Source organism: Telmatospirillum sp. J64-1, assembly GCF_006980715.1.
Lineage (GTDB): Bacteria > Pseudomonadota > Alphaproteobacteria > Rhodospirillales > Magnetospirillaceae > Oleiliquidispirillum > Oleiliquidispirillum nitrogeniifigens.
The window spans coordinates 56,671-110,468 of record NZ_SBHN01000016.1; the positions used below are offsets into that span (position 1 = coordinate 56,671).

The window sequence follows — 53,798 nt, forward strand, 5'->3', positions numbered from 1 at the left end:
GCGAGAGATGCTGGACCACGATGAAGGAGAGGCCGGATTTGGCGGGCATGTTCTGGAAGAAGATGCGCAAGGCTTCCAGGCCACCGGCCGAGGCTCCGACGCCGACTACGCCCCTTGGTTTCTTGCGGTTATTGCTTCTGCTGCCCGCTTTATTGGGGCCTGACTCGGGCGTTGCCACAGAACATTCCCTCGGTCACAGCTATTGTCATTGAGCAAGCAATCTAAGTACATTCCGGGGTGAATTCGAGTGAAATGCGTCACAATCGGCACGACCGGTCTCGGTGGGAGAGACCCGTTGGAGGAGAGGCCGCAGACATGTCCAGCCTGAAGCCAATCTTACTGGTTGAAGACGATCCCCGTGATGTGGAACTGACCCTCAACACCCTGGTGCAAAGCCGTCTGGCGAATGAAGTGGTGGTGGCCCGCGACGGCGCCGAGGCCGCCGCGATGCTTTTTCCCGAAACCGGGAAGGGGCTGCAGCCCGGGATGATCCTGCTGGACATCAAGCTGCCCAAGCTGGGCGGCCTGGACCTGCTGGCCCGCATCCGCGAGACCCCGGCGACGCAGGCCCTGCCGGTGGTCATGCTGACCGCCTCCGGCGAGGAGGCCGACCTGGCGCGCAGCCATGCCCTGGGCATCAACGCCTATGTGGTGAAGCCGGTCAGCCTGCAAGCCTTCCAGGACGCCCTGTACGAATTGGGGACCTTCTGGGGCATCATGCCGCGCCGGACATGATCCGGTTTCCCCGGATCATGTCAGCCTGAGCGGATCTTCCCCTAGCGCCTGCCGAACAGGGTATTCACCAGCGAATCCCAGACGCTTTCCAGGGTTTCCACCGCCGCCGGCAGCGGATTGTGGATGACGGGCGCCGCCGGTGCGGGCGGCGGCGGCGGGCTGTAGGCCATGACGCCGGGCAACTGGCGGACCGGCTGGCCCTCATGGGCATGGTTCATGACCTTGGCCCAAAGCTGGGCAGGCAGGCCGCCGCCGGTGACGCGCTTCATGGGGGTGCCGTCGTCATTGCCGACCCATACCCCGGCGACCAGATCGGCGGTATAGCCGACGAACCAGGCATCGCGGTAATCCTGGCTGGTGCCGGTCTTGCCCGCTGCCGGACGGTCGATCCGGGCATTCCGGCCGGTGCCGTAATCGACGACGTCTGCCAGCATGGAATTCAGCGCGGCCAGCGGCCCCGCCGAGATCATCTGGCCCGGCCCGCCGCCGCTGCGCCGCCACAGGACTTGGCCCGAGCGGTCGCGGATCTCGCTGATGCCGTGCGGCCAGACGGCATAGCCGCCATTGGAGAAGGGCACATAGGCCCCGGTCAGTTCCAGCAGCGAGACCTCGCTGGTTCCCAGCGCGATGGAGGCGTCGTTGGCGATCGGCGAGGTGATGCCCAGGCGCTGCGCCGTCTGGATCACCCGCTTGGTGCCCACCCGGTCGATCAGGCGCACGGCCACGGCATTGCTCGATTGCGACATGGCGCGGCGCAGGCTGATCGGCCCCTCGTAGCGGCCGTTGAGGTTTTCCGGCCGCCAGTTGCCGATGCGGACCGGGGCATCCTCGATGAGGTCTTCGGGGCTGAGCCCGGCTTCCAGTGCGGCCAGATAGACGAAGGGCTTGAAGGCCGAGCCGGGCTGGCGGCGGCTTTGGGTGGCGCGGTTGAACTGGCTTTCGCCGTAATGGCGCCCGCCCGACAAAGCGCGGATGGCGCCGTCCTGCGACATCACCACCACGGCCCCCTGGCTGGCCCCGGCCTTGCTGCCGGCATCGGCCAGCAGCGTGGACAATTCACGGTCCACCCGGCGCTGGAGGGCGATATCCAGCGTGGTCTGCACCACCAGGTCGCGATTCGGCGGCAGGCCGAAGCTTTCGATCTGCTCCATCAGCCAATCGGCGAAATAGCGTCCGGCGGGGGAGAACTGGCGGACGCCGGTCGGGCCGACCTGCGCGGCATGGGCGGCCTCGGCCTGGGTGATGTAACCGGCGGCGACCATATTGGCGAGGACCTGCACCGTGCGCTGATGCGACGCATTACGGTCCGCGCGCGGATTGTAGCGCGACGGCGCCTTCAGCAGCCCGGCGATCATCGCCGCCTGATAGAGATCCACCTCGCGCGCGGAATGGCCGAAATAGCGTTGCGCGGCCGCTTCCACCCCATAGGTGCCCGCCCCGAGATAGACCCGGTTCAGGTACAGGGTCAGGATCTGGTCCTTGGTGAAGCGGTATTCCAGCTTCAGGGCCATCAGCAATTCCTGGATCTTGCGCTTCATCGTGCGCTCGGGCGTCAGGAAAAGGTTCTTGGCCAATTGCTGGGTGATGGTGCTGCCGCCCTGGACGATGCGCCCGGCCTGATAATTGACATGGGCGGCACGGGCCAGGCCGATGAAGTCGAGGCCGAAATGCCTGTAGAAGCGCCGGTCCTCGGTCGCCAGCACCGCCTGGGGCAGGTGGCGCGGCAGGGTCGCCAGCGAGACCGCCTCGCCATACAGGTCGCCGAAGGCGGCGAAGGTTTCCCCCTGGACCGAGACGAAGGAGATGCTGGGCCGCCGGGTGAAGGTGGTGGCGCTTTCGATCTCGGGCAGGTCATAGGCGTAATACAGCAGCACCCCGGCCAGGCCGACGGCCCCCCAGATGCCGAGCGTCACGGACCATTTGAGCAGAAAGAGAAACAGACGCCTTCCCTTGGACTTCTTGCCCGAAGGAGGTTTCCTGCCGCCGCCGCTGCGTTTCCTGCGAGACTCGCCGTTCTTGGCAGAAGAGGGCTTTTCGCCTTTGTCTGCGCGGAGGGGGGAAGTGCCGGATGGAGAGGTCATGGCCGGAGGAATAGCATAAAAGGTGTCACTTCTCAAAACTGGCACATTGCGCCCGCTGCCCATATACTCGACTATTGATAAAGGTTCTTGTGGCGATTTTCGGGCGGGAAGTCGTCTTCACAGGGGGAAGGTTTACCTATGGAAGATCTCACCGTGACGGTGCCCGCGGAACTGCGAGAACGCCTGGAACGGCTGGCAACGGAAACCGGCCGTGATGTGCAGGATTGCCTGACCGAAGCGGTCGGTGATTGGGTTTCGGCATGGGAACGCCATCTGGCCGACCTGACCGCGGCGGAGGAAGTCCGCCCGCTGCTGCGGGTGGCGAGCAAAGGCTAAGGCGTGATGCCCTTGGAGCGTGACGCGGTAAATCCGCATCACGCTCCAAATTTATATATTTGCCCTCTGCCTTAGCGCGCCCCCGCGTGCTGAGCCGCGGCCATGCTTCGAGACGGCCCCGGCTCAGCCTTCCAGCATGCGCCGGAGCAGTTCGACATCTTCCGCGAAGGAAATGTCGGTCTGGCAGAGTTCCTCGACCTTCTTCACCGCATGCATGACGGTGGTATGGTCGCGGCCGCCGAATTTGCGGCCGATCTCGGGCAGCGAGCGCGAGGTCAATTGCTTCGACAGATACATCGCCACCTGACGGGGCCGGGCCACCTGACGCGAGCGCCGGGCGGAATGCATGTCCGAGATGCGGATGTTGAAATGCTCGGCCACCCGTTTCTGGATTTCCTCGACCGTGATGCGGCGGTCGTTGGCGCGCAGCAGGTCGTGCAGCACCTCCTGGGTGCTTTCCAGGGTGATGTCGCGTCCGACGAGCTGGGCATGGGCGATGACGCGGTTCAGCGCGCCTTCCAGTTCGCGGACGTTCGAGGTGATCTTGTGCGCCAGGAATTCCTGCACCTTGGTCGGCACGCTCACGCCCATCTGCTCGCATTTGGCATCAAGGATGCCGAGGCGCAGTTCGTAGGAGGTGGCGTGGATATCGGCGACCAGGCCGCAGCCCAGGCGCGATTTCAGCCGGTCTTCCATGCCTTCCAGGTCCGACGGCGACTTGTCGGCGGAGATGACGATCTGGCGCCCCTGGTCGACCAGCGAATTGAAGGTGTGGAAGAATTCCTCCTGGGTGGAATCCTTGCCGCCGATGAACTGCACGTCGTCGATCATCAGCACATCGACCGAGCGGAACTGCTCCTTGAAGGCCATGGTGTCCTGATAGCGCAGGGCCCGCACGAAGCGGTACATGAACTTCTCGGCCGAGAGATAGATCACCGTGCGCGCCGGATTGCGGGCGCGGATGTGGTGGGCGATGGCATGCATCAGATGAGTCTTGCCGAGACCGACGCCGCCATAGAGGAACAGCGGATTGAAGGACACCACTTCGGCCTCGGCCACGCGGCGGGCGGCGGCATAGGCGAATTCGTTGGGCTTGCCGACGACGAAATTGTCGAAGGTGTAGCGCGGGTCCAGCGGCGCCGAGATCTCGTCATTGCCCGAGACGGCGCTGCCGACGGCGGCAGCCGTGGCCGTTTCGGCGCGCGGCGGCTGGATGGCCGGGGCGGCGGAGGCCGCGGCGACTTCGGCCACCGGCTGGGCGACGGCGGCGGCAGCAACCGGGCGGACCGGCTGGACCACGAAGTCGATGCTGCGGATATCGGGATTCTCGGCACCCCACAGGATGCGGATGCGCTCGCCGTAATGGGCCGCGACCCAGTCGCGCATGAAATTGGTCGGCACCGCCAGGCGCAGGATGCCGTCGCGCAGGTCCGCCAGGCTCAGCGGTTGCAGCCAGGACTTGAAGGCGGAATCGCCGTATTCCTCGCGCAATCGGCCGCGCACTCGGTCCCATTGGGCATTGAGCATCTGGTCAGTCCCGTACGACATCACTTTTCCCGGCACGCCGGCTTCCGCCGTGCATGGCCCCTGACAAGCCACCAAGGCCGAACCCCAAGCCTTTTCCCTTTTCCGGATACCCGGTCATGACAAAGGGCACCGCGATACCTGCTGTAGAGGAGAAGGGCAGGCAATGCGGTCTTTGGTTCGATTGTTCTTGGTGCTTTTGACGAACCTGCCGCGGGCAGGACCAAAAAGATAGCTGGGCAGGACGCCCAAGGCAATAAGACCTTGTTCCAAAAGCCCGAGAATCCGCCATTCCTGGCTTTCGGGCATGCGAAAACCGCACCCGCTTTCGACGGATGCGGTTTCGGCAGTCGGACGCGCGAAGGAAAGCCTTAGAGGGCCTTCACGCGGGCGGTCAGACGCGACACCTTGCGAGCAGCGGTGTTGCGGTGCAGGACACCGGCGTTCACGCCACGGGCCAATTCCGGCTCGGCGGCGCGCAGGGCAGCCGTGGCCTGCTCCTTGTCGCCGGCGGCAAGAGCGAGTTCCACCTTCTTGACGAAGGTGCGGATACGGCTCACGCGGGCACGGTTGACTTCGGTGCGGCGCTCGGTCTGGCGGATGCGCTTCTGAGCCGACTTGTGATGGGCCATGGTTGTCGAACCTATTTTCAGAACAATGCGAAATCGGAAGGCGCGTTTATAGGTCGCGCCGGGGGCTTACGTCAACACAGGAATCGCAATGGGCGAAGACTCGCCGATGACTCGATCCAGAGTCCCCGGAGACTCCAACAGCAGGTTGGGGATAGCGTTGAACCATCCCCAATACTTGGTAGCGATTCACCGATTCTTGAAATTGGGCTGGCGCTTCTCGATGAAGGCGGCCATGCCTTCCTTCTGGTCCTCGGTGGCGAAGGTGGAATGGAAGACGCGCCGTTCGTACATCACGCCCTCGCGCAGGGTGGTCTCGTAGGCGCGGTTGATGCAGTCCTTGGCCATCATCACGCTGGGACGCGACAGGCCGGCGATGCGGTCGGCCACCTTCAGGGCCTCGTCCAGCAGATCGGCGGCGGGGACGACGCGACTGACCAAGCCGGAGCGTTCGGCCTCGGCGGCGTCCATCATGCGGCCCGTGAGGACCATTTCCATCGCCTTGGACTTGCCGACATAGCGGGTCAGGCGCTGGGTGCCGCCGGCGCCGGGGATGATGCCCAGCGTGATTTCCGGCTGGCCGAACTTGGCGGTGTCGGCGGCCAGGATGAAGTCGCACATCATCGCCAGTTCGCAGCCGCCGCCCAGGGCATAGCCGGACACGGCGGCGATGACGGGCTTGCGGCAGGTCGTCACATGCTCCCAGCCCTTGGTGATGAAGTCCTCGAGATAGGCGTCCATGTAGGACTTGGGCTGCATTTCCTTGATGTCGGCGCCGGCGGCGAAGGCCTTCTCGCTGCCCGTCAGGACGATGGCGCCGACCTCGTCATCCGCCTCGAAGGCATCGAGCGCCCGGCCCAACTCCTCGATCAGATCCGCGCAGAGCGCGTTCAGGGCCTTGGGACGATTGAGAGTGATCAGGCCGACCCGGCCGCGCGTTTCGACAAGGATGTTCTCGTAAGCCATCGACTCGAAGCTCCTGTTCTTGTGGAACGGTCATTTGCCGTCGAACATGATGGCGCCGCTCATTGCGGCGACAGGGTAAAGCGAACCGTGACCGGCCCCTGGCCGGTGACGTCCAGGCGCAGCATCTCGCCTTCGCGGCGGAAGGACAGGCCCGTGATTTGCTGCCAGCCCAGTTCGGGCAAGGCCGCCGTATAGAAGGAAGCGACATCGGTGGCGGACACGTCGCCATGGGCATAGGCCTCGACGATTCGTCCCGTGGCGGTGTCGAAAGACAAACCCGCCTCCGTCTGCTCGGCCAAGCCGGGCATCAGTGGAATATCCTCGACCGCCTCCAGGAAAGCCGCAGCCTGCCCGCTGCCCGGCAGCAGGGCGAAAAGGACAGCGGCCACCGCAAGGGAGGCTCGGAGAGCACGAAACAGCGCCATGACGATGCCTAATATCATTAGCGTTGGCGTTTCGTACAATAGAAAGTGCTTCTACCGGCCTGTACCATTCGCTTTATACCCCCAGTGCGGGCAAGGTCGCAGTCGCATCCGGGGCAAGGCTCGCCCTCGCGGCCGTAGACGGCGAAATTATGCTGGAAATAGCCCAATTCGCCGGAAGGCTGGCGATGGTCGCGCAGGGACGACCCGCCTGCGGCGATGGCTTCCTCCAGCACCGCCTTGATCGCCGGGACCAGCTTCTCGGCCCGCTTTCCCGCCACCGTGGCGGCGCTGCGCTTGGGCGAGATTCCGGCCCGGAACAGGGCTTCCGAGACATAGATATTGCCCAGACCGGCAACAAGTTTCTGGTCGAGCAGGGCCATCTTGATCGGCGTTTCCTTGCCCGAAAGAGCCTTCGACAGAGTATCGGGCGTGAAATCCTCGCCCAGGGGTTCCGGCCCCAGCCCGGCCAGCAGGGGGTGGGCGGCCAGGGCCTCTTCCTCGCATAGCGTCATCAGGCCGAAGCGGCGGGGATCGCAATAGGTGATCACCACCCCTTCCTCGGTGCGGAATTCCACATGGTCGTGGCAGCCCGGCGGTTCGTTGCGCAGGCTGGGCGAGATGATCATGCGCCCGCTCATGCCCAGATGGCCCAGCAGCACCAATCCGCCCGAAAGGCGGATGACCAGGTATTTCGCCCGCCGTCCCACGGTCTCGACCCGTCGTCCGGTCAGGCGTTCGGCGAAGGCTTCGGGCAGGGGAATGCGCAGGTCGGGCCGTCTTGCCTCGACATGGGCCAGCACGCGGCCGTCCATGACGGCGGCCAAGCCGCGCTTTACGGTTTCGACTTCGGGAAGTTCGGGCATGGGCTCGTCTTTTGAAATATCCGCTTTGCTAGACAGACATGGAAAATACGGCAAGATCAAGAGGCGCCGCTTCCCCATGGCGCGACGTGCGGCCTTGGGATATGGTCTTGCACCATGACGACAGAAGATCAGAACCGCCCCGAGGGCACCACCCATTTCGGCTTCCGTACCGTGCGCGAAGAGGAGAAGGCCTCGCTCGTGCGCGGCGTCTTCGACGAGGTGGCGCCCAAATACGATCTGATGAACGACCTGATGAGCCTGGGCGTCCATCGGCTGTGGAAAGATTCGATGATCGGCTGGCTGCGTCCGCGTCCGGGCATGGCTCTGGTCGACGTGGGTGGCGGCACGGGCGATATCGCCTTCCGTTTCCGCAAGCGCGGCGGCGGACCGGTGGTAGTCTGCGACATCAACCGCGAAATGCTGTCGGTGGGCCGCGACCGCGCGCTGAACAAGGGCATCATCGAAGGCATCAGCTGGGTTTGCGGCGACGCCGAGCGCCTGCCCATCCCCGATGCCAGCATGGATGCCTATACCATCGCCTTCTGCCTGCGCAACGTCACCCATATCGACGCAGCGCTGAAGGAGGCCCGGCGCGTCCTGAAGCCCGGCGGGCGCTTCCTCTGCCTGGAATTCAGCCATGTGACCGTGCCCGGCCTGCGCGAGGTCTACGACCGCTATTCCTTCGACCTGCTGCCGGTTCTCGGCCAGGTGGTCGCGCGCAACCGCGAGGCCTATCAGTATCTGGTGGAATCGATCCGCCGCTTCCCCCCGCAGCCCGAACTGGCCGAGCGCATGCGTGCCGCCGGGCTTGAACGGGTGTCGTGGCGCGATCTTTCCGGCGGCATCGCCGCGATCCATTCGGGCTGGCGCCTGTAGACGATGATCAACACCGTCCGCAACCTCTGGCGCCTGTTCGTCATCGCGCGCACGCTGGCGCGCTACGACGCTCTGTTCCTGCTCGAACGCCTCAGCGTCACCTGGCCGCTGACCCTGACCGCCAAGATGCTGGCGCGGCGCAAGGAAGAAGGCCGTCCGGGCCAGCGCCTGGCCGGGGCGCTGCGGGAATTGGGGCCGACCTTCATCAAGCTGGGCCAGGCCCTGTCCACGCGCGCCGACCTGATCGGCGATCAGGTGGCCGCCGATCTGGCCGAGCTTCAGGACAAGCTGGAGCCTTTCGACAGCGCCGAGGCCAAGCGCATCATCGAGGAGGAGTTCGGCGAGAGCATTGAGGTGCTTTATGCCAGCTTCGATGAAAAGCCCGTCGCGGCGGCTTCCATCGCCCAGGTGCATTTCGCCGTCACCAACGAGGGGCGGGAGGTGGCGGTCAAGATCCTGCGCCCGGGTATCGAACAAAAATTCGAGCGCGACATCTCGCTGTTCTACTGGCTGGCCGAACTGATCGACTTCACCCAGCCTTCCCTGCGCCGCCTGAAGCTGGTCGAGGCCGTCCGTACCTTCGAGGAATCCGTCACCATGGAGATGGATCTGCGCTTCGAAGCGGCGGCGGCGGCCGAACTGGCCGACAATTTTGCCGGCGACCCGACCTTCCGGGTACCCGAGATCGACTGGCAGCGCACCTCGCAGCGGGTGATGACGCAGGAACGCGTCATGGGCATTCCCGTCGACGAGCGCGAGGCCCTGATCGCCGCAGGCCACGACCTCGACTCGATCATGGTCAAGGCCGCCGAAAGCTTCTTCAACCAGGTCTTCCGCGACGGCTTCTTCCATGCCGACCTGCATCCGGGCAATCTGTTCGTCGATGCCGAAGGCAATCTGGTGGCCGTCGATTTCGGCATCATGGGCCGGGTGGACGAAGCCACGCGGCGCCATCTCGGCGAGATGCTGCTGGGCTTCCTGACCGGCGACTACCGCCGCGTCGCCCGGGTGCATTTCGATGCGGGCTGGGTGCCCGCCGACCAGAATATCGATTTGTTCACCCAGGCCTGCCGTTCCATCGGCCAGCCGATCCTGGGCCGCGAACTGCACGAAATTTCCATCGGACGCCTGCTCGGCCAGCTTTTCCAGGTGACCGAGACCTTCGAGATGGAGACCCAGCCCCAGCTTCTGCTGCTGCAGAAAAGCATGCTGGTGGCCGAAGGTATCGGTCGCATCCTGAATCCGCGCATCAATATGTGGCAGCTGGCCCAGCCGCTGATCGAGCAATGGATGCGCGACAATCTGGGCCCCGAGGCGCGGATGCGCGAGACCATGGGCAATGTCCTGCTGTCGCTCGAACGCCTGCCCAAGCTGCTGGCCGATACCGAGAACGTGGCCGGACTGATGTCGCACAAGGGGGTGCGCCTGCACCCCGATTCGGTCAAGGCCCTGACCCGCGAACGCCGCCGCTCGCTCACGCCCAACTGGCTGCCCTGGGTGCTGGTCGCGGTGCTGCTGGCGCTGGTGGTGTTGCGCTAGTTCCTACCACGCTGCGGAAAACCTCGTCTCTGTCTGCACCGACTCGTCACCCCCGCGAAAGCGGGGGGCATGTCGGGGCTTGTGGAGAGGCAACCCGCTCGATGCTGATGTTGCGGCAGCATGGATTCCCGCTTTCGCGGGAATGACGATGGAAACAGGAGTTTCTCCGCAGGCTTCTAGTCGCTAGCCCGGCAGGAGGTTCACGCCGTTCACCGCCCAGGCGCCGTCCATCACTTCGAGGCGGGTCAGCGACAGCGGCGCAACGGCGAAGCGCAAGGCGGTTTCGGGCGGAAGGTCCAGCGCGATCGCCAGGGCGGCGCGGATGGTGCCGGCATGGGCGATGGCGATGATATCGCGGTTGGGATTTTCCTCGGTCAGCACGTCGATGGCGGCCTTCACCCGCTCGACCATGTCGGAGAAACTCTCGCCGCCGGGCGGGGGCGTCGTGGCGGGGGCCTGCCAGAAGGCCGCCAGGTCGGGGTCCTTGGCGGTTTGCAGGCGGCTCCAGCTTTGCCCCTGCCAGTGGCCGAAATCCTGTTCCACAAAGGCCGGCACGATGATCGGCGGCGGCAGCGGCAGGCCGACATTGCTCAGCGCCTCGGTCGTCTGCATGCAGCGGATCAGGCCGCTCTCCACCAGCACCGCACCGCGCGGCAGCAGCCGGGCGAGGGCGGCGAAATCTTCCGTTTCCGAGGTGTCGCAGGGCAGGTCGAGGCGGCCATGGATGCGGCCTTCGGGATCGGGAACGGGGGCGTGGCGCAGCCACCACCAACGGGTCGAATGTTTCATAGGGCTCCCACGGCGGCGATCAGGACCGCCGTCTCGGTGATCTGTTGCAAGGCGCCCAGGACGTCGCCGGTATGGCCGCCGATTTGGCGCCGGGCGAGCCGGGTAACGGCGAGAGCGGCCAGGGCGGCGGCGCAAAGGGCGGCAAAGCCGGTCCAGCCGGGCAGGCAGAGCAGCACCACCGCAGCGCCCAGGGCCAGGGCGATCCAGACGGTCGCGGCAGACGGAGTTCCGGCTCCGGCGCCCAGGCCGTCGTCACGTGCCGGCGGCAGGAGATGCAGGACGGCGGGCATCACGGCGCGGGACAGGGCGGCGGCGGCGACCAGGGCCAGCGGCAGGGCGGGGGATAGTGCGGCGGCCTTCAGCCCCACCAGCAGCACCAGGGCCAGCACGCCGTAGGAACCGATGCGGCTGTCGCGCATGATCTCCAGCTTGCGTGCCTTGTCGCGTCCGCCGCCGAAGCCGTCGGCCATGTCGGCCAGGCCGTCCTCGTGCAGGGCGCCGGTCAGCAGCGCCATCACCGCCAGGGCCAGCAGGGCGGCGACCAGTGGCGGCAGCACCAGCCCCGCAGCCCACAGCACCAGTGCACCGATGCCGCCGACCACCGCGCCGACCAACGGAAAGGCCCACATGGACCCGGCCAGCCCGCCCGGCGGCAGGGCGGCGAGGGGCGGCAGCCGGAGGCGCGTCAGGAAGGTGGCGGCCAAGTGCAGGTCGGCCAGCACTCCCCCTCTGGAAGATGTGTCGCTCTCGCTCATGACCGGCGGTTATAGGGGAGGCCTCGGCGATTGTCCAAGCTCCAGGCGGGTGGGGATGGAGGTCGCCTCTCTCGCGCGGATGGAGTATAGAGCCCGGAACTGTCGCTTCGTCCGGAGTGTCTTCATGATCGCCTGCCTCGATGACCTGCGCCGCCTGCTGGCCGACCTGCCCGGCCCCGATGCCGCCGCCCGGGCGGCCTGGGCCGAGCGGGAGCCGCAATTGACCAAGCCGGCGGGTTCCCTGGGGCGGCTGGAGGAGCTTGCGGGCTGGCTGAGCGCCTGGCAGGGCCGCCATCCGCCCCGGCTGGACCGGCCCGCCGCCCGCATCTTCGCCGGAAATCACGGCGTGGTCGCCAAGGGTGTTTCGGCCTATCCGGCGGACGTGACGGTGCAGATGGTGGCCAATTTCCAACGGGGCGGCGCGGCCATCAACCAGCTTTGCCGCCTGTTCGGCACGGAATTGCAGGTCGTCGCGCTGGAGCTCGACCGCCCCACCGCCGATTTCTCCGAAGGTCCGGCCATGACCGAGGAGGAAGCTGTCGCCGCGCTGAAGGCCGGTCTGGATTCCGTGCCCGCCGAATGCGACCTGTTGTGTATCGGTGAGATGGGCATCGGCAACACGACTTCCGCCGCCGCCCTCTGCCTGGGCCTTTATGGCGGCAGCGCTGCCGATTGGGTGGGGCCGGGAACCGGCCTGGACGACAGGGGATTGCGCCGCAAGGCCGAGGTGATCGAACAGGCCGCCACCCTGCATGGAGGCGCCGATCCTCTCGATCTGCTGCGCCGCCTGGGCGGACGCGAGCTGGCGGCCATGGCCGGGGCCGTGCTGGGGGCGCGGCTGAAGCGCGTGCCGGTGATGCTGGACGGCTATGTCACGACGGCCGCCGCCGCGCCGCTGGAAGCCTTCCGCTCCGGCGCGCTGGATCATTGCCTGGTGGCCCATGCCTCCGCCGAACCGGGCCATCGCCGCCTGATCGAGCGGCTGGGCAAGCGCGCCCTGCTCGATTTGGGGATGCGCCTGGGCGAAGGCTCCGGCGCCGCCCTGGCGGTCGGGTTGGCCCAGGCTGCCGTCGCTTGTCATACCGGCATGGCGACCTTCGCCGAGGCGGGGGTCAGCGGGAAGGAATAAGCAGAGCGGATCATCCTTCGAGACGGCCCTGCGGGCCTCCTCAGGATGAGTCTCGATCATTTAGCCTCACCCTGAGGAGCCGCGTCAGCGGCGTCTCGAAGGACGAGGCGGGCCAAAGCCTCTTTTACAACGGCGGATCGGTCACGCCGCGCAGCCGTGCCGCAGCGACCAGGGCGAAGCGCAGGGTGACGGCCTTGCGGCGGGCGGCGTTCAGGCGGGTTTCCGGGGCGGGGCGCAGGAGGACGCCGTCGAAGGCATCGGCGACGATGAGGCCGCATTCCCCGGGCAGGATTTTCGTCGGGAAACCGGGGGCGACGGCGAAGTAAAGGGCATCGCAGAAGTCGAGATATTCCGGCCATTTCTGGTCGGCGCGGAAATCGGCGACCGAGGATTTGATCTCGACGCCCAGCAGCTTGCCGTCGCGGCCCAGTCCCATGACATCGAAGCGCCGCCCGGTGGCGATGGTGAATTCGGTCAGGCTGCCGCAGCCCATCTGGGCGAGCAGGCGGCAGACGCCGCGGGCGATTTCGGGGGCTTGGCTCATGGCGCCATGGTTCCGCAAGGCGCGCATGGCGGCAAGTCGGAAAAGCCGCTTGCACCAAGACCCGTCCTGCCGTAAGGGGTTTGGCATCCCCAGCCCCCTTGGACCGCCTTTATCATGATGAAAACCATCCGCGCCAAGCTGCATGGCATTCGGGTCACGGCAGCCGATCTGAACTATCACGGCTCGATCACCCTCGACCCCGACCAATGCGCCCTGGCCGGCATCTATCCCATGGAATTCGTCGAGATCTGGAACAAGAATTCCGGTGCCCGCATCTCGACCTATGTCATCTTCGGCGAGCCGGGCTCGCAATGCTGCATCCTTAACGGCGCGGCGGCCCGGACCTGCCAGGTGGGCGACGAATTGATCATCGCCGCTTCGGAATATTGCGGGCCGGAACGGCTTTACGACCTGAAGCCGCGCATCCTGACCTTCCTGCCCGACAATCAGGTCGACCAGGTGCTGAATTACGAGGTTTTCGCCAGCGAGCGGCGGCCCTATGATTTCCGCATCGTCGATGCTGGCAGCCATACGCTGGAAAGCTGTCACACCTGGCCCAATGTGGATATTGCCGCCGTGCGTGCCGATCTCGAGGCCAAGGGCTGGAGCGAGGCGGAAGTGGAAACCTTCATCAAGGCGCATTTCTCGCTATGACGGATACCAAGCCCAAAGCCATCGTGCTGCTGAGCGGCGGCCTGGATTCCGCCACCGTGCTGGCCATCGCCAAGGAACAGGGATTCGACCCGCTGGCGATCAGCTTCCGCTACGGCCAGCGCCATGAGGCCGAAATCGCCTCGGCCCGTAAGGTCGTCGAGGCGGCGGGCGTGACGCGCCATGTGATCGTGGACATGGATCTGCGTGTCTTCGGCGGCTCGGCCCTGACCGCTTCCATCGAGGTGCCCAAGGATCGCGCGCCCGAGGAGATGGAGGCCGACATCCCCATCACCTATGTGCCGGCGCGCAACACCATCTTCCTGTCCTATGCCCTGGCCTTCGCCGAGGTCGAAGGAGCCTTCGACATCTTCATCGGCGTCAACGCCGTGGATTACAGCGGCTATCCCGATTGCCGCCCGGCCTTCGTCGAGGCCTTCGAGGCGATGGCCAATCTTGCCACCAAGGCGGCGGTCGAGGGCGGACGCAAGCTTGTCATCCATGCCCCGCTGCTCCACATGACCAAGGCGGAGATCGTGCAACGGGGCACGGCACTGGGAGTGGATTACGGCCTGACCAGTTCCTGCTACGATCCAGAACCGGATGGAAAGGCCTGCGGACGCTGCGATGCCTGCCATCTGCGGCTGCGTGGATTCGCCGAAGCCGGACTGACCGATCCGGCCCCCTATGCGTCGCGCGCGGGAGACTGACATCCAAGACGGGAGGTGGGCATGAAGGTAGGTGTTGTGGGCGCCGGCATGGTTGGCAGTTCGGCGGCCTTTGCCATGGTTCTGCAAGGCGCCTGTTCCGAAGTGGTGCTGGTGGACCAGAACGAGAAACTGGCCGAGGCCCAGGCCCAGGACATCCTTCATGCCACTCCTTTCGCCCATTCGGTGCGGGTGCATCACGGCAATTACAAGGGGCTGACGGGGGCGGGCGTGGTCATCCTGGCCGCCGGGGTCAGCCAGCGCCCGGGTGAGACGCGGCTGGAATTGCTGGGTCGCAATGCCGCCGTCTTCAAGCAGATCATTCCCCGCATCCTGGAGGTGGCGCCCGACACGATCCTGCTGATCGCCACCAATCCGGTGGACATCATGACCCATGTGGCGACGCAGATTTCCGGCCTGCCGCCCGAGCGGGTCATCGGTTCCGGGACCATCCTCGATACCGCCCGTTTCCGCGCTTTGCTGGGCGAGCAGCTGGGAATCTCGTCCCGCTCGATCCACGCCTATGTGCTGGGCGAGCATGGCGATTCGGAGGTCCTGGCCTGGTCCGGTGCTGCCGCCGGAAGCATCCCGGTCGAGGCCTTCGGGCGCCAGGTGGGCCGCCCCATCGACGCAGGAGTGAAGTCCCGCATCGACGAGGCCGTCCGCCGCGCCGCCTACCGCATCATCGACGGCAAGGGGGCGACCTATTACGGCATCGGCGGCGGGCTGTCGCGCATCGTCTCGGCCATCGCCGGGGACGAGGACGCCATCCTGACGGTGGCCGTGCGCATGGCGGAGGTGGAGGGCGTCAAGGACATCACCCTGTCCCTGCCGCGCATCGTCGGCGCCAAGGGCGCCGTCGGCACCTTCTGGCCGGACCTCAGCGCGGATGAGCATGCCGCGCTGAAGCGCAGCGCCGAGGTGTTGAAGAAGGCGGCGGAAGGGCTGGAGGTCTGACAGGCAGCGGAAAAGTCGGCTCTCTCTGCACCGGCTCGTCACCCCCGCGAAAGCGGGGGGCATGTGGGGACTTGCAGAGATGTGAACCGTTAAATGCTGATGTTGGGGCAGCATGGATTCCCGCTTTCGCGGGAATGACGAGGAAAACAGGAGTTTTTGCAGCCTGCCAGAGGGAAGGCCTATGCCCCCTTGGCTTGAAGCGCTTGCCCATACTTCGAGACGCCGCTCCGCGGCTCCTCAGCATGAGGTTTATCTTGTTGATATAAAGGGGGAATTAGCCTCGCCCTGAGGAGCCGCGCAGCGGCGTCTCGAAGGGCAAAGGCGGGCCATGGCTTTGAAGGAGCAGCCGGGCAAACGAAAGCGCGGGAGGCTGTGGCCTCCCGCGCTTTTTCTTAAGCGGCCCGCACGCCTTCCAGGAAGCGGCGGACGAGGCCTTGCACCTCTTCGGTCTGGCGGTTCATCTCGCCTGCGGCGGAGAGGACCTCCTCGGCGGCCTGTCCGGTTCCCAGGGCGGCTTCGTTGACGTCCTGGATGATGTGAGTGACCTGCTGGGCCCCGGCAGAGGCCTGCTGGACGTTGCGGGCGATTTCCTCGGTCGCGGCGCCTTGCTGCTCGACCGCCGAGGCGATGGCGACCGAGATTTCGCTGATGGCGCTGATGGTCTTGCCGATCTCGCGGATCGCCGCCACGGCTTCGCGGGTAGCCGCCTGGACCGAGGTGATCTGGCCGCTGATCTCGTCCGTGGCCTTGCTGGTGGCATTGGCCAGGGACTTGACCTCGTTGGCCACCACGGCGAAGCCCTTGCCCGCTTCGCCCGCACGGGCGGCCTCGATGGTAGCGTTCAGCGCCAGCAGGTTGGTCTGGCTGGCGATGTCGTTGATCAGGCTGACCACGTCGCCGATGCGTCCGGCGGCCTCGGCCAGGCCCTCGACCATGCGGTCGGTGCGCTCGGCTTCGGAGACCGCCTGCTGGGCGATGGTGCTGGATTGTTCGACCTGACGTCCGATCTCGGAGATGGAGACCGACAATTCCTCGGCGGCGGCGGCCACGGTCTGGACATTGGTCGAGGTCTCGGCCGAGGCAGAGGCGACGACGGCGGTCTGGTTGCTGGTTTGCTGGGCCGTGGAGGAAAGGCTGCGGGCGTTGCTTTCCATCTGGCTTGCGGCCGAGGAGACCACGGTCAGGGCGCGGTCGATGGCGTTGTCGAAGTCCCGCGTCAGGCTTTCAATCAGGGCCGCGCGCTTTTCACGGGCCTCGCGCTCGCGCTGCTGCTCGGCCTCCAGCGCCCGCGTGCGTTCCATGTTCTCCTTGAAGATGGCCATGGCGCGGGCCATGCCGCCGACTTCGTCGCGCTGCTGCACGGCGTCGATGGTCACGGACAGGTCGCCGCCGGCCAGCCTTTCCATGGCGCTGCGCAGGCGGCTGAGCGGGGTGGTGATGCCGCGCACGACGACGATGGCGACCAGGGCCGTCAGGGCCAGCACCGCGATCACGACCGCAGCGGTGATCATGAAGGTCTGGCGGGCGGCGGCGCTCAGTTCCTCGCCCCGGGTCAGCAGATCCTCGGCCAGGATGTCCTCGACCGTCTTGAACTGGTCGAGACGCTTGCTGGTGGCCTGGAACCACGTTTCAGGCGTGACCCCCTTGGTATCGCCCGTCTGGTAGCTGGCCAGGGCGATCGAGCGCAGGAACTGGACCTCTTCCCGCGTCTCTTGGGTGACCGTGTTCCTCAGCAGTTCCACATGATGGGGCAGGGCGTGGCTGTCGAAGACCTTGATCCAGGTGTCCTGCTCGGCCAGGAGCGCCTGGAATTGCAGGAGCAGCGGGAGGTTCAGGCGGCCGCTGTTGAAGCCGCTGGCACCGATGCCCTGTTCCTGCCCGGCCACTTCCTTGGCGTGAATCAGCGCGGTATAGGCGGCGAAGCCCGCGGTGGCTTCGTCGTCCGTGCTCTGGCGCTCCATGATCGGCACCAGGCTCAACAATCCGAAGACGGTGTTGTTGTAGAAGGCGATGGCGTCATTGCGCGCCATGCTGCCGCTGTCGATGCCCTGGCGGTTGGCGACCAGCTTCTCGTCGAGCGGTTCCAGCGCGGCGATGGCTTCCGTCAGTTCCTCGTCCAGGTGACCGGCATTGGCGGCGACCACTTGGCGGAATTGCTCCAGCGCTTTTATGGTGATGTCGCGCTGCGCCGCGAGTTCGTCGCCATAGTGAAGGCCTTCGCTATTGAGAAAAAGATTGCTCAGGCCACGTTCCGTTTGCAGTTCGTGCGTCAGATGGCCGATCTGAACTGCCAGGATGGCGTGACGCTCCAGACTTTCAGCTTCCGTGGTGGTTTTCCAGCTATCGAAGAGTTGATCGCTCGCCAGCCAGAGAAGTGTCATCACCGGCAAAAGGAAAGCCAGGAGAACACGAGTAAGGATATTGAGATCGTTCAGCCGTGACAGCATGACTACCCCGGAAAGATATGATTACTGCCCCATAGAGGGCTGCGAGGCCTCTAGGTGCAACCCTAAAAAGTATATAGGTACATGATCTTTCGTATATGCGGGCGGAATTAGTGAAATGAAACAGCAACAAATAATCCTCACGGTGCGGACGGAAGGGCGGGGATTGCTGGATGTGACGGCCCCGGTCCAGGATTGGGTGAGGCGCAGCGGCATCCAGACCGGATTGCTGACGGTCTTCATCCAGCACACTTCGGCCAGCTTGACCATCCAGGAAAACGCCGATCCCGATGTCTGCCGCGACCTGGAAAGCTTCATGGAGCGGGTGGCGCCCGAGGATCCATCGTTGTACCGCCATGGCGCGGAAGGTCCCGACGACATGCCCGCCCATATCCGCAGCGCCCTGACGGATGTGTCGCTGAGCATTCCTGTGTCCGGCGGGCGCATGGCCTTGGGAACATGGCAGGGGCTCTACGTCTTCGAGCATCGCCGCCGGGGTCACGAGCGGCGGCTGGTGCTGCATCTGTTGGGGCAATAGGGTCCCTTGATCCGGCGGGCCGCCAGTCTCATGTCGGAGGAAAGAGACAGAAGAAGCGGAGGCGGCCATGATCTCGCCTACCCGACTAACCCTTCCTTTCGCGGCCGTCCTCCTGGCCTGGGCGCCGCTTTCGGCCCATGCCCAGGGAGGAGCCGGTTTCCATCCCGAATTATGTGAGCAGGAGGTGTCGCGGCTGCGCGAGCACCTGCTGGAACATCGTGAAACTTTCAGCGAGCGTCAGGTCAGCGATGCCTGGCAGCGTCTCTATCTGGCCCAGGAGGATTGCCGCTCCGCCCCGGACCGGGCCGAGGAGGCCCTGGCCGATGTGCGCCGCACCCTGGAAATGGCCGAGGCCGGAGAACTCGACCATCTGGTTCCCCAGGAAGCCCGGGGAATCGAAGGGCCGAGGGGATTGGAGCCGCCCCAATGAAGGACGGGCCCCGCCAGGAAGAGGCGGGGCCCGTGCAAGACGGAACAAAAGGGCCGGGTTTCGTCTTTTATCCCGGACGCTATCCCTTCAGCGCCGCCGCATGGTGGCGCAGATGGTCCTCGATGAAGGTGGCGATGAAGTAATAGCTGTGGTCGTAGCCCGGTTGCAGCCGCAGGGTCAGGGGATGACCGGCCTTCTCGGCGGCCTCCTTCAGCGCCTGGGGCTTGAGCTGTTCGGCCAGGAAGATGTCGCCTTCGCCCTGGTCCACCAGCAGCGGCAGGCGTTCCGGGGCATTGGCGATCAGCGCGCAGCTATCCCAGTCCCGCCAGCTTTCCCGATCCGGCCCCAGATAGTTCGAGAAGGCTTTCTCGCCCCAGGGGCAGTTCATGGGATTGGTGATCGGGGCGAAGGCCGAGACCGAGCGATAGCGGCCGGGATTCTTCAGCGCGCAGATCAGGGCGCCGTGACCGCCCATGGAATGGCCCGAGACGGAGCGGCGGTCGCTGACCGGGAAATTCGCCTCGATCAAGTCCGGCAGTTCCCGCACCACGTAATCATACATGCGGTAATGCTTGGCCCAGGGCTCCTGTGTGGCATTCACGTAGAAGCCCGCCCCAAGGCCGAAATCCCAGGCGCCTTGCGGATCGCCGGGCACGTCCGCGCCGCGCGGGCTGGTGTCGGGGGCGACGATGGCGACGCCCAGTTCGGCGGCGATGCGCTGGGCGCCCGCCTTCTGCATGAAATTTTCGTCCGTGCAGGTCAGGCCCGACAGCCAATAGAGCACCGGCACCTTCTCGCCCTGTTCCACCTGGGGCGGCAGATACAGGCCGAACACCATGTCGCAGCCCAGCACGGAAGAGCGGTGGCGGATGCGCTTGTGCCATCCGCCGAAGCTCTTGTTGGCGGCGATTTCCTGCAATGCGTCGCTCATGCCGGACCTCACTGGTTGTAGAGAATGACCGAGCGGATGCTCTTGCCTTCATGCATCAGGTCGAAGGCCTTGTTGATGTCGTCCAGGCCCATGGTATGGGTGATGAAGGTGTCCAGTTCGAACTCGCCGTTCAGATATTGATCGACGATGCCCGGCAGTTCCGACCGGCCCTTCACGCCGCCGAAGGCCGAACCGCGCCAGACGCGGCCGGTGACGAGCTGGAAGGGACGGGTGGAGATTTCCTGTCCGGCCCCGGCGACGCCGATGATCACCGACTCGCCCCAGCCCTTGTGGCAGCATTCCAGGGCAGAGCGCATGACATTTACATTGCCGATGCATTCGAAGGAATAATCGACGCCGCCATCGGTCATTTCGACCAGCACTTCCTGGATCGGGCGGTCGTAATCCTTGGGATTCACCACATCGGTGGCGCCGAGCTGGCGGGCGATCTCGAACTTGTCGGGATTGATGTCGATGCCGATGATGCGCGAGGCCTTGGCCATGACCGCGCCGATGATGGCCGACAGGCCGATGCCGCCCAGGCCGAAGATGGCGACCGTGGCGCCGGGTTCCACCTTGGCGGTCTTCAGCACCGCGCCCATGCCGGTGGTCACGCCGCAGCCCAGCAGGCAGACCTTTTCCAGCGGCGCGGATTTGTTGATCTTGGCCAGGGCGATCTCGGGCAGCACCGTGTATTCCGAGAAGGTCGAGGTGCCCATGTAGTGGAACAGCGTCTTGCCCTTGGCCGAGAAGCGCGAGGTGCCGTCGGGCATCAGGCCCTTGCCTTGGGTGGCGCGGATGGCCTGGCAGAGATTGGTCTTGCCCGACTTGCAGAATTTGCACTGGCCGCATTCGGGGGTGTAGAGCGGAATGACATGGTCGCCCGGCTGGACCGAGGTCACGCCGGGGCCGCATTCCACCACCACGCCCGCGCCTTCATGGCCCAGGATGGAGGGGAAGATGCCTTCCGGATCGGCACCCGACAGGGTGAAGGCATCGGTATGGCAGACGCCGGTGGCGACGATCTGCACCAGGACCTCGCCCGCCTTGGGGGCGGCGACCTCGACTTCCTCGATTTCCAGGGGACGATCGACTTCCCAGGCGACGGCAGCGCGCGACTTGATCATGAAGGCTTCCTTCCGGCATTTCGTTGCGATTAGGGGCATCATAGTCCCGCCGCAGGGCTTGAAAATCGGCCCGTTTGGGAAGGACTATTGCAGTTCTGGGATAATCCGCGAGTATAGGCCCCATGAACCAATGGGATGGCATCGACGAATTCGTGGCCGTGGCGCAGATGGGCAGCTTTTCCGCAGGCGCCCAGCGTTTGCGGGTGTCCTCCTCCCATGTCAGCCGCCAGGTGGCACAACTTGAAACGCGGCTGGGGGAGCGATTGTTCTACCGCACCACCCGCAAGGTGGCCCTGACCCCGGCGGGGCAGGAATTGCTGTCGCGCTGCGCCGGTCTGGTGGCGGCGCGGGACGAAGCCCTGGCGGCGATCAGCAACATGCACGAGACGCCGCGCGGCCTGCTGCGCCTGACCTGCGCGGCGGCCTATGGCGAGCGTTTCGTGGTGCCGCTGGTCAACGATTTCCTGGAACGCTATCCGGCGGTCGAGGTGGACATCCACCTGACCAACAAGACCGTCGACATCGTACAGGACAAGATCGACCTGGCAATCCGCATGGGACGGTTGCGGGATTCGGGGCTGGTGGTGACGCGGCTGGTGCCGCGGGTGATGTATCTCTGCGCCGCGCCGTCCTATCTGGCCGAGCATGGCGTGCCGCGCAGCCTGGGCGATCTGCCGCGCCATCGCTGCCTGATCGGGTCCAGCGACACCTGGCTGTTCAGTGACGGCGGCAAGGACTGGGCTTTCCAGCCGGCGGGGCGTTGGCGCTGCAACAATGGTTATGCGGTGCTGGACGCGGCCCTGCGGGGATTCGGCCTGTGCCACCTGCCCGATTATTACGTGCGCGAGCATATCGAGTCGGGGCGGCTGGTCTCGCTGCTCGACGACAAGCGGCATATGAATATGGCGGTCTGGGCGGTAACGGCCCAGCAGCGCCAGTTGTCGAGCAAGGTCCGCCTGCTGGTCGAGCATCTGAAAGCCGGTCTTGCCGCCCGGCCCGAATACCGCCAGGGCTGAGGCGGCGGAATTGACGAAATCTTTTCCGTCTTCGGCCTATTGCTGCGGCAGGGAAATGCTCTTGGCCTGATTCCTGCTTGAAGACAGGACGGATCTTGAATCGAGAGGGTGAATGAGCCTACGCGTCATCGTGGTCGACGACGAGCCTGACCGCGCTGTTCTGGTGCGCGAGGCGCTGGAGGCCGAGGGATTTACCGTCGTGGGCGTCTTTCCCACCGGGGCCGGTCTGATGACCAAGGTGCCCGAACTTCAGGCCGACGTGATCATCGTCGATATCGACAGCCCCGACCGCGACACCCTGGAAGACATGCGCCGCGTCACCTTCGAGCAGCGCCGCCCGGTGGTCATGTTCGCCCAGGACGGCAAGCCTGAAACCATCCGCGCCGCCGTCGAGGCCGGCGTGGCGGCCTATGTGGTGGACGGGCTGAAGGCCGAACGGGTCAAGCCGGTGGTCGATGTGGCCGTTGCCCGGTTTGCACAATTTCAAGGCTTGCGGACCGAGCTGCACAAGGCCAAGTCGTCCCTGGCCGAGCGCAAGCTGGTGGAAAAGGCCAAGGGAATCCTGATGCAGCGGCGCCAATGCAGTGAAGAGGAAGCCTACAAGCTGATGCGCAAGATGGCGATGGACCAGAAGGCGCGCCTGGTGGATATCGCCAACAGGATCATCGAGGCGGCGGACCTGCTGGGCTGAGGGCTTGCTCATGCTTCGAGACGGCCCTTCGGGCCTCCTCAGCATGAGGTTTATGTTATTGAAATAGAATGAGGAATTAGCCTCACCCTGAGGAGCCGCCTTGGCGGCGTCACGAAGGGCGAGGCGGACCAAAAACATGTCTTCCGCAGCCTCTGAACACTAAGATGCATAAATATTAATCACATCCTCGCGGCGTGTTCATAATTTATGCAGAATCGTGGTGCGATGCAGCGTGGAAAGGGCTGGAAACTCCCAAAACGTGTTTGGCATGCAGACTGCATAGCTATGGGCGAGGCAGGTCCGGTTCTCAACGGCGAGATCCCGGAACAGCCAGAAAGTTGAATCGGCCCATGGCGACGGCGCTCCGGGCCTGATCGGAACAACGGCGTTCCTCGATCCGAACCCTCCTGTCCACCTCCGGGGGTTTCGGTTCGCGGGAACGCCGTTTTTGTTTTTCCCGCCCTGTGGGGGCAGAATTGGGGGAAAGAAACAGATGAGCGACCAGAAGACATTCGAACAGGCCAATGTTTCGCGCCGTAGCCTTCTGAAGGGCGTCGCCGCCACCACGGCCACCGCTGCCGTCCTCACCGCCGTCCGCGCCGCCTTCCCCGGTGGGGCCCATGCCGTCACCACCGCCGAGGCGCCCGAGGTCAAGGGCGCCACTCTGGGCTATATCGCCCTGACCGATGCCTCGCCGCTGATCGTCGCCCTGGAGAAGGGCTTCTTCAAGAAGCACGGCCTGCCCGAGATGCGGGTCGAGAAGCAGGCGAGTTGGGGCACCACCCGCGACAATCTGGTGCTGGGCTCGGCCCGGGGCGGCATCGACGGCGCCCATATCCTGACGCCCATGCCCTATCTGGCGACGGTCGGCAAGATCACCCAGGCGCCGCTGCCCATGGCCATCCTGGCGCGCCTGAACACCAACGGTCAGGCGATTTCGGTGTCCAATGCCTACAAGGACCTGAAGGTCGGCACCGACGCCACGGCCTTCGGCGAGGCCCTGCAGAAGGCCAAGGCCGGCGGCAAGGATGTCAAATGCGCCATGACCTTCCCCGGCGGCACCCATGATCTGTGGATCCGCTACTGGCTGGCCGCCGCGGGCATCGATCCCGACCGCGACGTGGCAACCATTGTCGTGCCGCCGCCGCAGATGGTGGCGAATATGCGCGTCGACACCATGGAAGCCTTCTGCGTCGGCGAACCTTGGAACAGCCAGCTCGTCACGCAGAATATCGGCTATACGGCGCTGACCACCGGCGAATTGTGGGGCAACCATCCGGAAAAGAGCCTGGGGATGCGCGCCGATTGGGTCGAACAGAATCCCAACGCGGCCAAGGCCATGCTGATGGCAGTCCTGGAAGCCCAGCAATGGTGCGACAAGGACGAGAACAAGGAAGAGATGTGCAAGATCGTCTCGGGCCGCAACTGGTTCCGCGTGCCGGTGAACGACATCCTGGGCCGTGCCCAGGGCCGGATCGATTACGGTCACGGCAAGGTGGTCGAGGACAGCCCGCATCTGATGAAGTTCTGGCGCGACCATGCCTCCTATCCCTTCCAGAGCCATGATCTGTGGTTCCTGACCGAGGATATCCGCTGGGGCTATCTGGAACCCGATACCGACCTCCAGGCGCTGATCGCCCGGGTGAACCGCGAGGATCTGTGGCGCGAGGCGGCCAAGGCCATCGGCGTCGCCGAGGCCGACCTGCCCGAAGGCACCTCGCGCGGGGCGGAGACCTTCTTCGACGGCAAGGTCTTCGATCCGGCCGATCCCAGCGCGTATCTGCAGAGCCTCGCCATCAAGCGAGTCTAGTCCAAGGACAAAGTCAGGAAAGGGCCCTAGCCATGAACCTTCGCGTCGAAAGCCTGAAGAAGCCTTTGTCCATGCCTGCCCTCGACGGCGCGGCGCTGGCGAAGAGCGCGCGCCGGACGGCCGTCAACCTGATCCCGCCGATGGTGGCCCTGGCCCTTTTGCTGGCCGTCTGGGAAATGCTGTGCCGCAATCCCGGCGTGACGCTGCCGCCGCCTTCGGTGGTGCTGGCGGAAACCTGGGACCTGATCATCGATCCCTTCTACGACAACGGCAGCATGGACAAGGGGATGTTCTGGCATCTCCATGCATCGCTGTCGCGCGTCGCCATCGGTTTCTCGCTGGCCGCCGTGGCGGGGATCGGCCTGGGCGTGCTGATCGGCCAGAGCAAGCTGGCCATGCGCGCCCTGGACCCTTTGTTCCAGATCCTGCGCACCGTGCCGCCGCTGGCCTGGCTGCCCATCTCGCTGGCCGCCTTTCAGGCCGCCGATCCTTCGGCCATCTTCGTGATCTTCATCACCGCGATCTGGCCGATCATCCTGAACACCGCCGTCGGCATCCAGAACATCCCGCAGGATTACCGCAACGTCGCCCGCGTGCTGCGCCTGTCGCCGGTCGAGTTCTTCGTCAAGGTCATGCTGCCCGCGACGGTGCCCTATATCTTCACCGGCCTGAAGATCGGCATCGGCTTGTCCTGGCTGGCGATCATCGCGGCGGAAATGCTGATCGGCGGCGTGGGCATCGGCTTCTTCATCTGGGATGCCTGGAACAGCTCGCTGATGAGCGAGATCATCCTGGCGCTGATCTATGTCGGCATCGTCGGCTTCATGCTCGACCGCATGATCACCTTCATCGGCCGCAAGGTCGGCGGCGTCTAGAGCCGGAAGGGGAAAGGGCATGTCGCTGGAAAAGACCCGCCTGCGCCTGGGCATTGTTCCGCTGATCGATGCCGCCCCGCTGGTGGCGGCCAAGGAACGCGGTTTCTTCGCCATGCAGGGGCTGGAGGTCGAAATCAGCCGCGAGGCTTCCTGGGCCAATATCCGGGACAAGGTGGCGCTGGGCGTGCTCGACGGGGCGCATATGCTGGCGACCATGCCGCTTTCCGCCAGCCTCGGCCTGGGCGCCATCCGCGAGAAGATGGTCGCGGCGATGGGCCTGAATACCGGCGGCAATGCCATCACCCTGTCCAACGCCCTGTGGGAACGCATGGCCGAGGCCGATCCCGCCGCCATGACCCGGCGCCCGGTGACGGCGCGGGCGCTGAAGACGGTGATCGAGGAGGACCGCCGCCAGGGACGCCCGCCGATGACCTTCGCCGTGGTCTATCCCGTTTCGCCCCATATGCTGGAACTGCGCTACTGGATGGCCTCGGCGGGCATCGACACCGAACGCGACCTGCGCCTGGTGGTGGTGCCACCGCCGCAGATGGTGGCGCAGCTTTCCGCCGGAAATATCGACGGCTATTGCGTCGGCGAGCCGTGGAACAGCCTGGCCGTCAGCTTGGGGCTGGGGCGGGTGGCCATCACCAGCCGGGAACTCTGGGCCGGGCGGGTGGAAAAGGTCTTCGGCGTCACGGAAAGCTGGGCGCGGACCCATCCCCAGACCCATAAGGCCGTGCTGAAGGCCCTGATCCAGGCCGCCTGCTGGTGCGACGAGAATCGGGGCGAACTGGCCGAGATCCTGGCCCAGCCCGCTTATGTGAATGCCCCGGCCGAAGTGGTGCGCGCTTCGCTGCTCGGGCGGTTCCGCTATGAATTCGGCGGGCCGGAAGAGGACATTCCGGATTTCCTGCTGTTCCACCGCCATGGCGCCAATTTCCCCTGGCGCTCGCAGGCCCTGTGGTTCCTGCGCCAGATGGCGCGCTGGCGCCAACTCCCGCCCGGCGTGGACATGGGCAGGACGATGGAAGAGGCCTATCGCCCCGACCTCTACCGCATGGCCGCGCTGGAACTGGGCCTGGCCGTGCCGACCACCGACAGCAAGACCGAAGGCACCCACGCCGGACTCTGGACCCTGACCCAGGCCAGCGCTCCGCTGGAGATGGGGCCCGATCTTTTCTTCGACGGCAGCGTGTTCGATCCCGCCGCCGCTTCACAGACATCTCTGCCTCCCGGCGAAGAAGCCGCCGGGGCCTGACAGGAGACCTGCCATGTCCGCTTATCTCTCCGTCGAAAATGTCGGCATCACCTTCGAGACCGACCGCGGCCCCTTCACCGCCTTGCGCGACATCCGCCTGAGCGTCGCGAAGGGCGAGTTCATCTCGGTGATCGGCCATTCCGGCTGCGGTAAGTCCACTCTGCTGAACATCGTCGCGGGCCTGTCCAAGGCGACCACCGGCGGCGTGCTGCTGGAGGACCGCGAGGTGAACGAGCCCGGTCCCGACCGCGCCGTGGTGTTCCAGAACCATTCCCTGCTGCCCTGGCTGACCGTCTACGAGAATGTCCGCCTCGGCGTGGACAAGGTGATGAGGAACCGCCCGAAGGCCGAACGCCATGAATGGACGCTTGACAACCTGGCCCTGGTGCGCATGGACCACGCCAAGGACAAGAAGCCCCACGAGATTTCGGGCGGCATGAAGCAGCGCGTCGGCATCGCCCGCGCCTTGGCCATGGAACCCAAGGTGCTGCTGCTCGACGAGCCCTTCGGTGCGCTCGATGCGCTGACCCGCGCCCATCTGCAGGACAGCCTGATGGACATCCAGCAGCGCCTGGGCAACACGGTGATGATGATCACCCACGACGTGGACGAGGCGGTGCTGCTGTCCGACCGCATCGTCATGATGAGCAACGGCCCCGCCGCCACCATCGCCCAGGTCCTGGACGTCAAGCTGCCCCGCCCGCGCCACCGTATCGTCCTGGCCGACGATCCCGATTACAACCATTACCGCGCCGAGGTGCTGCGCTTCCTGCACGGCAACGAACCGGCGGGCAAGGCGGCATAACATGCTTCGAGACGGCCCTTCTCGGCATGAGGTCTATCTTATCGATAAGAATAAGGAATTAGCCTCACCCTGAGGAGCCGCGTCGGCGGCGTCTCGAAGGGTGGGGCGGGCCAAAGGCCGGCGAGGTGTTTTTTCGCAGGGCGGTGCCCTGTAACAGCCTTGGTGTCTTTGTGTCTTGGTGGCCCCCTGCGGCAGGAAGAAACCACCAAGGCACCAAGGGCACCAAGAAAAGGAAGGGAATCCGGGGCGGCGCCCCAGTTAGAACAGCGGCAGCGGCGAGACGCCGAACAGCCAGGGATGCAGGTGCAGCATCGCGGCCCAGGCGACCAGGCCCAGCAGGATATGCCACCAGCGCACATCCTTCGGGCGCAGGCGGAGGGGCTGCGAGGTCTGGGCGGCCAGGCGGCTCCAGTCCGCTCCCAGCCGGGTGCGGGATTTGCGGTCCAGCAGGGCCGGGGCGCTGAGGGAGAGCAGGAAGAGGGGGGCGAACAGCATCAGCGCGGCGACGTCGCCATTGGCCAGCAGATGCGAGCCCGACCACAGGATCAACGCCCAGGGCAGGGGATGGCGGGTCAGGCGCAGGATGCCCAGATTCTGCGGATCGAAGCCCTTGCCGCCCGGCCCCAGGGAGAAGGGATTGGGCGTGGCCAGCGCCGCAATGCCGAGGATGAAGGCGACGGGCATGGCGAGGTTCGGCACCCAGCGCGTCCAGGGGGCGAACCACAGCTCGACATAGGGCGCGTCGGCATAGGCCAGGGCCATCCACAGGATGACCGCCAGCGACAGCAGCGAATAGGCGATCAGATAGGGCCGCAAGCCCATCATCGCGACCAGCCTTGCCCGCACGGGACGGGCGGCGGGCAGGGCGTGGGTGAGCAGGAAGGCCGCCACGGCGGCGGCCAGATGCGAGAGCGAGCCCGTCATGATCCGCTCAGAACTGGGTCAGGCACTCGGGCAGGTTGAGGCGGTGGAGGCGACAGGCGGCTTCCAGCGTGTTGCGCAGCAGCACGGCAATGGTCATGGGGCCGACGCCGCCGGGAACCGGGGTGATGGCGCCCGCCACTTTGACGGCTTCCTCGAAACGCACGTCGCCGACCAGCTTCTTTTTGCCGTCGGGGGTGATGATGCGGTTGATGCCGACGTCGATCACCGTGGCGCCCGGCTTGATCCACTCGCCGCGGATCATCTCGGGACGGCCCACGGCGGCGACGACGATATCGGCCTGGCGGCATTCGCCGGGCAGGTCGCGGGTCTGGGAATGGGCGATGGTGACGGTGCAGTTCTCGCGCAGCAGAAGCTGGGCCATCGGCTTGCCGACGATGTTCGAGCGTCCGACGATGATCGCCTTCATGCCCGACAGATTGACCAGATGGTCCTTCAGCAGCATCAGGCTGCCCAGCGGCGTGCAGGGAACGAGCCCCGCGCCGCCGGTGGCGAGGCGGCCGGCATTGAAGGGATGGAAGCCGTCGACGTCCTTGGCCGGGTCGATGGCCTCGATCACCTTCTGCGGATTGATGTGATTGGGCAGGGGAAGCTGGACCAGGATGCCGTGGACGCTGGGATCGTCGTTCAGGCCTTCGATCAGGTTCAGCAACTGCTTCTCGGTGGTGTCTTCGGGCATGAAATGCTCGAAGGAATTCATCCCGATCTCGGTGGCGCGCTTGTTCTTGTTGCGCACATAGACCTGACTGGCCGGGTCGTCGCCCACCAGCACCACCGCCAGGCCCGGCGTCACATGATGATAGTCGCGGAGTTCGCGCACGCTCTCGGCAAGGGAATCGCGCAACTGCCCGGCGAAAAGGTTGCCGTCGATGATCTTGGCTTCAGTCATTTCGTTCGATCCATGAAGCTAGGCGCTGCCGGATGTCCTCGGCTTCGCCGGTGATATGCACAACCTTGCGCCGGTCTGTGGCGCCGACGACGATCTCGAAGGCGCCCTTGGGCAGCTTCCATTCCTTGGCCAGCAGCTTGATCAGCGCGGCATTGGCCTTGCCGTCCTCGGGAATGGCGGTCACCGAGACCTTCAATATGTGGGAACCGTCGGCCTCGGCGGCCAACCCCTCGATCCGGTTTCGCGAGGCCTTGGGCGTCAGGCGCACGGCCAGCCGCACGCCGTCGGCCGCAAGAGTCAGCGGCAGGTCAGAGAATTCTGAGGACAAGTTGCCGCAGGACCTCCTGCACCAGGATCAGGATCAGGATCAGCGCCAGGGGCGAGAAATCGATGCCGCCGGTATTGGGCAGGATGTTGCGCAACGGCCGCAGGAACGGCTCGGTAATGCGGTGCAGCGCATCCATCACCGTGTAGACGAAACGGTTATGGGTGTTGATCACCCCAAACGCCACCAGCCAGCTCATCACCGCCGAGATGATCAGGGCCCACATGAACAGCCGGATCACCAGGCTGATGACCTGGTAGAGCGGGATGATGATGACTTCCATCCGCTAACACCTCATTCTGCCAAGAGTTTCCGGTAAACTAGCGACAGACTGGCCCCGGTGCAAGCGCCCCCCGCCGCAAGTCGGGGTAATCGCCTCGCGCAACGGAGGGGTGGCTTCGGTTTGAACGCTTGACAAGCCCCGGGGCGATGGGCATTATCCCGCACCTTACGGGCCCGTAGCTCAGTTGGGAGAGCGCTGCAATCGCACTGCAGAGGTCGTCGGTTCGACTCCGATCGGGTCCACCAAATTTTCCCTAGCAACACATTTTCCGCTTCGTTTGCTGGGCAGAAATCCACTACCCCAAAAATCAGCCCGTCGCTTTTCTGTCGCGGTGACGAGGCTTCTGCACTGCCGCCACGCGCGAACACGGAATTTCCCCTGCGCGGCAAGCCCGATTCTTTGGGTCTTCTTCCCTATCAGCTTCCAGCTTCCTGCGCGGGTGCGGCCTCTGGTGAGGCCCGGGCACCTGCCGATAAAGGTAATACTATCCTACTGCGATAGTCTGATAAGGGCGGCTTCTCATTGGCGATAGGCGGGGTAGTGCGAAGAAGCGCATCCCGTTATGCTGAGCAATATCCTCGGAAATTGTGGAAACGGTGGAATAGCCTGATGGATGTGCTCGCACGAAACAATGTAAAGGTCTTCGGGTCCGGCTCCCGTGCCATGGTCTTCGCCCATGGTTATGGTTGCGACCAGACCATGTGGCGCTTCGTCGCACCTGCCTTTGCCGAGACTCACAGGATCGTGCTGTTCGACCATGTCGGCTGTGGGGCTTCCGACCTGGAAGCCTATGATGCCGAGAAATACGGCACGCTTTCAGGCTATGCGGAGGATGTCCTCGAAATATGCGCGGCGCTGGACATCACCGACGGCATCTTCGTCGGCCATTCGGTCAGCGCGATGATCGGGATCCTTGCCGCGAATAAAGACCGAACTCGCTTTTCCGATCTCGTCCTGGTGGGGCCCTCTCCCTGCTATGTGAACAAGGACGGCTATATCGGAGGATTTGCCCAAGAAGATATCGATGACCTGCTCGAGACGTTGGACGACAATTATCTCGGCTGGTCCAGTGCCATTGCGCCGGTGATCATGGGGAATGCCGATCGTCCGGAACTGGCGCAGGAACTGACGAACAGCTTCTGCCGGACGGATCCCGAGATTTCGAAACACTTCGCCCATGTCACGTTCCGGGCCGACAACCGGGCGGATTTGCAGAATGTCACGGCCCGCACCCTGGTCCTCCAATGTTCCGAGGACGTCATTGCGCCTTACGACGTCGGCGAATATGTCCATCGGATGATCCCGCGCAGCAGGTTCGTCATGATGAACGCCACCGGACATTGTCCCAATCTGAGTGCCCCTGAGGAAACCATCACGGCGATCCGTTCGTTCTTGATGGACCAGGCGGCAGAGACGCGCGGTGAAACCTGAACCTTTTTGCGACGAGACGGCAGAGGAGCTTTATGAACATGCTCCCTGCGGCTATCTGACCACGTTGCCCGATGGGCTTGTCGTCAGGGTGAACAAGACCTTCCTATCCATGCTGGGGCGGAAGCAGGAGGACATATTGTCCAAATGCCGCTTCCAGGACCTTCTGAGCATCGGCGGCCGGATCTACAGCGAGACGCATTTGATGCCCTTGCTACGCATGCAGGGCTTCGTGCGCGAGGTCGCTCTCGAATTGCGATGCGGCACCGGCGGCAAGCTTCCGGTGCTCGTCAATATCGAGGAGAAGAGGGACTCGGACGGCGCGCCCATTTGCAACCGGATCACGGTCTTCGATGCGACGGACCGCCGGAAATACGAGCGGGAGCTATTGGAAGCGCGGCGCAAGGCGGAAGCGATGGCGGCTGAATTGTCGCAGTTGAACGCCACCCTTGAAGAGCGCATCGAGCGTGAAGTGGCCGAACGCCTTCAGGCCGAAGAGGCCTTGCGGCAATCGCAGAAACTGGAGGCTCTTGGGCAACTGACCGGCGGGGTCGCCCATGACTTCAACAATCTGCTCCAGGCATTGTCGGGCTGCCTGCACATGATCGAGAAAAAAGCCGCCAACGAACAGATCGGCCCCCTGCTCCAGGCCGGGAGGCATGCGGTTGAGCGCGGAGCGAAGCTGACCCGGCAGCTTCTGGTCTTCGCGCGGCGCCAAGCGCTCCGGCCGGAAGCGCTTGACGTGCGGGATAGCCTGCTGGGGATGAGCAATCTGCTGGGGCATGCCATGCGTCAGGGGGTCAAATTCGAAACGGCGCTGGAGCCCGATCTATGGCCGGTGAAGGTGGACGCGACCCAGCTTGAGGTCGCCCTGCTGAACCTGACCGTCAATGCCCGGGATGCCATGCCGCAAGGCGGGCGTATCGTCCTGAAGGCGCGCAATCTCTCTTTTTCTAGTCCCGAAGGGCCGGAAAAGCTGCTTGGCGACTTTGTCGAGATTTCCGTGGCTGACGAAGGTACGGGAATGTCGCCCGAGGTGCTTGATCGGGTTTTCGAGCCCTTCTTTACGACGAAGGAAGTCGGAAAGGGAACGGGTCTGGGTTTGAGCCAGGTCTATGGCTTTGCGCGGCAATCCCAAGGCGGCATCAGGATCGAAAGTGCCGTAGGGGTCGGCACCACCGTTTCGATCCTGATGCCCAGGACGGCTGAACGACCGGCCGCCATCGCCGAGACGGTGCTGCCGGACAATATTCGCGGGGGAACCGTCTTATTGTTGGAAGACGATCCGGTTGTGTCGGCCGTGACCGTTTCTGCCCTGGAAAGCTTCGGTTTCGTCGTGACGCATGCCATGACGGCGGAGGAGGCGCTTGCCGCCCTGAATTCGTGCGCCAGCTTCGATCTTCTTCTGGCTGACGTCATTGTGCCCGGCAGTAAGAATGGTCTGGACATCGCCCGGGAGGCACGGCGGATGAAGCCGAATCTGTCGGTCATCCTGGTCAGCGGCTACAACGAGGCGATCACCGGCATGAGCGACTTGGAAGAGTTCACCTTCCTCGAGAAGCCCTATCGCCTCGAAAAGCTCGTCAAGGCCATCTGCGAAGCGATCGGGGAAAAGGCGCAACCGCAAGAGTGATTTGGGGGCAGAGGGAAGGCATCTCTTCCGGCTGTTCCTCCGCCGCTTCAGGCGGATTGCTTTTCGGGCGAGAAGCGCAGGCGGATCAAGGCGCCGCCCTCCGGCTGGTTGGCCAACAGCAGCTTTCCTTCCAACTGCGCGGCCAGGCTTTTGATCAGGCGCAGGCCCAGGCCCGGAACGCTCCGCCCCGCAAGGATGGCTTCCGAGAAGCCCTGGCCATTGTCCCGGACTTCCAGGACGAGCGTTTCCTTGTCGGACACTTCCTTTTCGGAAAAGAAGGCGACCTTAATCATCCCGCCCCTGCCGTGGGGAAAGGCGTGCTTGACGGCATTGGCCACCGCTTCATTGACCAGCAGGGCCAGGGGCATCGCCTGGTCGAGGGACAGGATGATGGAATCCGCCTCGGCGGAAATGGTGATGCCGCTTGGGGCCGTGTCCCCCAGGACATCGCAGAGGCGCCGGATATATTCGCCGCCGTCGAGGGCGGCGAAATTGTCGCTCTGGTACAGGATCTCGTGGACCAGCGCCATCGCCTGGACCCGGGTCAGGCTGTCCTCATACCCGCCTTGGGCCGTTTCCGGCACGCGCGAGGCTTCCAGCTGGAGGAGGCTCTGGATGATGGCGAGGTTGTTCTTGACGCGGTGATGGATCTCGTTGAGCAGGATCGAGCGCTGTTCCAGCGAAAGTTCCTTTTGCCGGATCGCCGTAAGGCCCCAGCAGGTCAGCAGCGCCAGCGAGCAGAGGCCGACGATCAGCATGAAGCTCTGCCGGAAGGCCGTCTCCCGCCAGGCCGCCAGGGCGTCGTCCTTGGCGGTCGAGGAGGCGACGACCAAGGGCCAGCCGGTGACCCTGCGGAAATAGCCGACCCTATGGACGCCATCGGATTGCGCCACCAATTCATAACGCCCTTCGGGGCTGCGGGCGGCCTGCCGGATCACCAGGGAATCGGTGAAGGAGGGGGGCGCGGATCTGGGAGCGACATTCTGCCGGATGGCAATGGGTGAGCCATCCGCGCGCAGGATCAGGACATTGTCCCGGGGGCCGATATTCAGGCCGGTATAGATCTTCTCGAAATAATCCTGGCCGATGGAGACGGCGGCGACGCCCAGGAAATGGCCGTCCGGGGTTTCCAGCCGCCGGCTGACCGAGAAAAGCCAGGTGCCGGTGACGGCGCCTTTCCTCAGGGCGGTGACGTAGTATTTCTCGCCGGCGGTATGGGCGAGAAAGAAGTTCCGCTGGCTTAAGTCGAGTTGGGTGACATCCTCGTCGATCGAGGTCGCCAGGGGAATGCCGGTGCTGTCGACCACCCAGACCTGCAGCATTTCCGGGAAATAGCGCGTCCAGTCCTTCAGTCTCTCCGGAAAAAGAGGGTCCTCGGCGGCGCCGGATGCGACGTCGTCGGCGATTGCCTCCAGGATGCCTTGCGCCGTGCCCATGACCCGCAAGGCATGTTCTTCGAGGAGATCAGCCAGGGCTTGATTCTTCGCATAGGCCTCTTCGATGACCTGGTGACGCGAGAGAACAAGAGACCACGTGGTATAGAGGCTGATCGCCAGGGCACTGACGAGGGCCAGGATGATGACTCTCAGACTTGGCGAAAACCTGTGCTGCCGTTGCTTCCCTGCAATGCTTGGCATCTTTTTTATTCCCATTGTTATGCCAATGGTATTGTTGTTGATGGGCTTGGAAGCGCCTGGAGGAGGTTACCATAGGAAATCTCTGATGCACAGAGATAGAAAAATAGGGGAACTTATAGGGGGTGAGGTAATACAGGTTATTACGGAACTCCTGGTAGGTGTATTCAGAAATGCTTTTTGTGTCCTGAAAAAGAGTAGTGCTTTTTTTGGGGTAACTGGATATTCCGGATGTTTTTCTCCCGCGTCGATCGGGGTGGCTTTTTTGGTGCTATCTATGGTTGAGAAAGGCTTCCGCGACCCCTTTTGCCTAGGCCGCGAATGGAAGGTGAAGGGCGCTTTGGCTTGACGGAGCCTAGCGTTTCGTGCCATTGCCCCCTTTTCCCGGATTTCCTATGGGTTCCTGGCTCCCATGAAGGTGGACGAGTTCGATTTTGAGCTGCCGCGCGATCTGATCGCCGAGCGGCCTGCAGTGCCGCGTGATGCGGCCAAGCTGCTGAATGTGGAGGCGGAGCAATTCCATGATCTGGTGGTGCGCGACCTGCCCGCTCTGCTGGCTCCCGGCGATGTGATGGTTTTCAACGATACCCGCGTGATTCCCGCGCGCCTGAAGGGGCGGCGCGGCGAGGCGGGGATCGAGGTCACGCTGCATGAGCAGATCGCGCTGGATCGCTGGAAGGTCTTCGCCAAGGGCGCCAAGAAGCTGAAGGCGGGACAGGAGATCACTTTTGCCCCCGGCTTCTCGGCCATGGTCGAGGAGAAGGGTGAGGCGGGAGAGGTCACCTTGCGCTTCAATCGCGCCGGTCCCGATCTGGTGGCGGCGCTGGAACGCCATGGCGAAATGCCCCTGCCGCCCTATATCAAGCGTGAGGGCGGGGCCGACGAGCGCGACCGCAAGGATTACCAGACCGTCTATGCGCGCGAGGACGGCGCGGTGGCGGCGCCGACGGCGGGCCTGCATTTCACGCCCGAGCTTCTGGCCGCGCTGGATGCGCGCGGCATCAAGCGGGTGACCGTGACCCTGCATGTCGGGGCGGGGACCTTTCTGCCGGTCAAGGTCGAGGACACCGCCGAGCACAAGATGCATTCCGAACGCGGCTTCATTTCCGCCGAGGCGGCCGAGGCCATCAACGCGGCGCGGGCGGCGGGCGGTCGCGTCGTCGCGGTGGGCACCACCTCGCTGCGGCTGCTGGAAAGCGCCGCCGACGAAAACGGCATGCTGGCGCCCTATGCGGGTTCCACCGACATCTTCATCACTCCGGGCTATCGTTTCAGGATCGTCGATCTGCTGATGACCAATTTCCACCTGCCGCGCTCGACCCTGTTCATGCTGGTCTGCGCCTTTGCCGGCATGGACCGCATGAAATCCGCCTATGCCCATGCCATGCGCCATGGCTATCGCTTCTATTCCTACGGAGATTCGTCGCTGTTGCGGCGGGAGGGTCTGGCATGAGCGGCTTTCGTTTCGAGCGTTTCGCCAGCGATGGGCGTGCCCGGCTGGGCCGCGTCCATACGGCTCATGGCTACATCGATACACCGGCCTTCATGCCGGTGGGCACGGCGGCCACGGTCAAGGCCATGCAGCCGGAATCGGTGGCTGCGACGGGCGCGCAGATCCTGCTGGGCAACACCTATCACCTGATGCTGCGCCCGGGGGCGGAGCGGGTGGAACGCCTGGGCGGCCTGCATGAATTCATGAACTGGCCCCACCCGATCCTGACCGATTCGGGCGGCTTCCAGGTCATGAGCCTGTCCAAGCTGCGGAAGATCACCGAGGAAGGTGTGACCTTCCAGTCCCATCTCGACGGCAGCAAGCATCACCTGACGCCGGAGCGGTCGATGGAGATCCAGCGCATGCTGGATTCCGACATCACCATGTGCTTCGACGAATGCACGCCCTTCCCCGCGACCGAGGAACAGGCCGCAGAGTCCATGCGCATGTCCATGCGCTGGGCGCGGCGCTCGCGCGATGCCTTCACCGAACGCCCCGGCTATGGCCTGTTCGGCATCAACCAGGGCAGCATCTACGAGAACCTGCGCGAGGAATCGGCCAGGGCGCTGATCGATATCGGCTTCGACGGCTATGCCGTGGGCGGCCTGGCGGTGGGCGAGGGGCAGGAGCTGATGTTCCAGACGCTCGATTTCACCACGCCCATGCTGCCCGAGGACAAGCCGCGCTACCTGATGGGCGTGGGCAAGCCGTCCGATCTGGTGGGCGCGGTGATGCGCGGCATCGACATGTTCGACTGCGTCATGCCCACGCGCTCGGGCCGTACCGGACAGGCCTTCACCCGGCGCGGACCGGTCAATATCCGCAATGCCCGCCACATGGACGACCCCCGGCCGCTGGACGAGGGCTGCTCCTGCCCGGCCTGCAAGAATTATTCGCGTGCCTATCTGCACCACCTCGCCCGGTCCGAAGAAGTGCTGGGCCTGATGCTTCTGACTTGGCACAATCTGCACTATTATCAGGACTTGATGCGGGGCATGCGTCATGCCATCGCGGAAGGACGGCTGGCGGATTTCGCCGCCGATTTCCACCGCGAACAGGCATTGGGCGATATCGAGCCCCTGTGAGGAGCCCGGAGCAATGGCCGAAACGATCTACGACAACCTGACGCAACTGGGCACCAAGTCCGACCTGCCCAACACGCCCGACGAGGCGGTGCTGGAAACCGTGCCCAATCCCCATCCGGGCACGCTCTATCTGGTGCGGTTCACCTCGCCGGAATTCACCTCGCTCTGCCCGATCACCGGCCAGCCCGACTTCGCGCATATCGTCATCGATTACGTGCCCGAGGATTCGCTGGTGGAAAGCAAGTCGCTGAAGCTGTTCCTGGGCAGCTTCCGCAATCACGGCGCCTTCCACGAAGACTGCACCATCGCCATCGCCCAGCGCCTGGTCGATGCCATGGAGCCGCGCTGGCTGCGCATCGGCGCCTATTGGTATCCGCGCGGCGGCATTCCCATCGACGTCTTCTGGCAGACCGACGAGCCCCCGGCGGGGTTGTGGCTGCCCGATCAGGGCGTGCCGACCTATCGCGGGCGCGGCTAGTTCCGGCGCCCGAAGCGGAGCGCAGAAAAAATCCGTAGGCAGACCATCAGAGGTCCTCGCTCCTAAGATATATCCTCTCGGCAAGCGGCACAGGGCTATGATCGCGCTTGTCCTGCCAAAATAATCTGTCATCAGATGGCCTGCCGAGAGGTGGTCGAGGAGCTTCGTGTGTTAGAGACGCCATCGCAGCTTGAATCCATAAATTTCAAAGCCTTGTTCGATGCGGCTCCAAGCCCGCATATGCTTCTGGACCGGGAATTGCGCTTCGTCTGGGCCAACGAAGCCTATCTGAAGGCCACGTCCCGCAAGCTTTCCGAATTGCTGGGCAAGAACATCTTCGAGGTTTTCCCTTCCGGCCCGGACGATCCGGGCGGGGAAAGCCGGAGGCAGCTCGCCGAGTCCTTCGAGCGGGTCTTGCGGCAAGGCAAGGCCGATATCCTGGCCCTGATCCGCTATGCCATCCCCAGCGCCGACGGCACGTCCTTCGAGATCAGGTATTGGAGCGCCACTCATACGCCGATTCCCGACGAGCAGGGCCGGGTCCGCTTCATCCTCCAGCAGACGAACGACGTCACCGACATCCAGAACCTGAAGATGGCCGCGGGGACGGAAAAGGAAACCCTGTTCCAGACCCATATGGCCCGCCTCCAGGCCGGATTGTCCCAGCAGGCCCAGGTGCTGCAGGAAGAGAAGCAGAGCCTGGAAACGGAACGTTCCTATCTGCGCGAGCTGTTCCGCCAGGCGCCGGGCTTCGTTGCCGTGCTGCGCGGCAGCGAGCATATCTTCGAGCTGGCCAACGATGCCTATCTCCGCCATGTCGGCCACCGGGACCTGATCGGCAAGCCGATCCGGACCGTCCTGCCGGAACTCGTGGGGCAGGGCTATGTCGAGATCCTGGACGGGGTGCTGGAAAGCGGGCGGCCCTTCGTCGGCCGGGACATGCGCGTCCTGCTGCGCGAAGCCCCGGATGCGCCTCTGAAGGAAACCTATGCCGATTTCGTCTATCAGCCGATCGTCGGCGAAGGGGGCATCGTCTCGGGGATCTTCGTCCAGGGCCAGGACGTGACGGAGCGACGGCAGTCGTTCGAGGCCTTGCGGCAGGGCCGCAGGCAGTTGCGGGAAAGCGCGCGGCAGCTGGAACTCCTGAACCAGGTCGGCAATGTGATCACCGCCGAGCTGGATATCGGAAAGCTGCTGCAGCTCGTCACCGATGCGGCCACCGAGCTGACCGGGGCGCAATACGGGGCATTCTTTTACGACCGCCCCAATGAAGAGGGAAAGCGAGACAGGGTTTTCTACCTGTCCGGTGCTTCGGCCGAGGATTTTTCCGCTTTCCCGATGCCGCGCAATACGCATCTGGCGGGGCTCACCTTCCTGGGCGAAGGCATCGTCCGTTCGGACGACATTCTTCAGGACCCGCGTTACGGCAGGAATGCGCCTTTTGCGGGGATGCCTCCGGGGCACCTGCAGGTGCGCAGCTATCTTGCCATTCCGGTCATCTCGCGCAGCGGCCAGGTCCTGGGCGGCCTGTTCTTCGGCCATGGGGAATGCGGCGTCTTCGACGACAGGGCCGAGAGGCTGGGGATGGGCATCGCGGCGCAGGCCGCCATCGCGCTCGACAATGCCCGTCTTTATGAAAGTGCCCAGGCCGAGCTGGAAGAGCGGCGGCAGGTCCAGGAAGCCTTGCGGGCCAGCGAGGACCGCTTCCGGACCCTCGCCAATCTGGTTCCGGCCTTCGTCTGGTTCAGCCGCCCGGACGGGCGTCTCGATTACCTGAACGACCGCTGGTACGGCTATACCGGCCAGACTCCTGAACAGGCGCTGCCGGACGGATGGATCGAGGTGCTTCATCCCGACGACCGGGCCCGGGTCCGGGCTACCTGGCGGGAGGCCTGCGAGAAGGGGACGCCGTTCGAGGCCGAGGCGCGCCACCGCCGTCATGACGGGGAATATCGCTGGTACATCATGCGGGCGGAACCGCTGCACGACGAGCGGGGCGTGGTGACGGCCTGGTTCGGCACCCATGCCGATATCCATGACCGCATCATGGCGGAAACGGCGCTCCGCGATCTGAACGCTTCGCTGGAATTGCGCGTCTCCGAGGAAATCGCCGAGCGGGAAAAGGCCCAGGCCGCGTTGTTGCAGGCCCAGAAGATGGAAGCCATCGGGCAATTGACCGGCGGCATCGCCCATGACTTCAACAATCTGCTCCAGGCGCTTTCGGGCTGCCTGAACCTGGTGGGACGGCGGGTCAAGGATCCCGCCATCGAGCCCTTGCTGGAAACCGGGCGTCAGGCGGTGGACCGGGGCGGCAAGCTGACGAAGCAATTGATGGCCTTCGCCCGCCGTCAGGCCCTGCGTCCGGAAGCGGTGGATGTGCAGGATGCCATGCTGGGCATGGCGGATTTGCTGGGGCGGGCCTTGCGCGCCGACATCTCCTGCACCATCGATCTGGAAACCGAATTGTGGCCGGTCGAGGTTGATCCGACGCAGTTCGAGATGGCGATCCTCAATCTGGTGGTGAATGCCCGCGATGCCATGCCGGACGGCGGGTCCCTGCGGATTCATGGATGCAACCGCCAGCTTGCCGCGGGCGACGTGCCGGAGGGGCTGGAGGGAGCCTTCGTCGAGATCACGGTGGCCGATAGCGGCTCGGGCATGACGCCGGAAGTCCTGGAACGTGCGTTCGAACCCTTTTTCACGACCAAGGGGGTCGGCAAGGGATCGGGCCTCGGCCTGGCCCAGATCTACGGCTTCGCCCGGCAATCGGGCGGCGTGGTTCATATCGACAGCATTCCGGGCAAGGGCACCAAGGTCAGGCTGCTGCTGCCGCGCTCCCTGCACATTCCCGTCTCGCGTCCGGTTGAGAAGGTCGCGGTCGAGGCCGGCGGGGGCCGCATCCTGATGGTCGAGGACGATCCCATCGTCGGCAGCATCATGAGCGCCGCCCTGGAAGGCCTGGGCTATGATGTGCTGCGGGCGACCACGGCCGACGAGGCCGTGGAGATGCTGGCGGCGGGTGCCGAGATGGACCTGCTGTTCACCGATGTGGTGATGCCCGGCGAACGCAGCGGCCTGGACCTCGCCCGCGAGCTTCGCAACGCCCAGCCGGACCTGCCCGTAGTCCTGGCGACGGGCTATAGCGAGGAGATCGGCGCCAGCGAGGGCTTCCGCGTGCTGGCCAAGCCTTACCGGACCAAGGATCTGGTCGAGGCCCTGGAGACGGAGCTGGCCCGGGCGGACAGGGGCCGCTGAGGGAAATTCGCGGGTCTATTCTTTTTCCCGATGGCGTGCAGGGGGCCGGATGGCCTATGCACAGCCTTTTCGACCATTGCAGAGGAAAGAAGCGGGATGTCCGCCGATCCGGCCGTTCTCAAGCAGCAGATCGCGGAGCAGGCGCGCGCGCTGGGCTTCGACGCCGTCGGCTTCGCCTCGCCCGAGGCGGACAATGTCGCGGCGGAGAATCTGGCGGCCTATGTGGCCGAGGGCCGGCATGGCGAGATGGCCTGGATGGAAGAGACGCTGGAACGCCGGGCGACGCCGCAGGGCCTGTGGCCCGAGGTGCGCAGCGTCATCGTGCTGGGGGTCAATTACGGCCCCGCCCAGGACCCGCTGGCGCTGCTGGGCCGGACGGCGCATGGCGGGATCAGCGTCTATGCCCGCAACCGCGACTATCACGACACCATCAAGAAGCGGCTGAAGCAATTGGGCCGCTGGATGGCCGAAAGCTTCGGCTGCCAGCTGAAGGTCTTCGTCGATACCGCGCCGGTGATGGAAAAGCCGCTGGCGGGCAAGGCCGGGCTGGGCTGGCAGGGACGCCATACCAATCTGGTGTCGCGCGAGTTCGGATCGTGGCTGTTCCTGTCGGAAATCTACACCACGCTGGACCTGCCGCCGGACACGCCGGGGCAGGACCGCTGCGGTTCCTGTTCCGCCTGCATGACGGCCTGCCCCACCGGCGCCATCACCGGGCCCTACCGCATCGAGCCGCGCCGCTGCATCTCCTACCTGACCATCGAGCATAAGGGGCCGATCCCGAAGGAATTGCGGCCGATGATGGGCAACCGCATCTATGGCTGCGACGATTGCCTGGCCGTCTGTCCCTGGAACAAGTTCGCCACGCCGACGCGCGAGGCGGATTTCATGCCGCGCGTCGAACTGACGGCGCCGCGCCTGGCCGATCTGGCGCAGCTGGACGATGCCGCCTTCCGCGAGGTCTTCACCGCCTCGCCGGTCAAGCGGATCGGGCGGGACCGCTTCCTGCGCAATGTCCTGATCGCCATCGGCAATAGCGGTGTGCCCGAGCTGGCCGCAGCGGCCGAGCCACTCCTGTCCGACGAGTCCGCGCTGGTGCGCGGCGCGGCGGTCTGGGCCATGGCCCGGCTGCTGGAAGAAAAGGATTTCGCGGCGCTGCGCGACCGGCATCTCCCCGGCGAAGAGGATGCCGAAGTGCGCCGCGAATGGAGGAGGGACTAGGCCGCACCCCGTTCGGCCGAGGCCAGAGCGCGCGCCATCTGGCTGAGGGCTTCCTGGTGGCGCTCGTTCTCGATCTGCGAGAAGTTGCGGGCCAGTTCCAGGCACATGCGCTGGCGGGCCGTCAGGTCGGGGCTGCGCTGGCCTTCAAGGCCTTCGAAGAAATAGCTGACGGGCACGCCCAGGACCTGGGAAATCTCGTAAAGGCGACCGGCCGAGATGCGGTTGATGCCGCGCTCGTATTTATGCGCCTGCTGATAGGTCACGCCGATCAGGTCCGCCATCTGCTGCTGGCTGAGGCCCAGCATGATGCGGCGCTCCCTGATCCTGGCGCCGACGTGACGATCGGTGTCGGTTGCCCGGTTCAACGGTTTCGCCTTGGCTTCCTGCTTGCTGCTCATGATCCTCGACTGGTCTTCGGTATGGGTTTCGAACTGGGTGTCTTCGGACGCTGCCATGGCTAACCCTTCCTTGTCTGAATGCGGATCGTCCAGGCTTCGCAACCCTTGGCGCATGTCGGCCAAGACACCGCCGCCCGGCCCTTGCTCTCTGTCTGGAATAAGGAAAGTTCAGACACGTCTCCTCCGTGACAGCACATGGACCGGCAGCGCATGGACCAGAACGCCCTTTGCGGTCATGCGGACCGCATGTCGGGCACAGCAGGAAGCAACCTCATTCCTTGGGCTGCGACCGGGGATCGTCGTGCCAGGAAATCCTCCTGCATGACTTCTGGTAGTTGCTTGGTTGAAGCCGTCTTCCCGTTAGTGCGTATATGGGCGCGTCGAAGCGGCTATGCAAAGGACGACTGTTCGACCAGGGCGCGCAAATCGGAGGTAGAGCGAATGGGACGGCCCTGTCCGATAGGGCGGAGCAGCGGGTCAGACGCTGAGGTCGAAATGGTGGCCCGAGGCCAGGAGGGGCAGGGGAGGAAGCAGGGAATCGTCGGCGGCGCGCGCCGCCTGGCGCGGCATGCCATAGGCGCGCAAGGCGGCATGATGCGCGGGAGAGGGCGTGGCGGACAGGAACATGATGTCGTCCATGTCCATGTCCGGGCTGTCCGACTGGGCCAGGGATTGGGCCAGGAACAGGGTGGTTCCGCCCTGGGCGGCGAAGCCGAGCCAGGAGAAGAAGGGAAGGGGCTGGCCGGGCGTCTCTTCCCGGTCCGGGCGGCCTTGCTGCTGATCGGGCCTGACGGGCGCGTCGGCCTTGGGGACGAAGCCCTCGCTCTCCTGCAAAGCATGGCGCGAGCGGGGGATGCCGTCTTGCTGCTGGTTCAGGGCTTCGGCGAAGCCGGGCTGCGGGAAAGGCCGGCCGGGGGCCGGCAGCATCAGGGACTCGCGGGCATGAAGCCGGCGAGGGTCTTCAAGGGGCAGGGCCGGGGTTACGGGGAAGACGGCCAAGATCCAGGTCCCTTTGTTGCAGCACTAGGGGGAGTCTAGACACCAATGCGGCACTGCCGCAAGAACCGCGAAGGGCTTACCAAAGCAGTCTAGGGTCAGCCATCCCCTTGGTTCGGTTCGCGTTCCGTTCGAGTCAGCTCGTCCAGCTTCTTTTGCAGCGCATCGAGCTGGCTGCGCAATTCGTTGAGGCTGGCCTGGCTTTCCCCGGCCTGGGCAGCGCCGAAGGGCGTGAACATCTTCATCGCGCTTTCCAGGAAGGCCATGTTCTGCTTGCTCATCTCCTCGAAGGGATTGAAGGGGAACATGCCTTCCAGGGCGTTGTGCATGTACTGGCGCATCTGTTCTTCGTTCCGGGCGAAGGACTGCATGCTGTAATCCAGGTAGCGCGGCACCAGCCCGCCCAGGGAATCGCCGTAGAAGCTGATCAGCTGGCGCAGGAAGCTGATGGGAAGGAGGTTCTGGCCCTTGGATTCCTCTTCGACGATGATCTGGGTCAGCACGGCACGCGTGATGTCTTCGCCGCTCTTGGCGTCGTAGACCACGAAATCCGTGTTGTCCTTGACCATCTGGCAGAGATGCTCCAGCGTGACATAGCTGCTGGTCGCCGTGTTGTAGAGGCGGCGATTCGCGTATTTCTTGATGGTGATCGGGGCACTGGGCTTTGTGGCTTCGGACATGGTGGGATTCGCTTCCATCAACGTTTCCAGGGCCTTTGTAATCATATTGCGATTTTCACTCAGATAATGCGCGGCAACAACCGTTTTTAGCGAGTGCGAAACAGGAGATGTCGTATCTCGCCTGGGAGAGCGGAGGGGGCGTGCTTCATCTGGTCAAGCGAATCAGCCTCGGATATGATCGGCCATCATGACCGACGCCCCGGATATCCGTGCACTGGCGCAACGTTATCTCGACCTGTGGCAGGATCAGATGACGGCCCTGGCTGCCGACCCGGCCTTGGCCGACGCCATGGCGAAGACCCTTGGACTGATGGGGCAGAGCGCTGCCCTGGCCGCTGCCAGGGGGGCCGGAATGGGAGTGCCGCGTGCGGCAAAAACGCCAGAGGACAAAGAGCGTTCCACCGCGGCCGGAACAGGCGGCGCCAAGCCTGAGGCAGGGGCCCCGCCCGCTGCCGCTGCATCTGCTGGTCCAGACCGCGATCCTGATGAGCTCGCGCGCCGGGTTGCCGAGCTTGAGCAACGGGTCGCGCGCCTGGAAGCCGCACTTGGCCGCCGAGGCCGCAGCCCTGGGCGCAAGCCTGCAGGGGATCGAGCCTGATCTCTTCGCGCGGGCGGTGGACGAGGAATCGCGCCGCCGCCTGGACGAGTTCCTGCGCGGCCTGCAAGCCTATCGCGCCCATCCCTATCGCCGTAACCTGCCCGAGACGCCGGTGCCGTGGTCGGAGGGGTCGACCCGTCTGATCGATTACGGCACCGAGATCCAGAAAAACGGCGGTGGCGGACGCCCCGTGCTGGTGGTGCCGTCGCTGATCAACCGCGCCCATATCCTCGACCTCATGCCCCGGCGCAGCCTGATGCGCTATCTGGCGGACAGGGGGCTGCGCCCCTTCCTGGTGGATTGGGGCGAGCCGGGGGAGGCGGAGGCCGCCTTCACCTTGAGCGATTATGTCGCCGGGCGGCTGGAGCGGGCGCTGGACGTGGTGCTGGAACTCTGCGGACGGCCGCCCGCCGTGATCGGCTATTGCATGGGCGGGATGTTGGCCCTCGCCTTGGCCCAGCGCCGCCGCGGCGACCTCTGTGCCCTGGGCCTGCTGGCCACGCCCTGGGATTTCCGCGCCGGACAGCCCGGCACGGCGGAGCTGATTCAGGCGATGGAGCCGATGCTGACCCAGATGATCGAAGCGAACGGGCAGATGCCGGTGGACATGCTGCAGATGCTGTTCGCCAGCATCGACCCGGCCATGGCGGGGCGCAAGTTCCGCAATTTCGCCCGGCTGCGCCGGACCACCCAGCGCGCTGAGATCTTCGTGGCGGTCGAGGACTGGCTGAATGACGGCGTGCCTCTGGCGGCCGAGGTGGCGAAGGAATGCCTGTTCGGCTGGTATGGGCGCAACGAGCCGGCCCGGGGCGAATGGCGGATCGGCGGCATGGTGGTCGAACCAGAGGCGCTGGACCTGCCGACCCTGGTCATGGTGCCCCGGCGCGACCGCATCGTTCCCCCCGCCTCGGCGCTGCCGCTGGCGAGGAAAATTTCGCGCATCCGTTGTCGAACCCTGGCGACAGGGCATATCGGGATGATCGCGGGCGCGCGTGCGAAGACGGATGTCTATGGGCCTCTATCTCTTTGGTTAAAGGAACGTGTAGGTCCTTAGAGGTCTTGCCTCGAACGCCGAAACTCAGATAAGACGAAAGGACGGCTTGTTCCTGGGGAATGTAACCCGGAAGTTGAGCCAATCTAGCGAGGGAGCGAGGAAGTTCATGACCGACATCGTCATTGCCGCAGCCACACGTACACCTATCGGTTCATTCAGCGGCAGCCTGAGCGGCTTTACCGGGGCCCAGTTGGGCGAGATCGTTATCCGCGAATTGCTGCGCCGGGGCGATGTCGAAGCCAAGGACGTCTCCGACGTCGTGATGGGCCAGGTGCTGACCGCCGGTCAGGGACAGAACACCGCCCGCCAGGCCGCGATCAACGCAGGGTTGCCGATCGAGACTCCCGCCATCACCATCAACCAGGTCTGCGGTTCGGGCCTGCGCGCCGTGGCGATGGGCTTCCAGGCGATCCAGACTGGCGACGCTTCGATCGTCATTGCCGGCGGCCAGGAAAGCATGACCAACTCGTCCCATGTCACCTATCTCCGCTCGGGCGTGAAGATGGGCGACACGCAACTGGTCGATACCATGATCAAGGACGGCCTGTGGGATGCCTTCCACGGCTATCACATGGGCACCACCGCCGAGAACGTGGCCCAGAAGTGGCAGTTGACCCGCGAGATGCAGGATGAATTCGCCGCCGCCTCGCAGCAGAAGGCCGAGGCTGCCCAGAAGGCCGGCAAGTTCAAGGACGAGATCGTTCCCGTCACCATCAAGGTGAAGAAGGAAGAAAAGATCTTCGACACCGACGAATACATCCGCAGCGGCACCACCGTGGAAGCCCTGGCCAAGCTGCGTCCCGCCTTCTCGAAGGACGGCACCGTGACCGCCGGCAATGCCTCGGGCATCAATGACGGTGCCGCCGCCGTGCTGCTGATGACCGCCGATGAAGCCAAGCGCCGCGGCCTGAAGCCGCTGGCCCGTATCGCCTCCTGGGCGACGGTCGGCGTCGACCCGACCATCATGGGCTGCGGCCCCATCCCGGCCAGCCAAGCGGCGCTGAAGAAGGCCGGCTGGACCCCCGACCAGCTGGACCTGATCGAAGCCAACGAAGCCTTCGCCGCCCAGGCCCTGGCCGTCAACAAGGACATGGGCTGGGACGTCAAGAAGGTGAACGTCAATGGCGGGGCCATCGCCCTCGGCCATCCCATCGGCGCCTCGGGCTGCCGCGTTCTGGTCACGCTGCTGCATGAAATGCAGAAGACCGGCGCCAAGAAGGGCCTGACCACCCTGTGCATCGGCGGCGGCATGGGCATCGCCATGTGCGTCGAAGGGGTCTGAGGCCGCGGGGCTTAAGAAAATCGAAGGGGATCCTCGCAGAGAGCGATCCCCTTTTTTTACCCGGAGCCGGGTAAAAGGGTTGTCGCAGTGGTTGAAAATTTCGTACGATCCGCTGCGTTAGAAATTTAATTTCCCGGTTCGGTCTATCAGGGGCAATAAATCTTAAGAAGAGGAGTCTCCCATGGGGCGAGTTGCAATAGTCACCGGCGGCACCCGCGGCATCGGCCGTGCCATTTCCGTTGCGCTGAAGGAAAAGGGATACACCGTCGCGGCCAACTATTTCGGCAATGTCGAAGCGGCCAAGAAGTTCGAGGAAGAAACCGGCATCCGCGCTTTCCGCTGGGACGTCTCGAAATTCGACGAATGCGGGACGGCGATCAAGCAGATCACCGAGGAACTGGGCCCGGTCGATATCGTCATCAACAACGCCGGGATCACCCGTGACGGCACCCTGCATCGCATGACCTACGAACAGTGGGAAGATGTGATTCAGACCAACCTGACCTCCTGCTTCAACATGTGCCGCCATGTCATCGAGTCGATGCGCGACCGCAGCTTCGGCCGCATCGTCAATATCGGTTCGATCAACGGCCAGGCCGGTCAGTACGGCCAGGTGAACTATGCCGCCGCCAAGTCGGGCATTCACGGCTTCACCAAGGCCCTGGCCCAGGAAGGCGCCGCCAAGGGCATCACCGTGAACGCCATCGCGCCCGGCTATGTGGATACCGAGATGGTCCGCGCCGTGCCGCCGGCCGTGCTGGAAAAGATCATCGCCAAGATTCCCGCCGGTCGCCTGGGCCGCGCCGAGGACATCGCGCGCGGCGTGCTGTTCCTGGTGGCCGACGACGCCGATTTCATCACCGGCGCCACGCTGTCGATCAATGGCGGCCAGCATATGTATTAACAGGCTGGGGCAAGCTCCTGTTTTCCTCGTCATTCCCGCGAAAGCGGGAATCCATGCTGCCGCAACATCAGCATTGAGCGGTTTGCATCTCCGCAAGCCCTCACATGGACCCCCGCTTTCGCGGGGGTGACGCGTGCGGTGCAGACAGAGCCTACCTTTTACGCATCCTGTTAAGCCGTCCTAGGACGGCTTCCGGAAGGCCCGCCGGGGAAACCCGGCGGGCCTTTTTCTTGCGCCGCCTATTGCACGGTGATGAGCCCGGTCATGCCCATGCCCTCATGAACGGTGCAGATCAGGGGAAAGCTGCCGGGCTGGCCGGTGACGAAATCGAAGACGCGGGTCTGGCCGGGGGCGACGGCGATGCGTTCGACGCTGGAGACGGGGCGGCCGTCGATGGCATGCGGGGTAATGGCCCGGAAGAATTCCAGCGAGACGAAGGTATGGGGGCTGTTCGAGGGATTGCTCAGGAACAGCCGGTAGGGCTGTCCGGCATTGAGCAGCAATTCCCCGGGCTGGAATTCGTAATTCTCCAGATTCACCTGCCGCTGTTCGGCATTTGAGAAATCCATGGCCGGCGCGGCGGGGGCGCGGCTGGGCTCAACCGGGGTGAACTGATCGGTGGCGGGCGTGCAGGCGGCCAGAAGCAGGGCGGCCGCAAGAAAGGGGTGTCGAGGAAGTCGGATTGCCGGCATGGGGGACCTCCGTCGCTGACTGTCCCCCATGTCGGCAGTCAGAGGTCCTGGGGCAAGACCACTTTCGTCAGAGGCACGATTCCCAGGGCGCGGCGCAGGGTCTCGGGGCGGCAGGGTTTGTGGATCAGGGGCAGTCCGTGGTTGAGGACCCGGCGCAGCCGTTTCGGCTCGGTATCGCCGCTGACGATCACCGCCGGCAGGTTGGCCCCGAAGCGGCGGCGCATCTCCGCCACCACGTCGACGCCATCCAGGCCGCCGGGCAGGCGCAGGTCGGTGACCAGCGCCACGGGCGGCCTGGGCATGCGCGTCACCCGCGCCAATGCCTGGGGACCGTCGGGCGCCACCTCGACCGTCCGGCCCCATTGTTCGAGCAGCAGCGCCAGGGCGGTGGCCTGATCGGGATGATCCTCGACCACCAGGATGGGGCCGGGGGGCAAGGTCTGGGGGGCGACGGCCGGAGGATGACAAGCCACGGGACGCGGGGCGGGAGGCTGGACATGCGTTTCGGCCAGCGGCACCAGGACCGAGAAGCGCGATCCCCGGCCATGGACCGAATCCAGTTCGATGGGCAGGCCCAGCAAGGCGGCGGTGCGGGCGACGATGGCTAGGCCCAGTCCCAACCCCATGCGGCGGTCGCGCTGCGAGTTGCCGCTTTGATAGAATTCCTCAAAGATGCGCCGCCGTTCGTCCGGCGGGATGCCCGGGCCGGGTGTCGCAGACATCGATGCGCAGATGCGTTCCCCGGCGGCGGCAGCCCAGAAGGATCTGGCCCTGCTGGGTATAGCGCACGGCATTGGCCAGGAAATTCCGCACGATCCTTTGCAGCAGCACGGGATCGCTTTGGACGTGCAGGCGGCAGGGCACGACCTGCAGGCGCAGCCCCTTCTCCGCCGCTTGGGGTTCCCATTCCGAACACAGATGCTCAAGCATCTCGGCCACCGAGACGGTGCCGATCTTGGGGGTCACCACGCCCGCTTCCAGGGCCGAGATGTCGAGCAGGGCGTTCAGCAGGCTCTGGCTGCCTTGCAATGCCTCGGAGGCCTTGTTGGCGATGGCCTGATCGGCGGGCCGGTCCTTCAGGCGTTCCCCCAGGACCGCCAGGAACAGCCGCGCTCCTTGCAGGGGCTGGCGCAGATCGTGGCTGGCGGCGGCGAGGAAGCGGCTCTTGCCTTCATTGGCGCGTTCGGCCTCCTGACGCGCGGTCAGCAGGGCGGCGGTACGTTCGACCACCCGCCGTTCCAGCGTCGCGTTGACGATGGCGAGGTCGCGGCGGGCCTGTTCCTCGGCGCGGATGCGCTGGAGAGCCAGGGCCGCGATGGCGGCAAGGGCCAGGACGACGAGCAGGCCCAGCACGGCATTGCGCCGCAGGCGCCAGTAGAACGGGGCCAGGGCGTCCTTGGTACTGACCGCGGCGGTCACGATCAGGGGCAGCCCCTCGATGCTGCGATAGGACAGAATGCTGTCGGAATCCTTGTCCCGGCGCTCGCGGATCAGGCCGTCGGGCCGGTCGCGGTGGGCTTTCAGGATCTGCCTGATCTGTTCATCCGAGAGCGCTTTTTCCGGGTAACCCGCCATCTGGCGGCCATCGACACGGAGGAGATTGATGCGGCTGCCGGGAAGGGTGCGGGCCTTTTCGTAGAAGGCTTCGAGCATCGCAACGGGAAACACGACGACGGCGATCCCGGCCATGCTGCCGTCCGGGGCGTTGAGGCGGCGGCTGATGGTGAAGATGGGGTTGCCGGTGCCGCGTCCCAGGATGCCTTCCCCCACCACCAGCCCGCTGCCCGCCAGATGCTCGCGGAAATAGGGGCGGTCGCCGATATTGAAAGGCTTGACCCACTGCACCCCGCCGGTGACGTGGAGAACGTTGCCCTCGGCATCGGTGACGCGCAGGGCGGCGGTGGCGGGAAGATAACTTTGGATCTCGGCGAGGTCGGACCGGGCCTGGGGAGAGGTGGTGATCGCCGCGGGTCCGCCATGGACGGCTAGGGCGCCCTCGGTCAGTTGCAGGGAAAGGTCGGCCACCTGGACCGTCCGCTGGACATGCTCTTCCAGCAGATCGGCCAGGGCACCGGTTTCGGCCTGAGCCTGTTCCAGAGAACCGGCATAATCCATCCAGGTTCCGAGAAGGCCGAGAATCAGGAAGCAGCTCAGGAAGAGCGCCATGGTCGCCAACAGAAGGCCACGAGGCGATATCCGGCTGAGGATTGCCCTCCTGTTTCCCTCCATGGAACCTCCCACGCATTTGCGCCCGGGTAAGTTTCCGGTCAGAGAGGAGGGCTGTAAAGGGAAAGTCTCCCTATCGGGCCTCCGACAGAAGGCCTATATCCTGCTCTGCGGAAAGGCCTGAAAACGGGGAAATTCCTATTCTTTGGGACGGCTGGCCTGGGCCGAGGGGCGCTGGGAAATGCGCTCGAACCATGCGGCCAGGGCCGGGCGTCCGTCGCGCCAGCGATCCTCGGAAAAGCGCAGGTCGAGATAGTCCAGCGCGCAGAGGATGGTGACCTCGCCGATGGTGAATTGCCCGTCCAGTTCCCCCGCTTCCTGTTCCAGCGCGTCCAGGGCGCGGCGGATGGCGGCCTCTTGCCGTGCCAGCCAGGCGGGCGAGCGTTGCTCGGGCGTGCGCATCGTCGCCTCCACCCGGCGCAGGATGGCGGCATCCATGATGCCGTCGCCCAGGGCCTGGCGGCGCAGGGCGATCCAGCGGGCCGGGCCGGGGGCGGGGAAGAAGGACGGATTGCCGTCCTGGGCATCGAGATATTCGCAGATGACCGGGCTGTCGAAGAGCGTTTGACCGTCGGCCAGGACCAGGGCCGGCACCTTGCCAAGGGGGTTGTCCTTATGGACGTCGCTGTCGGCGGCGAAGGGCGCGCTCGGCACCACTTCGATGGCGGCGTCCAGGCCCTTCTCGATGGCAACGATCTGCACCTTCCGGGCATAGGGCGAGGTGGTGGAAAAACGCAGCTTCATCTTCATGATGGGAAAATTCCTTGTGGAGAAGGGGGAGGCTAGAAAACGTCCTTGCGGCGGCGCAGTTCGGTGAAGACGGCCAGCGGGTCGGCACCGGCGGGCAGGCCCACGCCTCGCGCCACGCCGTCCTGGTCGGCGCGCAGGAAGGGATTGGTCTCGATCTCTTCGCCCAGCAGCGCGGGGATGGTCGGTTCGCCCCGGTCCCGCATTACGTCGATGCGGGCGATGCGTTCCCGCAGGCGGGGGTTGCCGCTATCGACGGTGGCGGCGAAGCGGGCATTGGATTGGGTATATTCATGGGCGCAATAGACCCGCGTTTCGGGCGGCAGTTCGCGGAAGCGCCGGAGAGCCCGCCACATCTGCGCGGGCGTGCCCTCGAACAGGCGGCCGCAGCCCAGGGCGAACAAGGTGTCGCCGCAGAACAGGGCCTGGCTGGAGGCGAACCAATAGGCGATATGGCCGCTGGTATGGCCCGGTACTTCCATCACCTGGGCGGTTTCCGAGCCCAGGGCGAATTCGTCGCCTTCGCTCAGCTGGACCTGGATGCCGGGGATGCGGGCGGCATCGCAGCTGGCGCCGACGATGGTGCAGCCGGTGGCCTTCTGGATGGCGAGATTGCCCCCGGTATGATCGTTGTGATGATGGGTGCTGAGGATATGGGTGATGGTCCAGCCACGCGAGTCCGCCGCCGCCAGCACCGGCTCCGCCACAGCCGGATCGACCGCCGCCGTGGCGCCGCTTTCGGGCTCGTGCAGCAACCAGACGTAATTATCCGACAGCACGGGCACGCAAAGGATTTCCAGCTTGGCCATTTCCTACTCCTCTCCTCTGAATCGGGGCCGAGCATAGCATATAAGCCCTTGTTAAGCCTTCCGATCATCCCCATTGATCCGATTTAATAAGACCATGAAGGTTCGATGAGCGCCAAGCACAAGGCCATGCTATCCTATCCTCCGATGTGGACGGATGTGGTCGAGCTTCGAGATTTCTACGACAGCAGCCTGGGGCAGGTGGCACGACGCCTGATCCGGCGCCAGCTGCGTACGCTTTGGCCCAGCGTGCGGGGACAGCGCGTGCTGGGGCTGGGCTATGCCACGCCCTATCTGCGGCCCTTCCGGGACGAGGCGGCGCGGCTGTTGGCGGTGATGCCGCCGACGCAAGGGGTGATGCCCTGGCCGCCCGAGGGCCGCAGCCTCGTCGCGCTTGCCGACGAGACCGAATTGCCGCTGCCCGACCGCTCCATGGACCGCATCCTGATGGTCCATGCCATGGAATCCACCGAACAGGTGCGGGCCATGATGCGCGAGGCCTGGCGGGTGCTGTCCGACAGCGGCCGGATCATCGTCATCGTGCCCAATCGCGGCGGCATCTGGACGCGGCTGGAACGCACGCCCTTCGGCAATGGCCGTCCCTATTCCCAGGGCCAACTGGCCCGCCAGTTGCGCGAGACGATGTTCACCCCCTTGCAGACCTCGCAGGCGCTGTTCCTGCCGCCCAGCCAGTACCGGCTGGTGCTGCGTTCGGCGCAGTGGATGGAGCGCCTGGGCAATCGCTGGTTCCCCCGCTTCGCCGGCGTGCTGATGGTCGAGGCCGCCAAGGAATTCTATGCCGCCACCCCGGTCGCCAAGGGCAAGCGCAGCCGCGTCGCCATCGCCCTGCCGCACGGCTTCCGGCGGGACGGCGAGGAGCAGGAGACTCTTCCCGGCTGCCAGCCGACGCCGCGCGGGGTTCCGGATACCCAGCCTCCCGCCTGATGCCGGGTAGGCTTATTCCTATTCCGCCGCGATCCGCTGCGTCAGCCAGGTCTTGGCATCCTCTTCGGCACTGGCGATGCGGAAGAAGGGGCGTTGCGCCAGATGGTCGAGGGCCCTGTCTGTTTCCTCGGTCGAATCGTAGTGGAAACCGCCCCGGCCGTCGGGAACGGTGACGCAGGAGCAGCAATCCTTCAGCAGCACGATTTCCGGCGGCGTCCCGCCCTTGTTCTCGACATGGCGGACCATGTCGGACAGGGTCCAGAGCACGCAATGGCTGAGCGCCTGCCCGGCCACGACGATGCGGTCATGGGTCTCCAGCAGATGGGCGATGCCGTTCTGGGGGCTGGCCGAGGTCAGGTCTTCCAGGCGGCGGC

The 53,798-nt window shown here is 64.8% G+C and carries 55 protein-coding genes and 1 tRNA gene (2 of these 56 only partly in view); 29 read left to right on the forward strand and 27 right to left on the reverse strand.

Going from position 1 to position 53,798, the window contains the following annotated elements:
- Positions 1-178 carry the 5' end (the start) of a chemotaxis protein CheB gene (locus tag EPD66_RS15415; protein WP_142849416.1) on the reverse strand. It extends 2,759 nt beyond the left edge of the window, so the window shows 178 of its 2,937 coding nt (coding positions 1-178); the start codon lies at positions 176-178; its stop codon lies off the left edge, out of view.
- A gap of 137 nt (positions 179-315) precedes the next feature.
- Here EPD66_RS15415 and EPD66_RS15420 point away from each other — a divergent pair, with 137 nt between their 5' ends.
- On the forward strand, positions 316-735 hold the full coding sequence (locus EPD66_RS15420) for a response regulator (protein WP_142849417.1): 420 nt from the start codon (positions 316-318) through the stop codon (positions 733-735).
- A gap of 41 nt (positions 736-776) precedes the next feature.
- On the opposite strand, the gene EPD66_RS15425 is transcribed toward EPD66_RS15420, so the two are convergent.
- Positions 777-2,648, reverse strand: a complete 1,872-nt coding sequence (locus EPD66_RS15425; RefSeq protein WP_255448522.1) for a transglycosylase domain-containing protein — start codon at positions 2,646-2,648, stop codon at positions 777-779.
- Between the two features lie 306 nt (positions 2,649-2,954).
- Here EPD66_RS15425 and EPD66_RS15430 point away from each other — a divergent pair, with 306 nt between their 5' ends.
- Positions 2,955-3,152, forward strand: coding sequence for a hypothetical protein (locus EPD66_RS15430; protein ID WP_142849419.1), 198 nt, complete (start codon positions 2,955-2,957; stop codon positions 3,150-3,152).
- Between the two features lie 123 nt (positions 3,153-3,275).
- On the opposite strand, the gene dnaA is transcribed toward EPD66_RS15430, so the two are convergent.
- The 5 genes from dnaA to mutM form a co-directional block, all read right to left on the reverse strand.
- Positions 3,276-4,700: a chromosomal replication initiator protein DnaA gene (gene dnaA, locus EPD66_RS15435; protein WP_142849420.1), complete on the reverse strand. Its 1,425-nt coding sequence runs from the start codon at positions 4,698-4,700 to the stop codon at positions 3,276-3,278.
- Positions 4,701-5,047: 347 nt separating this feature from the next.
- On the reverse strand, positions 5,048-5,308 hold the full coding sequence (rpsT, locus tag EPD66_RS15440; protein ID WP_142849421.1) for a 30S ribosomal protein S20: 261 nt from the start codon (positions 5,306-5,308) through the stop codon (positions 5,048-5,050).
- Between the two features lie 186 nt (positions 5,309-5,494).
- Positions 5,495-6,271, reverse strand: a complete 777-nt coding sequence (locus EPD66_RS15445) for an enoyl-CoA hydratase (protein ID WP_142849422.1) — start codon at positions 6,269-6,271, stop codon at positions 5,495-5,497.
- Positions 6,272-6,330: 59 nt separating this feature from the next.
- Positions 6,331-6,660, reverse strand: a complete 330-nt coding sequence (locus tag EPD66_RS15450; RefSeq protein ID WP_255448525.1) for a hypothetical protein — start codon at positions 6,658-6,660, stop codon at positions 6,331-6,333.
- Between the two features lie 53 nt (positions 6,661-6,713).
- Positions 6,714-7,559, reverse strand: a complete 846-nt coding sequence (mutM, locus tag EPD66_RS15455; RefSeq protein ID WP_142849424.1) for a bifunctional DNA-formamidopyrimidine glycosylase/DNA-(apurinic or apyrimidinic site) lyase — start codon at positions 7,557-7,559, stop codon at positions 6,714-6,716.
- Between the two features lie 114 nt (positions 7,560-7,673).
- Between mutM and ubiE the strand changes: the two genes are divergently transcribed.
- Together ubiE and ubiB are read left to right on the forward strand one after the other, a co-directional pair.
- The gene (ubiE, locus tag EPD66_RS15460) at positions 7,674-8,435 is read left to right on the forward strand and encodes a bifunctional demethylmenaquinone methyltransferase/2-methoxy-6-polyprenyl-1,4-benzoquinol methylase UbiE (protein ID WP_142849425.1); all 762 of its coding nucleotides are present in this window, start codon (positions 7,674-7,676) and stop codon (positions 8,433-8,435) included.
- 3 nt (positions 8,436-8,438) lie between these two features.
- Complete coding sequence (ubiB, locus tag EPD66_RS15465; RefSeq protein ID WP_142849426.1) at positions 8,439-9,974, forward strand: 2-polyprenylphenol 6-hydroxylase; 1,536 nt, start codon at positions 8,439-8,441, stop codon at positions 9,972-9,974.
- A 183-nt stretch (positions 9,975-10,157) separates the two neighbouring features.
- On the opposite strand, the gene EPD66_RS15470 is transcribed toward ubiB, so the two are convergent.
- Positions 10,158-10,763 (reverse strand): histidine phosphatase family protein, encoded by a 606-nt coding sequence (locus EPD66_RS15470; protein ID WP_142849427.1) that lies wholly within the window; start codon positions 10,761-10,763, stop codon positions 10,158-10,160.
- Positions 10,760-11,518, reverse strand: coding sequence for an adenosylcobinamide-GDP ribazoletransferase (gene cobS / locus EPD66_RS15475; RefSeq protein WP_142849428.1), 759 nt, complete (start codon positions 11,516-11,518; stop codon positions 10,760-10,762). The genes EPD66_RS15470 and cobS overlap by 4 nt, the downstream gene beginning before the upstream one ends.
- A 124-nt stretch (positions 11,519-11,642) precedes the next feature.
- Here cobS and cobT point away from each other — a divergent pair, with 124 nt between their 5' ends.
- Positions 11,643-12,647: a nicotinate-nucleotide--dimethylbenzimidazole phosphoribosyltransferase gene (cobT, locus tag EPD66_RS15480; protein ID WP_142849429.1), complete on the forward strand. Its 1,005-nt coding sequence runs from the start codon at positions 11,643-11,645 to the stop codon at positions 12,645-12,647.
- A 124-nt stretch (positions 12,648-12,771) separates the two neighbouring features.
- On the opposite strand, the gene EPD66_RS15485 is transcribed toward cobT, so the two are convergent.
- Positions 12,772-13,191 carry an MmcB family DNA repair protein gene (locus EPD66_RS15485; RefSeq protein ID WP_255448526.1) on the reverse strand — a complete coding sequence of 140 codons (420 nt, stop codon included), beginning with the start codon at positions 13,189-13,191 and terminating at the stop codon, positions 12,772-12,774.
- Between the two features lie 114 nt (positions 13,192-13,305).
- Here EPD66_RS15485 and EPD66_RS15490 point away from each other — a divergent pair, with 114 nt between their 5' ends.
- The 3 genes from EPD66_RS15490 to EPD66_RS15500 are packed head-to-tail and all read left to right on the forward strand — an operon-like array spanning position 13,306 to position 15,506.
- Entirely contained in the window at positions 13,306-13,845 is a 540-nt protein-coding gene (locus EPD66_RS15490) for an aspartate 1-decarboxylase (RefSeq protein ID WP_142849430.1), read from the forward strand.
- Positions 13,842-14,552 carry a 7-cyano-7-deazaguanine synthase QueC gene (gene queC, locus EPD66_RS15495; protein ID WP_142849431.1) on the forward strand — a complete coding sequence of 237 codons (711 nt, stop codon included), beginning with the start codon at positions 13,842-13,844 and terminating at the stop codon, positions 14,550-14,552. The genes EPD66_RS15490 and queC overlap by 4 nt, the downstream gene beginning before the upstream one ends.
- A 21-nt stretch (positions 14,553-14,573) precedes the next feature.
- The gene (locus tag EPD66_RS15500) at positions 14,574-15,506 is read left to right on the forward strand and encodes an L-lactate dehydrogenase (RefSeq protein ID WP_142849432.1); all 933 of its coding nucleotides are present in this window, start codon (positions 14,574-14,576) and stop codon (positions 15,504-15,506) included.
- Between the two features lie 392 nt (positions 15,507-15,898).
- On the opposite strand, the gene EPD66_RS15505 is transcribed toward EPD66_RS15500, so the two are convergent.
- Entirely contained in the window at positions 15,899-17,953 is a 2,055-nt protein-coding gene (locus EPD66_RS15505; RefSeq protein WP_142849433.1) for a methyl-accepting chemotaxis protein, read from the reverse strand.
- Positions 17,954-18,068: 115 nt separating this feature from the next.
- Between EPD66_RS15505 and EPD66_RS15510 the strand changes: the two genes are divergently transcribed.
- Complete coding sequence (locus tag EPD66_RS15510; RefSeq protein ID WP_142849434.1) at positions 18,069-18,488, forward strand: secondary thiamine-phosphate synthase enzyme YjbQ; 420 nt, start codon at positions 18,069-18,071, stop codon at positions 18,486-18,488.
- Positions 18,489-18,555: 67 nt separating this feature from the next.
- The gene (locus EPD66_RS15515) at positions 18,556-18,918 is read left to right on the forward strand and encodes a hypothetical protein (RefSeq protein ID WP_142849435.1); all 363 of its coding nucleotides are present in this window, start codon (positions 18,556-18,558) and stop codon (positions 18,916-18,918) included.
- Between the two features lie 79 nt (positions 18,919-18,997).
- On the opposite strand, the gene fghA is transcribed toward EPD66_RS15515, so the two are convergent.
- Both fghA and EPD66_RS15525 read right to left on the reverse strand, forming a co-directional pair.
- Positions 18,998-19,849 carry an S-formylglutathione hydrolase gene (gene fghA / locus EPD66_RS15520; protein ID WP_142849436.1) on the reverse strand — a complete coding sequence of 284 codons (852 nt, stop codon included), beginning with the start codon at positions 19,847-19,849 and terminating at the stop codon, positions 18,998-19,000.
- A gap of 8 nt (positions 19,850-19,857) precedes the next feature.
- Positions 19,858-20,976 (reverse strand): S-(hydroxymethyl)glutathione dehydrogenase/class III alcohol dehydrogenase, encoded by a 1,119-nt coding sequence (locus EPD66_RS15525; RefSeq protein ID WP_142849437.1) that lies wholly within the window; start codon positions 20,974-20,976, stop codon positions 19,858-19,860.
- A 122-nt stretch (positions 20,977-21,098) separates the two neighbouring features.
- Between EPD66_RS15525 and EPD66_RS15530 the strand changes: the two genes are divergently transcribed.
- The 6 genes from EPD66_RS15530 (at position 21,099) to EPD66_RS15555 (ending at position 27,431) form a co-directional block, all read left to right on the forward strand.
- Positions 21,099-21,992 (forward strand): LysR family transcriptional regulator, encoded by an 894-nt coding sequence (locus EPD66_RS15530; protein WP_142849438.1) that lies wholly within the window; start codon positions 21,099-21,101, stop codon positions 21,990-21,992.
- 112 nt (positions 21,993-22,104) lie between these two features.
- Positions 22,105-22,683: an ANTAR domain-containing response regulator gene (locus tag EPD66_RS15535; protein WP_142849439.1), complete on the forward strand. Its 579-nt coding sequence runs from the start codon at positions 22,105-22,107 to the stop codon at positions 22,681-22,683.
- A 493-nt stretch (positions 22,684-23,176) separates the two neighbouring features.
- A complete protein-coding gene (locus tag EPD66_RS15540) occupies positions 23,177-24,493 on the forward strand; it encodes a CmpA/NrtA family ABC transporter substrate-binding protein (protein ID WP_142849440.1) in 1,317 nt (438 codons plus the stop codon).
- A gap of 32 nt (positions 24,494-24,525) precedes the next feature.
- Positions 24,526-25,368 carry a nitrate ABC transporter permease gene (ntrB, locus tag EPD66_RS15545; protein ID WP_142849441.1) on the forward strand — a complete coding sequence of 281 codons (843 nt, stop codon included), beginning with the start codon at positions 24,526-24,528 and terminating at the stop codon, positions 25,366-25,368.
- A 19-nt stretch (positions 25,369-25,387) separates the two neighbouring features.
- Positions 25,388-26,626 carry a CmpA/NrtA family ABC transporter substrate-binding protein gene (locus tag EPD66_RS15550; RefSeq protein ID WP_142849442.1) on the forward strand — a complete coding sequence of 413 codons (1,239 nt, stop codon included), beginning with the start codon at positions 25,388-25,390 and terminating at the stop codon, positions 26,624-26,626.
- A 13-nt stretch (positions 26,627-26,639) separates the two neighbouring features.
- Positions 26,640-27,431 carry an ABC transporter ATP-binding protein gene (locus EPD66_RS15555; RefSeq protein ID WP_142849443.1) on the forward strand — a complete coding sequence of 264 codons (792 nt, stop codon included), beginning with the start codon at positions 26,640-26,642 and terminating at the stop codon, positions 27,429-27,431.
- Positions 27,432-27,689: 258 nt separating this feature from the next.
- On the opposite strand, the gene EPD66_RS15560 is transcribed toward EPD66_RS15555, so the two are convergent.
- From EPD66_RS15560 to EPD66_RS15575, 4 genes are read right to left on the reverse strand one after another with little or no spacing between them, the layout of a single operon-like run.
- Positions 27,690-28,355, reverse strand: coding sequence for an NnrU family protein (locus EPD66_RS15560; protein ID WP_142849444.1), 666 nt, complete (start codon positions 28,353-28,355; stop codon positions 27,690-27,692).
- 7 nt (positions 28,356-28,362) lie between these two features.
- Positions 28,363-29,262 (reverse strand): bifunctional methylenetetrahydrofolate dehydrogenase/methenyltetrahydrofolate cyclohydrolase FolD, encoded by a 900-nt coding sequence (gene folD, locus EPD66_RS15565; RefSeq protein ID WP_142849445.1) that lies wholly within the window; start codon positions 29,260-29,262, stop codon positions 28,363-28,365.
- Entirely contained in the window at positions 29,255-29,590 is a 336-nt protein-coding gene (locus tag EPD66_RS15570) for a DUF167 family protein (RefSeq protein WP_142849446.1), read from the reverse strand. Before EPD66_RS15570 ends, folD begins: the two co-directional genes overlap by 8 nt.
- Positions 29,571-29,870, reverse strand: coding sequence for a YggT family protein (locus EPD66_RS15575; RefSeq protein WP_185961441.1), 300 nt, complete (start codon positions 29,868-29,870; stop codon positions 29,571-29,573). Before EPD66_RS15575 ends, EPD66_RS15570 begins: the two co-directional genes overlap by 20 nt.
- A gap of 169 nt (positions 29,871-30,039) precedes the next feature.
- Here EPD66_RS15575 and EPD66_RS15580 point away from each other — a divergent pair.
- The 3 genes from EPD66_RS15580 (at position 30,040) to EPD66_RS15590 (ending at position 32,931) form a co-directional block, all read left to right on the forward strand.
- Positions 30,040-30,115, forward strand: a tRNA-Ala gene (locus EPD66_RS15580).
- A gap of 364 nt (positions 30,116-30,479) precedes the next feature.
- Positions 30,480-31,301, forward strand: a complete 822-nt coding sequence (locus EPD66_RS15585; protein ID WP_142849447.1) for an alpha/beta fold hydrolase — start codon at positions 30,480-30,482, stop codon at positions 31,299-31,301.
- Positions 31,291-32,931, forward strand: a complete 1,641-nt coding sequence (locus EPD66_RS15590) for an ATP-binding protein (protein ID WP_142849448.1) — start codon at positions 31,291-31,293, stop codon at positions 32,929-32,931. Before EPD66_RS15585 ends, EPD66_RS15590 begins: the two co-directional genes overlap by 11 nt.
- A gap of 47 nt (positions 32,932-32,978) precedes the next feature.
- On the opposite strand, the gene EPD66_RS15595 is transcribed toward EPD66_RS15590, so the two are convergent.
- On the reverse strand, positions 32,979-34,568 hold the full coding sequence (locus tag EPD66_RS15595) for a sensor histidine kinase (RefSeq protein ID WP_185961442.1): 1,590 nt from the start codon (positions 34,566-34,568) through the stop codon (positions 32,979-32,981).
- A 409-nt stretch (positions 34,569-34,977) separates the two neighbouring features.
- On the opposite strand from EPD66_RS15595, the gene queA reads away from it, so the two are divergent.
- The 5 genes from queA (at position 34,978) to queG (ending at position 42,096) form a co-directional block, all read left to right on the forward strand.
- Complete coding sequence (queA, locus tag EPD66_RS15600; RefSeq protein ID WP_142849450.1) at positions 34,978-36,018, forward strand: tRNA preQ1(34) S-adenosylmethionine ribosyltransferase-isomerase QueA; 1,041 nt, start codon at positions 34,978-34,980, stop codon at positions 36,016-36,018.
- The gene (gene tgt, locus EPD66_RS15605; protein WP_142849451.1) at positions 36,015-37,142 is read left to right on the forward strand and encodes a tRNA guanosine(34) transglycosylase Tgt; all 1,128 of its coding nucleotides are present in this window, start codon (positions 36,015-36,017) and stop codon (positions 37,140-37,142) included. Before queA ends, tgt begins: the two co-directional genes overlap by 4 nt.
- 13 nt (positions 37,143-37,155) lie before the next feature.
- Entirely contained in the window at positions 37,156-37,620 is a 465-nt protein-coding gene (gene queF, locus EPD66_RS15610; RefSeq protein WP_142849452.1) for a preQ(1) synthase, read from the forward strand.
- A gap of 135 nt (positions 37,621-37,755) precedes the next feature.
- Positions 37,756-40,875, forward strand: a complete 3,120-nt coding sequence (locus tag EPD66_RS15615) for a PAS domain-containing protein (RefSeq protein ID WP_142849453.1) — start codon at positions 37,756-37,758, stop codon at positions 40,873-40,875.
- Positions 40,876-40,971: 96 nt separating this feature from the next.
- Positions 40,972-42,096 (forward strand): tRNA epoxyqueuosine(34) reductase QueG, encoded by a 1,125-nt coding sequence (gene queG, locus EPD66_RS15620; protein ID WP_142849454.1) that lies wholly within the window; start codon positions 40,972-40,974, stop codon positions 42,094-42,096.
- Here queG and EPD66_RS15625 read toward each other — a convergent pair.
- From EPD66_RS15625 to phaR, 3 genes are all read right to left on the reverse strand, one after another.
- On the reverse strand, positions 42,093-42,494 hold the full coding sequence (locus tag EPD66_RS15625) for a helix-turn-helix domain-containing protein (RefSeq protein WP_142849481.1): 402 nt from the start codon (positions 42,492-42,494) through the stop codon (positions 42,093-42,095). The genes queG and EPD66_RS15625 overlap by 4 nt on opposite strands.
- A 477-nt stretch (positions 42,495-42,971) precedes the next feature.
- Positions 42,972-43,421 carry a hypothetical protein gene (locus tag EPD66_RS15630; RefSeq protein WP_142849455.1) on the reverse strand — a complete coding sequence of 150 codons (450 nt, stop codon included), beginning with the start codon at positions 43,419-43,421 and terminating at the stop codon, positions 42,972-42,974.
- 167 nt (positions 43,422-43,588) lie between these two features.
- A complete protein-coding gene (gene phaR / locus EPD66_RS15635; RefSeq protein WP_142849456.1) occupies positions 43,589-44,170 on the reverse strand; it encodes a polyhydroxyalkanoate synthesis repressor PhaR in 582 nt (193 codons plus the stop codon).
- A gap of 187 nt (positions 44,171-44,357) precedes the next feature.
- Between phaR and EPD66_RS24100 the strand changes: the two genes are divergently transcribed.
- The 4 genes from EPD66_RS24100 (at position 44,358) to phbB (ending at position 48,008) form a co-directional block, all read left to right on the forward strand.
- Positions 44,358-44,768: a hypothetical protein gene (locus EPD66_RS24100; protein ID WP_185961452.1), complete on the forward strand. Its 411-nt coding sequence runs from the start codon at positions 44,358-44,360 to the stop codon at positions 44,766-44,768.
- Positions 44,716-45,822 carry an alpha/beta fold hydrolase gene (locus EPD66_RS15640; protein WP_255448527.1) on the forward strand — a complete coding sequence of 369 codons (1,107 nt, stop codon included), beginning with the start codon at positions 44,716-44,718 and terminating at the stop codon, positions 45,820-45,822. The genes EPD66_RS24100 and EPD66_RS15640 overlap by 53 nt, the downstream gene beginning before the upstream one ends.
- Positions 45,823-45,928: 106 nt before the next feature.
- Positions 45,929-47,104: an acetyl-CoA C-acetyltransferase gene (locus EPD66_RS15645; protein WP_142849458.1), complete on the forward strand. Its 1,176-nt coding sequence runs from the start codon at positions 45,929-45,931 to the stop codon at positions 47,102-47,104.
- 181 nt (positions 47,105-47,285) lie between these two features.
- On the forward strand, positions 47,286-48,008 hold the full coding sequence (gene phbB / locus EPD66_RS15650) for an acetoacetyl-CoA reductase (RefSeq protein ID WP_142849459.1): 723 nt from the start codon (positions 47,286-47,288) through the stop codon (positions 48,006-48,008).
- 239 nt (positions 48,009-48,247) lie between these two features.
- Here the strand turns inward: phbB and EPD66_RS15655 are convergent, their stop codons facing one another.
- From EPD66_RS15655 to gloB, 5 genes are all read right to left on the reverse strand, one after another.
- Positions 48,248-48,700: a cupredoxin domain-containing protein gene (locus tag EPD66_RS15655; RefSeq protein WP_185961444.1), complete on the reverse strand. Its 453-nt coding sequence runs from the start codon at positions 48,698-48,700 to the stop codon at positions 48,248-48,250.
- Positions 48,701-48,738: 38 nt separating this feature from the next.
- Positions 48,739-49,422 carry a response regulator gene (locus EPD66_RS15660; protein ID WP_185961445.1) on the reverse strand — a complete coding sequence of 228 codons (684 nt, stop codon included), beginning with the start codon at positions 49,420-49,422 and terminating at the stop codon, positions 48,739-48,741.
- The gene (locus tag EPD66_RS15665; RefSeq protein ID WP_185961446.1) at positions 49,367-50,866 is read right to left on the reverse strand and encodes a histidine kinase dimerization/phospho-acceptor domain-containing protein; all 1,500 of its coding nucleotides are present in this window, start codon (positions 50,864-50,866) and stop codon (positions 49,367-49,369) included. The genes EPD66_RS15660 and EPD66_RS15665 overlap by 56 nt, the downstream gene beginning before the upstream one ends.
- A gap of 198 nt (positions 50,867-51,064) precedes the next feature.
- Complete coding sequence (locus EPD66_RS15670) at positions 51,065-51,676, reverse strand: glutathione S-transferase N-terminal domain-containing protein (RefSeq protein ID WP_370511889.1); 612 nt, start codon at positions 51,674-51,676, stop codon at positions 51,065-51,067.
- A 32-nt stretch (positions 51,677-51,708) separates the two neighbouring features.
- Positions 51,709-52,482, reverse strand: coding sequence for a hydroxyacylglutathione hydrolase (gene gloB / locus EPD66_RS15675; protein WP_142849463.1), 774 nt, complete (start codon positions 52,480-52,482; stop codon positions 51,709-51,711).
- A 105-nt stretch (positions 52,483-52,587) separates the two neighbouring features.
- On the opposite strand from gloB, the gene EPD66_RS15680 reads away from it, so the two are divergent.
- Positions 52,588-53,424 (forward strand): class I SAM-dependent methyltransferase, encoded by an 837-nt coding sequence (locus EPD66_RS15680; RefSeq protein ID WP_255448528.1) that lies wholly within the window; start codon positions 52,588-52,590, stop codon positions 53,422-53,424.
- An 18-nt stretch (positions 53,425-53,442) separates the two neighbouring features.
- Here the strand turns inward: EPD66_RS15680 and EPD66_RS15685 are convergent, their stop codons facing one another.
- On the reverse strand, positions 53,443-53,798 hold the end of the coding sequence (locus tag EPD66_RS15685; protein WP_142849464.1) for a cysteine hydrolase family protein. Its footprint extends 751 nt past the window's final position; 356 of the gene's 1,107 nt are visible here — the last part of the coding sequence; its start codon lies beyond the right edge, outside the window; it ends in the stop codon at positions 53,443-53,445.

Excerpts from the sequence above, each read along its gene's own strand:
- EPD66_RS15420 (WP_142849417.1), top strand. The coding sequence starts at position 316 with ATGTCCAGCCTGAAGCCAATCTTACTGGTTGAAGACGATCCCCGTGAT.
- EPD66_RS15430 (WP_142849419.1), top strand. The coding sequence starts at position 2,955 with ATGGAAGATCTCACCGTGACGGTGCCCGCGGAACTGCGAGAACGCCTG.
- dnaA (WP_142849420.1), bottom strand. The coding sequence starts at position 4,700 with ATGTCGTACGGGACTGACCAGATGCTCAATGCCCAATGGGACCGAGTG.
- rpsT (WP_142849421.1), bottom strand. The coding sequence starts at position 5,308 with ATGGCCCATCACAAGTCGGCTCAGAAGCGCATCCGCCAGACCGAGCGC.
- EPD66_RS15445 (WP_142849422.1), bottom strand. The coding sequence starts at position 6,271 with ATGGCTTACGAGAACATCCTTGTCGAAACGCGCGGCCGGGTCGGCCTG.
- mutM (WP_142849424.1), bottom strand. The coding sequence starts at position 7,559 with ATGCCCGAACTTCCCGAAGTCGAAACCGTAAAGCGCGGCTTGGCCGCC.
- ubiE (WP_142849425.1), top strand. The coding sequence starts at position 7,674 with ATGACGACAGAAGATCAGAACCGCCCCGAGGGCACCACCCATTTCGGC.
- ubiB (WP_142849426.1), top strand. The coding sequence starts at position 8,439 with ATGATCAACACCGTCCGCAACCTCTGGCGCCTGTTCGTCATCGCGCGC.
- EPD66_RS15470 (WP_142849427.1), bottom strand. The coding sequence starts at position 10,763 with ATGAAACATTCGACCCGTTGGTGGTGGCTGCGCCACGCCCCCGTTCCC.
- cobS (WP_142849428.1), bottom strand. The coding sequence starts at position 11,518 with ATGAGCGAGAGCGACACATCTTCCAGAGGGGGAGTGCTGGCCGACCTG.
- cobT (WP_142849429.1), top strand. The coding sequence starts at position 11,643 with ATGATCGCCTGCCTCGATGACCTGCGCCGCCTGCTGGCCGACCTGCCC.
- EPD66_RS15485 (WP_255448526.1), bottom strand. The coding sequence starts at position 13,191 with ATGAGCCAAGCCCCCGAAATCGCCCGCGGCGTCTGCCGCCTGCTCGCC.
- EPD66_RS15490 (WP_142849430.1), top strand. The coding sequence starts at position 13,306 with ATGATGAAAACCATCCGCGCCAAGCTGCATGGCATTCGGGTCACGGCA.
- queC (WP_142849431.1), top strand. The coding sequence starts at position 13,842 with ATGACGGATACCAAGCCCAAAGCCATCGTGCTGCTGAGCGGCGGCCTG.
- EPD66_RS15500 (WP_142849432.1), top strand. The coding sequence starts at position 14,574 with ATGAAGGTAGGTGTTGTGGGCGCCGGCATGGTTGGCAGTTCGGCGGCC.
- EPD66_RS15505 (WP_142849433.1), bottom strand. The coding sequence starts at position 17,953 with ATGCTGTCACGGCTGAACGATCTCAATATCCTTACTCGTGTTCTCCTG.
- EPD66_RS15510 (WP_142849434.1), top strand. The coding sequence starts at position 18,069 with ATGAAACAGCAACAAATAATCCTCACGGTGCGGACGGAAGGGCGGGGA.
- EPD66_RS15515 (WP_142849435.1), top strand. The coding sequence starts at position 18,556 with ATGATCTCGCCTACCCGACTAACCCTTCCTTTCGCGGCCGTCCTCCTG.
- fghA (WP_142849436.1), bottom strand. The coding sequence starts at position 19,849 with ATGAGCGACGCATTGCAGGAAATCGCCGCCAACAAGAGCTTCGGCGGA.
- EPD66_RS15525 (WP_142849437.1), bottom strand. The coding sequence starts at position 20,976 with ATGATCAAGTCGCGCGCTGCCGTCGCCTGGGAAGTCGATCGTCCCCTG.
- EPD66_RS15530 (WP_142849438.1), top strand. The coding sequence starts at position 21,099 with ATGAACCAATGGGATGGCATCGACGAATTCGTGGCCGTGGCGCAGATG.
- EPD66_RS15535 (WP_142849439.1), top strand. The coding sequence starts at position 22,105 with ATGAGCCTACGCGTCATCGTGGTCGACGACGAGCCTGACCGCGCTGTT.
- EPD66_RS15540 (WP_142849440.1), top strand. The coding sequence starts at position 23,177 with ATGAGCGACCAGAAGACATTCGAACAGGCCAATGTTTCGCGCCGTAGC.
- ntrB (WP_142849441.1), top strand. The coding sequence starts at position 24,526 with ATGAACCTTCGCGTCGAAAGCCTGAAGAAGCCTTTGTCCATGCCTGCC.
- EPD66_RS15550 (WP_142849442.1), top strand. The coding sequence starts at position 25,388 with ATGTCGCTGGAAAAGACCCGCCTGCGCCTGGGCATTGTTCCGCTGATC.
- EPD66_RS15555 (WP_142849443.1), top strand. The coding sequence starts at position 26,640 with ATGTCCGCTTATCTCTCCGTCGAAAATGTCGGCATCACCTTCGAGACC.
- EPD66_RS15560 (WP_142849444.1), bottom strand. The coding sequence starts at position 28,355 with ATGACGGGCTCGCTCTCGCATCTGGCCGCCGCCGTGGCGGCCTTCCTG.
- folD (WP_142849445.1), bottom strand. The coding sequence starts at position 29,262 with ATGACTGAAGCCAAGATCATCGACGGCAACCTTTTCGCCGGGCAGTTG.
- EPD66_RS15575 (WP_185961441.1), bottom strand. The coding sequence starts at position 29,870 with ATGGAAGTCATCATCATCCCGCTCTACCAGGTCATCAGCCTGGTGATC.
- EPD66_RS15585 (WP_142849447.1), top strand. The coding sequence starts at position 30,480 with ATGGATGTGCTCGCACGAAACAATGTAAAGGTCTTCGGGTCCGGCTCC.
- EPD66_RS15595 (WP_185961442.1), bottom strand. The coding sequence starts at position 34,568 with ATGCCAAGCATTGCAGGGAAGCAACGGCAGCACAGGTTTTCGCCAAGT.
- queA (WP_142849450.1), top strand. The coding sequence starts at position 34,978 with ATGAAGGTGGACGAGTTCGATTTTGAGCTGCCGCGCGATCTGATCGCC.
- tgt (WP_142849451.1), top strand. The coding sequence starts at position 36,015 with ATGAGCGGCTTTCGTTTCGAGCGTTTCGCCAGCGATGGGCGTGCCCGG.
- queF (WP_142849452.1), top strand. The coding sequence starts at position 37,156 with ATGGCCGAAACGATCTACGACAACCTGACGCAACTGGGCACCAAGTCC.
- EPD66_RS15615 (WP_142849453.1), top strand. The coding sequence starts at position 37,756 with ATGGCCTGCCGAGAGGTGGTCGAGGAGCTTCGTGTGTTAGAGACGCCA.
- queG (WP_142849454.1), top strand. The coding sequence starts at position 40,972 with ATGTCCGCCGATCCGGCCGTTCTCAAGCAGCAGATCGCGGAGCAGGCG.
- EPD66_RS15625 (WP_142849481.1), bottom strand. The coding sequence starts at position 42,494 with ATGAGCAGCAAGCAGGAAGCCAAGGCGAAACCGTTGAACCGGGCAACC.
- EPD66_RS15630 (WP_142849455.1), bottom strand. The coding sequence starts at position 43,421 with ATGCTGCCGGCCCCCGGCCGGCCTTTCCCGCAGCCCGGCTTCGCCGAA.
- phaR (WP_142849456.1), bottom strand. The coding sequence starts at position 44,170 with ATGTCCGAAGCCACAAAGCCCAGTGCCCCGATCACCATCAAGAAATAC.
- EPD66_RS24100 (WP_185961452.1), top strand. The coding sequence starts at position 44,358 with ATGACCGACGCCCCGGATATCCGTGCACTGGCGCAACGTTATCTCGAC.
- EPD66_RS15645 (WP_142849458.1), top strand. The coding sequence starts at position 45,929 with ATGACCGACATCGTCATTGCCGCAGCCACACGTACACCTATCGGTTCA.
- phbB (WP_142849459.1), top strand. The coding sequence starts at position 47,286 with ATGGGGCGAGTTGCAATAGTCACCGGCGGCACCCGCGGCATCGGCCGT.
- EPD66_RS15655 (WP_185961444.1), bottom strand. The coding sequence starts at position 48,700 with ATGCCGGCAATCCGACTTCCTCGACACCCCTTTCTTGCGGCCGCCCTG.
- EPD66_RS15660 (WP_185961445.1), bottom strand. The coding sequence starts at position 49,422 with ATGTCTGCGACACCCGGCCCGGGCATCCCGCCGGACGAACGGCGGCGC.
- EPD66_RS15665 (WP_185961446.1), bottom strand. The coding sequence starts at position 50,866 with ATGGCGCTCTTCCTGAGCTGCTTCCTGATTCTCGGCCTTCTCGGAACC.
- EPD66_RS15670 (WP_370511889.1), bottom strand. The coding sequence starts at position 51,676 with ATGAAGATGAAGCTGCGTTTTTCCACCACCTCGCCCTATGCCCGGAAG.
- gloB (WP_142849463.1), bottom strand. The coding sequence starts at position 52,482 with ATGGCCAAGCTGGAAATCCTTTGCGTGCCCGTGCTGTCGGATAATTAC.
- EPD66_RS15680 (WP_255448528.1), top strand. The coding sequence starts at position 52,588 with ATGAGCGCCAAGCACAAGGCCATGCTATCCTATCCTCCGATGTGGACG.